The sequence below is a fragment of the Nocardia vermiculata NBRC 100427 genome (assembly GCF_001613265.1).
In the GTDB taxonomy this organism is placed as follows: domain Bacteria; phylum Actinomycetota; class Actinomycetes; order Mycobacteriales; family Mycobacteriaceae; genus Nocardia; species Nocardia vermiculata.
Genome location: NZ_BDCA01000012.1, coordinates 1 through 57,671, shown reverse-complemented (window position 1 = coordinate 57,671; position 57,671 = coordinate 1). Strand labels below are relative to the sequence as shown.

Here is a 57,671-nt window from a genome sequence, read left to right as displayed (position 1 = left end):
GGAGCTGACCGCCGATCCGCCGCGTGCGCTGCTGCTGCGCGCGGAGGGCAAGCTGGTGTCCGGCGGTGTCGATGTGCACGAATTCGACGGGCTGAGTGTCGAGCAGGGAACCGCGCTCTGGGAGCGATTGTTCGAGCGGATCATCCGCCCGATCGAGCAGTTGCCGTGCCCGGTGGTCTTCGCCTCGCACGGGCTGACCCTCACCGCCGCCTTCGAGATCTCCCTGGCCTGCGATGTGCTGCTGGCCTCGCCGAAGGCCAAGTTCGGTCTGGTGGAGACGGTGGTCGGCCTGACCCCGTCGATGGGCGGTCCGCAGCGGCTGGCCGAGCGGGCCGGTTCCGGCCGGGCCAGGGAGCTGGTGATGACCGGTGACGTGTACGACGCGGCCACCATGGCGGAGTGGGGTGTGGTCAATGCGGTCCACGACGACGTCGACGCCGCCGCACGCGCCTTGGCCGCCCGGCTCGCCGACGGTCCCACGCGGGCACATGCGGCCACCAAACAAATCATCGAGGCCTGGCGCTCCGGTGGTGTGGCGCACGCCGATGCGGTGACGCCGAAGGTCTCCGGTGAACTGTTCGCCACCGCGGATCTGCAGGGTGGGGTGCGCAGCTTCCTCGAGGTAGGTCCGGGTAAGGCGAGTTACACCGGGAGGTGACCGCGCGGACATCTTTGTCGCCTAATGCCCCGCGATTGTGATCTGCGTCATATAGTCGCAGATGCCTGTTGTGCGAGGCATCCGGAGGGATTGATGACGCAGCTTCTGATCGAATGTCCGCAGCCGCGAAATCCGCTGTGCGGTAACCCCGTCGCTCGTGGAGCCGACGGCGTACTGCGGTACGGGAACCTGAACCCGGCGCTCACCGAATTGCTCGACGTGCAGGTGCACGCGTTCGCCGCCCGCGAGGCGGTGGTCGAGATAGGCGGCCCGCGGCTGACCTACCGGCAGTTGTGGCACGCGGCCTCCCGCATTGCGGGTGGGCTGCAGGAACACGGAATCGGCTACGGCGACCGGGTCGCGGTGCGGATGCCGGTGGGGGCACGCTGGGTGCAGGCCTTCCTCGGCGCCCTGCTGTCGGGAGCGGTGCCGGTGCTGGTGCACGACGGCCTGCCCGAGTCGGTGGCCGCGCAGGTCATCGCCGACAGTTGCGCGGATTTCGTGCTCGACGGCGGCGGTGCGGAGTCGGGCTACGGCGACCTGCCCGATGGTGCCTCGTTCATCGACGACGGCGCCTCCCTGACCGAATTGGCGCTGCTCTGCTACACCAGCGGCGTCGCGGCCTCGGATGCCGCGGGCGCTCCGCGCGGTGTGGAACTGACCAACGAGAATCTGCTCTCGGCCGTCCGGTCGGTGGTCGGCGCATTCGATCTGCCGACCGACGGCCTGCGCAATCTGGTCCTGATGCCGCTGGCCCATGCCAGCGGCTGTGTCGACCAGCTGTTGCCGACCTTCGCGGTCGGCGGCACCGTGGTGCTCGCGCCGGATCCGTCGACGGTCGCGGAAACGATCGTCGACGAACGGATCGATATGGTCGCCGCGACCCCGCGCACCTTCGCCGGGCTGCTTCCGGCCTTGGCCGGCCTGCGAGGAGAGCGGGTGCGTCAGGTCTGCACCGCGGGGCATCGAGCCGAAATGGCCGCTACCGATGCGGGCACCGCCGAGCAGGTGGCCGCGGGCCTACGCGAGGCGTTCCCGCAGGCGCGTCAATGGTCGGTCTGGGGCGCCACCGAAACCAGCGGCATCGGCTTGGCACTGCCGGACGGCGGTGAACCGGGTGGTGACGTGCTCGGCGTGCCCTTCGGCGGTACCGAATTGGCGCTGGCGGGCCCGCGGGCCGAGGTCGGCAGCGGCGAACTGCTCTGTCGCGGCCCGAATATCACCCCGCGCTACTGGAACGATCCCGCCCGGACCGAATCCCGTTTCACCGGTAGCTGGTTTCATACCGGCCACCAGGTCAGCATCGACACCGACGGCCTGGTACGCCGCGCCGGTTAGCGGCTACTCGAGCAGCCGGGTGTGCAGTGCGGCGCGCAGTTCGGGGGTGATGCCGATGGCAGCGAGGTATCCGTCGAGGTCGCCGTATCGCTCGCGCATCGCATCGGTGCCGGCGGTGAGATAGTCGCTGCGCACGCCGAGCAGGTCCGGTGCAATGGTCGCGCCTGTGCCGTAGCTGCGCGCCATATCGGCGGCCAGCGCATCGGCGGCTTCGTTGGAGAGCAGGAAATCGGCCATGATGTCGTCCTCGTCGACGCCGACGGCGCGCAGCAGGGTGGCGACGGCCCATCCGGTGCGGTCCTTGCCGGCCGCGCAGTGCACCAGCACCGCACCGTCGCCGCGGGCCAGGGAGCGGGCCATCGCCTCGATCGCGATGCCGGCCAGTGGCATGGTCGGGAATTCGGCATAGACGCCGAGCAGGTCGAGGGGGTGTCCGCCGGTCGTGCCGGCCTCGTGCGGGGCCCTGCCGGACCCGGACCCGGACGCGAACTCCGCCTCGGTCGCGGCGTCGGCTGCGCCCGATTCGTGCGGGGCACCGGCGCCGACGTCCGGATGGAACGGAGTCACCTCGAGCCGCACCCCCTCGGGCAGCAAGTCCGACCCCATGCGGGCGGCCTCGCCCGGTCCGCGTAGATCGTGCACGGTGGCGACGCCGAGGCGGCGCAGGGTGTCGTGTCCGCGTGCGTCCAGGCGGCAGAGTTGGGCCGATCGGAGCAGGACGCCGGTGCGGATCTTCGCCCCGCCTGCCGTGCGCAGACCGCCCACGTCGCGATAGTTGAAAGTCCCGGAAATATGCAGATGATCGGGTCGCACCGTGGTCACGCAGTACAGGTTATCGGCGTCGGTGTCGTCGTGGGGTCGAGCTGTCGTGGCTGTGGGCTTGAACACAGCGTTATAACGATTCCGGCTCCGGGCCGTAGAGTTCTGATCGTTTGTGCTCCGAAAAGGGTCGCGCTGACCGTGGGGGATTCGGTATCGCACCGTTCGGTATGGATTGCCGGGTAGATAACAAAACAATCTTTCGGTCTGTAATGTCCCATCGAACCTGGTCGCAATCCCCGGAAAACCTTTAACATAGTGAACGTTGAACGGGTCCCCGAGGGACAGCTCGGAGTGATCGCCCCTGATCCGAAAGCCCGTTGAGCGAGCCGCGCAGGCGAGGTGCGCGAGTTCTTTCGCCGAGGGAGTCGTCGTTGAGCGCTAGTGGAGAAATGATCCGGACCCGGCCGCGGCCGGCCGTCCAGGAGGCCATCGAAACGGCCTGTGGTGCCGTCGAATGTGATGGCACACGGAAGCTGCGCGTTCTGCTGCACGCCGGAGTGAGTGCCGTCTGGCCGGCCATCAAGGCGAAGCCGCAACGGCAGATTCACACCCTCGAGGTGGCGGTCGCCGCATTGCGGCGGCGCTGGGAGGATCGGCTGGACCCGGCCGATACGCCCGGGCCGGAGTTGTTCCGTGAACTGGATGCCGAGGTCGGCGCGTACCTGAAGCTCTGTGCCGAGCGGTCCGATACCGAATGGCTCGAACCGGTCGAGGCGATTTCGGCCTATGTCGTCGCCGTCATGCACGGTGCCGTGATGCGCTGGCTGGCCGAGGGAGACGACGAGATCATCCTGGTGGTGTGCGACGATCTGGTATCGACGCTGACCACGAAGGCTGTTTGCCGCTGACGCCGCTGCTGCTGGTGGTCGGCACTGTTGCGCTGTCTACGGTTCTGGACGTATGACCAGTTTCGTGATTGGCTGGTGGATGTGACAGATGCGTCGCCGATTGCCGACCTGCACGCCGCGACCGCGGATCTGGACCCACCACTGGCTGCTCTGGATCTGAGGGCACTGCGTGCCAATGCTGCCGACCTGGTTCGCCGCGCCCGCGGCGTGCCGATCCGGGTGGCGAGCAAATCGGTGCGCTGTCGCACGGTCCTCGAGGAAGTGCTGGGCTCGCAGCTCACCGGACAGGGCGGATTCGCCGGGATCATGTCCTACTCACTGCGTGAGGCGCTGTGGCTGGCCGGGCACGGTGCGCGCGACATACTGCTGGGATACCCCAGCGTCGACCGCTCGGCACTGGCCCGACTCGGCGCCGATGCGGCCGCGCTGGACGCGATCACCCTCATGGTCGACGATGTAGCTCAGCTCGAGCTGATCCGGTCGGCGGTCGGCGGTGCCGGGGTCAGCCCGAGGATCTGTCTCGACGTCGACGCGTCGCTGCGGATCGGACCACTGCATCTAGGGGTCCGCCGCTCCCCGATTCGCACCCCGGAACAGGCCGGGCAGCTGGCCGCCGCCGCCCGCGCCCGCGGCTTCCGGGTGGTCGGTGTGATGACCTACGAGGCGCAGATCGCGGGCCTGCCCGATACCAATCCCGCTGTGCGCGTGGTGAAACGTCTGTCCGCGTCCGAGATCGGTACGCGGCGGGTACAGGTGCTCGACGCGGTCCGCGCGGCCGTGGGCGAGCTCGAGATCGTCAACAGCGGTGGCAGCGGTTCGATCGAGGTCAGTGTGTCCGCGCCCGAGGTCACCGAGGTGACCGCCGGATCGGGCCTCTATGTTCCGACCCTGTTCGACGGATATCGCGCCTTCACACCGCATCCGGCGCTGTACTTCGCGCTGCCGGTGCTGCGCCGACCTGCGGCCGATATTGCCACGGTCTTTGCGGGCGGTTATATCGCCTCCGGGCCGGCGGGTGCCGCGCGGGTGCCGAAACCGGTATGGCCCAAGGGTTTGCGCCTGATCGGCACCGAGGGGGCGGGTGAGGTGCAGACCCCGTTCACCGGGGCCGGGAAGTTGGCGGTCGGGGATCGGGTGTGGATGCGTCACGCCAAAGCGGGTGAGCTCTGCGAGCGCTTCGATCAGCTGCACCTCGTCGATCCCGACGGTCGCCGCACCGCGGTACCGACCTACCGGGGTGAGGGGCGCAACTTCGGCTAGCGGTTCAGCCGCCGGTGAGTTCGAGATAGGCCGCGAGATCGGGTAGCTGTGCCGGGGTTTCGGGGAGGTAGTCGGTGAGCAGCGGGGAAGCGATCACGACCGCCGACCACATCGCCCGCGAGACGACCGTGGTCAGCCAGTGCCGCGACAGCAGCCGGTCCATCCCGTCCGCGGCATCGCCCGGTGCCGAGGTGGTCATCGAGATCAGCACCACCGCCGCCTCCCGGCCGCGGAATCGATCGGCCGTACCCACCACCACATCTTCGATACGAGCACGCGACAACAACATTCGGATCCGCGCGACCTGGGCGTGATACGGAGCCACCACCAGTATGTCGTGTGGGTGCAGCGGCCGGGTCAGTGCGCCCTGCCGCCAGGTGCGGCCCAGTAGCGAGCGCACCTGGCGCACGATCTCACGGGCCTCTTCCGCGGATTCGGTGCTGTTGCCGTGGTGTTCGACCGGTACCGCCCGAACTCCCGGCGCCACCCCGTCGAGTTCGCGGGCCAGGGTTACGGTCTCGTTGGAGCGCAGCCGCCCGCCGTAGCGCAGCCGCGATATCGGCCCGCACAGCTGCGGATGCATCCGCCAGGTGCGTTCCAGGAAGTAACCGAAATCGGCGGGCAGGGTGGGGTGCTCGCCCACGATCCGGCCGAGTACCGATTCGTGCACCGGCTCGGGATGCAGGCCGTTGCCCGGCAGCGGAGCGGGATCGCCCAGCAGCAGCAGATTGTGCGCGGCGGTGCCGACCGCGATCGCCTGGGCCAGTGGGAAATAGCCCGCGTCGGCGATGACCAGCAGGTCCAGGCTGCCGGTCGCGACCTGTCCGGCGTCGGTGAAATCAGCTGTCAGGCCACCGATCACGCAGCCGTTGACCGCATTGTCCAGAAAACGCGGATACCATTCGGCGGTGATGGCAAGCCATTCCGGTGCCACCGTATGCGCATCCGATTTGGCGACGAGTTCGGGCAGGACACCCGCGCGGACCACCGCATCGAGCAGCGCCTCGGCTGCGGAATGTGAGCCCGCGACCACACCGACCCGCCACTTGTAGCGGGTCACGAGGCGTTCGATCACCCGTGCCGCGGTCTCGGTCTTACCGGTGCCCGACGGCCCCTGCACGGCGAGGTAGGAGTCGTCCAGATCCAGGACTGCGGCGGTGACGGCGGCCGCGTAATCGCCGAAGACCTCCGGCAGCGCGGTGGACTCGCGCAGCCGTGGCCGGCGCCGGCAGAGCAGATCGAACACCGCCGTATGCGGAACCTCGGGCAGGGTGATCAGCAGCTCGTGTGCGACCACTGCCAGTGCCTGCTCCAGATTCTCGTCGCGGCCCGGTGGGTCCGGCACGATCGCGGCCGGCAGTTCGTCGTAGGGCGCGCAGCCCGGCGGCAGTAGTTCCTCCACCCGGACCACATCGTCGAAATTGTCGTCCAGGGCGCAACCCAGCACCGTCGCCGCGGCGGTGGCTCGCCGGCCCGGTGTGGCCGGCAGATCGGGTACCTGACCGTCGTAGAGCGTGCGCACGGGGGTGCCGGGTGGGGGCGGACGGCCGGTGCCCAACCGGCCGATCAAGGTCAGGTACCGCCGGACCGGCCGGTCGTCGGTGTGCTGCCATTTGGTCTCCACACCGGCCCAGTCGGCGACCAGGACGCCCGGTGTATCGGCCCATTCGCCGATCGGGCGATGCAGCCGATCGTCGTGCGCCCAGTGCAGCGGCTGCTGTTCGCGCCGGTGATAGCCGAGGACGGCCGCCATCACTGCCGCGGCCTGCTGGGCGCCGGTGCGGGTCTGCTCGTAGTCGAAGGCGAACTCGCGTAGCGCGGCCTCGACCGCGGTGGGTTGCTCGGCGGCGAGCGGGCTCGGTACCGGGCAGGGCGCGATATCGTGGTGGGCCGCGAATTCGCCCAGCCGGTCGCGTAGACGCACTGTTGCGGCGCAGTGGGATTCGAGATCGCCCTCGATCGGCGCCGCATCCGGGTCGAGCAGTTCCAGTACTTCCGGCAGCGCGTAGGAGCGGGCACCGATCAGCAGGGCCGAGCGCACGATCGGATACAGATCCAGCAGCGCACCGAGTAGTTCGTCCGCGGTTTCGTCGTCTGCTCCGCAGCGTGCGCACAGATCGGCGAGCAGCGGGCGGATCGGTGAGCAGTAATGGTAGATCCGCAGGTCCGGATAGTGCTGCTGACGGTCGGCGAGAAATTCCAGCAGCGGCACCGGGTCGTGGGTGGTGAAGGTGTGGAACAACAGCACGCCGTCGCCACCGTCCGCACCCCGGGCCACCACCCCGACTCCGACCGCCGATCCGGTGAGCGTGACGAATACGTCGCCGGCGTCCGGCTGCGCCAGTTCCCCGAATGCCGCCGCATCGGTCACCGCGTAGGCCGGCTCGCCGGTCCGTTTCCGGCGCAGTTGTAGTTCGGCCTGCCGGCGCAATGTCGAAAAGGTCTGTGCTGCTACGCCGGTCACCGACGAATCGGCCTGGGCCAGCCGGTCGACCGTGGTGATCCCGGCGTCGCGCAACTGCGCCCGGACCGCGGGCCGCATCCCCGCCACCAGCAGCAGATCACGGCCGGCGATCAGCTCTGCCCTGCAGGTCTCGCAGTGTCCGCACGCGAGATAGCGGCGGTCGCCCCACTGCACGGGCAGCAACTCGTCCTGTTTCGCGGCGATGATGGTATTCAGCCGATGCCGCCGTGCCGCGTACACCGGTTCCGCGGACCGTAGTTCGTGGATCGGCTCGGTGCCGGACGAGGCCCCCGAACGAATCCAGGGGTCGACCTCGAAACCGTTGTCCCGCAGCATGGCCGCGCACGCGGACAGCTCCATCAGCGTCGCCACGTCCAGCACCGGCGACCGGGAGCGCAGCCCGAGCCCGGGACTGCCGGGGAGGCGGACGACAGCCGTGCAGCCGGCCGCGAACTCGCCGTCGAAGAAGGTCGGCCCCAGCACCACGGGAGCGCCGTCGCGCAGCGCCGTCACGGTCTGCTCGTGGGCGCGGGCCAGGTCCTCGAGGGTGGGTGCGGGCGCAGCGATCCGAACTGCTGCCTCGACGGCGTTCGGTTCCGCCTCGTCCGGCTCGGTCGAGCCGAGGGGCAGCCGTGGCAGGGCGGAGTCCGGTGCGGTGACGGTGCCCAGTTCGGCGTCGAGCGCGCGGAGCAGCGCGAATTCGCAGCGCGCCGCCCTCACCAGGGCAGCAGTGCTGCACACGACACGATCACCGAACAAAATCAATCGCGGTCCTCCTGAGTTCCGGAAAACCCGCACGCGGCCGACGCGACGGTGCGTGCCGAGTCGGGCAACAGCGTAATCATTCGAGGTCGGACGGCGTGGCGTGAGGGTGCGTGTCGGATCGGGAACAATGGTTCGCACTATGGCGTACTTTCCGGGAGCTCGTGGCCGAATGCACTACCGGCGCTGGAGCGTCGAGACTTCCGCACCACCTGTGGCAGTGGTCGAATTCCTGCCCGGATCGGGCCAGCACAGTGGGCATTATCACCACCTGGGTCGGACACTGGCCGCGGGCGGAATCGATACGTGGTGCCTGGATCCCGCGGGCCAGGGCCTCAGCGAAGGTGATCCGCAGGCGCCCGGAACGCTGGTCGAGCTGGCGGCCGATGCCGTCGCCCTGGCCGGGCTGATCCGGCGGACGGTGCCGGCGGTGCCGTACTTCCTCGCGGGCCATTCGCTCGGCGCGGCGACCTGTCTCGCCGCGGCGGTCCTACCGGAGAGTTCCGGATGCGCCGGACTGATCATCACCGGCACCCCGAAGCGGGCCACGGCATTGCCGGTGCCGGCCGACGTCGCGATCCTGGCGCTGCACGGAGCCGACGACCGCCGTGCGCCGATCCAGGCGGTACGCGACTGGACGGTCGGGCACCGGTCGGTAGGGTTGCGCGAGTACGCCGATGCCGGGCACGATTTGCTGCACGAACCGGTGCGAGCGGCAGTGACCGCCGATATCGCGGAGTGGATTCGCGAGCGGGCGGCCCACCGTCACGGTGCCGCGGAAGTGGGTTGAGAAAGGGGGACCGCAATGCACTCGCGGGAAGACGCGGATCTGCGCACGGAGGTCGGCGCGCTGGCCCAGGCGGTGGAAGACGGCGATCTGTGGATGGACGGCGTACTCGTCGGGGACGGTACGCACGAGCGGTGCGCCCGCCGCTACGAGACGCTCGCCGAACAAGTCGAAGCGCAGCTCCGGGTGGTTTCCGCCGCGGCTTCGCTGCCCGGGTTCGGCGGCTTCGAATCGGGGCTGGCGTTGCGCCACGGATTCGAGGGCAAGGCCGACGATGCGGTCGCGCGCCTTCAGGAATATGCCGATGCCGCACGGCAATTGGCGCAGATGCTGCGTGCCGCCGGCGGAGCCTACGGGCAGCACGACGCCGATGCCGCCGCGGCCATCGCGGGCACCGTCGTGCCGCCGGCGAGGGTCGGGCATGCATAGGCCCGGGGGGAACGGAACCTGGCAGCCGGAGCCCGGGCATACCGATCCGGACTACGCACCGACCGCCGAGGTGTTCGACAATCTCACCCATGCCGATATCCAGCGCGGTGTGCTGGAATTGAATCCGGAAGTGCTCACCGCGGGCCGTCAGGTGTGGCAGCAGTCGGCGTCCGGGGTGTCCGAGGCGGTGCAGTCGGCCCATACCGAGATCCGTGGCGCCATCGCGGACGGCTGGCGCGGGGGTGCGGCGCAGCTCGCGGCCGGCGCGGTGACCGCGTTCGAGCAATTGGGTCAGCAGTTGTCCGATGTGATGGGCGTCGTCGGGGACCGGCTCGCACAGGCCAACGACGCAGCCGAGACATTGCGGGCCTCGGTATCGCAGCAGGTCGACCAGGCTCCGAATCTCGAAGCCGCACTGCTGGACCCGAAACAGGCCGCCGCCAACGCGGCGCTGCAGAAGGCGGCGGAGAACCTGCGCCAGGACACGGTCCGGGTGATGGAGTCGGTCTATACCGGGGTGTTCCTCGCCAGCGGTAACAGCGTGCCCGCCTTCCCGGAGGGTGGCATGTATCCGAATATCGCACCCCCGGAGCCGGGCGCGCCGGTGCCGGGCGACGGCCGGACCGACCTGGCCGGTGATCCCGCGCGGCTGATCCCCACAGCGGCAACCGAGTCCGGTCCCGGTGTGCAGCAGCCCGTGGCGGTGCCCGGATCCGGCGAGCGGTCCGATGACCCGCCTCCCGCCGATCGGCCGACCGCGGACGAGTCCTCCGCGCAAGAGCCCGCGGTCGCTCCCGCCGCCGTCGCGGCCCCCACCCTCCCCGAGCCCGCCCGGTTCGTCGCGGCACCGGGTGCGACAGTGGCCGCCGCCGTGGCGCCCGAGACGCCTGCGATGCCCGCCGCGAATCAGGTGGTGCCGCCGTCGAATACGGCATCGGCACCCGCGGTGGCTGCGGCGACTCCCGTCGCGCCGGCCGGTCCGGTCGCGCCGCCGCCCGTATCACCCGCAGCTGCCCCGAGCACCTCTCCAGCCGCCGCCGCGACCACCGCGGCGAGTTCCGGTCCCGCCTCGAATTCGCAGAGCACCGAGCCGGGGAAACAGGACGAGCGCGACGATCGGGCATCCGGCGCCGACTCGATCTCCGGAATGGGGGCCGGGGTCATGGGCGGTCTGGCCGGCGGTGTCTTCGCGGCCGGTGACGCCGTGCGGCAGGGCTCGTCCCAGGTACCCAAGCAGCCGGTCCGCACCGACGACGAGTTCGACGAATTCGGTGACGAGGACGAGGACTACTATCTCGATTTCGACGAGCCGACCTTCCTGGAACCGGCCGAGCCCGGAGGCGCGCTGATCGGGCAGCTCGACCCCACCACGCCCCCGGTACTGGGGGAATGGTCCGATGAGAGCTGAGCGCCGCCGAACTACCGGCGCAACGGCTGTCGAGGCGGTCCGGCGGCCGTGAAATGGACTCTGACCCCGGACCAGTTCGCGATGGCCTGGCAGCGCATCGACGGCGACCGGATTCCGTATCCGCTCGCGGTCCGCTGCTCGGCGCGCGACAGCGTCGAACGCACCGCGCAGCTCCCGGAGCTGACCGAATGGTGTGAGCGCACACTGGATCCCGACCTCGAGGCGGCGCTGCGGATCCTCGCCCGGCCGTCGGTGAGTGTCGAGGTCTTCGGTGAGCAGCGTACGGGCGGATCCCAGTTGGTGCGGGTGCTGGGAACAGCGGCCGGGCAGATCACCGTGGTGGCGGCCCAGCGGCCCGGCGACCGACCCGATCGGGGCGGGGAGGTGCGACTGTTCGTGGGAAACTCGAACAATCTCGCGGCGCGGGTCGTCTCCCTGCTGCCGGAGAACGTTCCCGGCACCCAGCCGCCGCACACCGCTCCGCTGGACCGGGTCCGCGAGGACAGTCGTGATCTGGTGACGGTACCGGTCGCGGGGCCCACGACCACCGCGCGAATGCGGCGACTGCTCCGGCAACCCCGCGACGGGATCGGACAGATCGTGGTCTCGGCACGCCGTGCCGACGACGCGATGCGGCCGCTCGGCGTGCTGTGCTGGTTCGACGTCACCGGCGACGGCCGCTATGCGGTGCGGACCCGCGCGGATGTCGACATCGTCGGGGTTACCGCGGAATCCTTCGCCGCCCAGTTGCGCCCGATAGTGGCGGCCGCGGAACGCGTTGTCGCCGAGGCACAACAGTGGTGACCGATGACCGTGCGGTTCCGGCCCGCGGTCACCGGTCGGGGGGCGCCGAGGTGGGCAGCAGGTCCAGCATTTCCTCGTCGCCGAGCTGATGGAAATCGTGGTAGGCCCCGCCGACCCCGCCCAGTGAGCGTGGGAGGTACGGGCACACGGTCTCGCGAACCAGTCCGCGCAGTCTGTCGAGCGCTTCGGGGGCGGCCACCGGTACCGCCATCGTGATCCACCGTGGGCGATGGGTCAGCGCGACCCGACAGGCCACGGCCGCGGTCGCGCCGGTCGCCATACCGTCGTCCACGACCACTACGGTGCGGTCCTGCAGCGACACCCGCGGTACCCGCTCCCGCACCAGCCGTTCCCGCCGCGACAGTTCCGCCCGCTCCGCGGCTTCCACGGACTCGATCTGATCGCCGCGGATTCCGGATCGACGGACCACATCGTCGTTGAGCACCCGGACGCCGCCCTCACCGATGGCCCCCATCGCCAGTTCCGGCTGCCACGGCACGCCCAGCTTGCGGACCAGCAGGACATCCAGATCTCCGCCGACGACCTGCCGTACCGCTGCCGCGACGGGAACCCCACCCCGCGGCAGCCCCAGCACCAGGGGATTGCTCGCCCGCAGGTGCAGCAGTGATTGACCCAGCGTGTGTCCGGCCGCCCACCGGTCCGGATAGATCATGGTGTGACCAGTCTATGGCTCGATGGTGAACCTGCGCAGACTCAAGCTCGGATTGGTGGCGCGGACCCGGCGCAGATGGTCGAGGTCCACCCGGCTGCCGGCGATACCCGGCGAATCGGTCAGCTCGGCCAGCAGGGTCCCCGACGGATCGACGATCATCGATGCGCCGGCACCACGCGGGGCGCAATGGTCGGCTGCGGCCACGTACACGGTGTTCTCGATGGCACGGGCGCGCAGCAGGGTGGTCCACTGATCGAGTTTGCCCGGGCCCGGAATCCATTGCGCCGGGAGCAGCAGCACATGGGCACCGGCGGCGGCCACTCGGCGGCAGCTCTCGGGGAATCGCAGGTCGAAGCAGGTCTGCAGGCCGAAGACCACACCATCGACGGTGAAGGTGGCGGGCTCGGCGATCGGTCCGGGTGCCACCACTTCCGATTCCCGGAAGCCGAAGGCGTCGTAGAGATGCACCTTGCGGTAGATCGCGGCGAATTCGGCGTCGGGTCCGACGGCGACGAGGGTGTTGTAGATCCGCCCGGCGTCCTCCCCACCCGGTGTCTCGACCACCCCGGCGACCACGTGCACATCGAATTCGGCGGCGAGCCCGCGTAATTCGCTGACCCACTCGCCGGTCAGCGGCTCGGCCGCCGCTACCACCCGCTCGTCGAGTCGTGTCACCGCGAACATCGAGTATTCGGGGGCGACGACCACCTTCGCGCCGTGCTCGGTGGCTGCGCGAACGTGCTCGCGCAGTGCGGCGAGGTTGGCCGCCTTGTCGGTGTAGGGCCCGAACTGCACGACCGCGATATCGATCCACTCCGCCGGGTGCGGGGTGTCGTCGTGCCGCTCCTGCGGGCGCGCCCGGTCGGTGGTGCCGGATTCGCCCGGTGCGGCGGAATCACCGTCGACGGTGGCCGAGTAGGTCACGTTACCGGTCGTTCCGGCCGTGCCGGAGATGTTCGGTTCGTCACTTGTCCCCGCCTCACCGGCGGGCGGAGAATCCGGCGCGCCGACTGCAGATGCGGTGGGCCGCAGGGTTTCGGCGGATTCCGGAACGGCCCGCGGGGCCGGCTGCTGCGGTTGCATAGGTCCCACCGTATTGGCCCGATGGTTCGGGCGGCCACCGCGAGGCATTAAAATGCTGGTCAATATGAATACCTCATCGGTCGACAGCGTTCCCAGCGGCGACGGGGACGACAGTCCCGACAGCGCGGCCCAGCGCACGCACGAAGGACCCGCCGACACCGCCACCGCACTCGAGCCATCGTTCGCCGATCTCGGCATCGACGATCGGTTGCTGGCGGCTATCGCCGATGTCGGGTACGAATCGCCCTCCCCGATCCAGGCGGCCACCATTCCGCCACTGCTGGCCGGCGCCGATGTGGTGGGCCTGGCGCAGACGGGTACCGGTAAGACGGCCGCCTTCGCCATCCCGATCCTGATGGGGCTGGAGAAGCGTTCGAAGCCGCCGCAGGCGCTGGTGCTGGCGCCCACTCGCGAGCTGGCGATCCAGGTCGCCGAGGCATTCGGCAAGTACTCGGCGCATCTGCCCTGGGTGCACGTGCTGCCGATCTACGGTGGCCAGAACTATGCCGTGCAATTATCCGGTCTGCGCCGTGGCGCGCAGGTCGTCGTCGGTACGCCGGGCCGCGTCATCGACCATCTGGAGCGCGGCACCCTCGATCTGACCCAGCTGCGGTATCTGGTCCTCGACGAGGCCGACGAGATGCTGAAGATGGGCTTCCAGGAGGACGTCGAGCGCATCCTGCGCGACACTCCCGTGGAGAAGCAGGTGGCGCTGTTCTCGGCGACCATGCCGTCGGTGATCCGCAAGATCTCCAAGCAGTACCTGGACAATCCGGTCGAGATCACGGTCAAGTCCAAGACGTCGACCAACACCAACATCACGCAGCGCTGGGTGCATGTCTCGCATCAGCGCAAACTCGACGCGCTGACCCGGATTCTCGAGGTCGAGCCGTTCGAGGCGATGATCATCTTCGTCCGCACCAAGCAGGCCACCGAGGAGCTGGCCGAGAAACTGCGCTCGCGCGGGTACTCGGCCGCCGCCATCAACGGAGATATCGCGCAGAACCAGCGCGAGCGGACCATCGGTCAGCTCAAGGCCGGCACCCTGGACATCCTGGTCGCCACCGATGTGGCGGCACGCGGCCTCGACGTGGATCGCATCTCACATGTGGTCAACTACGACATCCCGCACGACACCGAGTCCTATGTGCACCGCATCGGACGCACCGGCCGGGCCGGGCGCAGTGGTGAGGCGCTGCTGTTCGTCGCACCGCGCGAGCGTCGCCTGCTCGACGCGATCGAGCGGGCCACCCGTCAGCCGCTCACCGAGATGCAGCTGCCGAGTGTCGACGATGTGAACGCGCAGCGCGTGGTCAAGTTCCACGACGCGATCACCGAGAATCTGGCCTCGCCGAATCTCGCGTTGTTCCGCAAGCTCGTCGAGGACTACGAGGCCGAGCACAACATCCCGCTCGCCGATATCGCCGCCGCGTTGGCCGTCGGCGGGCACGAGGGGGACAGCTTCTTCATGGAGGCCGAGCCCGAGCCGGTGCGCCCGCCGCGCCGCGAACGTGGTCCGCGCGAGGAGCGCGGCGAGCGCCGCCACGACGGCCCGCCGCGTCCGCGCCCCACCGCGGAAGGGATGGCGACCTACCGGATCGCGGTCGGTAAGCGGCACCGCGTGGTGCCGGGCGCGATCGTCGGCGCCATCGCCAACGAGGGCGGCCTGCGGCGTAGCGATTTCGGGCATATCAGCATCCGGCCCGATCACAGCCTCGTCGAACTGCCGGCGGACCTGTCCTCGGCGACGCTGGACGCACTGCGGCGTACCCGGATCAGTGGCGTTCTCATTCAGCTGCAGCTGGATCAGGGGCCGCCGTCGCATCGCCCGATGAGCCGTGGTCCCCGGCGTGAGGGTGGTCGCAAGTTCGACCGCCGCAAGCCGCGCAGCTGACCGGAGGCGAGCACTGCCGCAGCCACTACCAGACACCGCGGGCGCGACGGGCCGTCCGTCGCGCCGGGATGCCATCTGCGCGGCCGCGCTGGAACTGGCTGCCGAGGGTGGCAATCGGGCCGTGACCCATCACGGCATCGATGATCGGCTGGGCATCGCGCGCGGGTCGACCTCGTACTACTACCGCACTCGCGGCGAGCTGCTGCACGCGGCGATCGTCGCGTTGACCACGGCCTCGCGCACCGCGTTTCACACCGCGCTGGCGGCGGAAGCGGTCCACGACGATCCGGTCGACGGTGCCGCGAGGCTGATCGCCGATCAGCTCGCACTCCTGACCGGCGAGCGCCGCCGCGACGCCCTCGCTCGCTACGCGCTGGCCGCCGATGCCGCTGCGGACGACGAGCTGCGCCGCGCACTGGCGGGCTGCCTGTTCTCCCGTGCGGCGGCTCGGGATCTGATGGTGTCGCTGGACGCGCCGGACCCGTCCCGGGCGGCACGTGACTTGATCAGTCTGCTGGAGGGACTGCTTTTCGACAGTCTCGTGGGTGCCCGGGCACTCGACTCGGATCCTGCGCCGAACAATCCCGACGAATTCCGGGCCGTGGTCCTGCGCTGGCTCACCGCACTGTTGGCGAGCCGGTGAACGGGGTTACCCCACCGGCACGGGAAAGCCCCGTCTCGTCGTGCCACCGAGCCGTGCCCGGATGCGAACTTTAATTAACTTAGTGAGCTTGTGGGGGCATGACGGCGGTCCGGCTTCGGTGTCCCGCAACCTAACGGTTCCGCATCGGCGATGGTGATCCGGCGGTGGGATGTGCTGCGCGGCTTTCAGGTGATTCGCCGTTTATGATCCGATCGTTGAGCGGTTCGATTCGAGGCGTAGATTCGATGCGAACCTTCGCCGAACGGTGGGAGATGCCCATGAAACTTGCCCTGTCATCCGATGAGGTGGCCTTCCGGGACGAACTACGGACGTTCTTCCGGACCGAGATTCCGGCCGAAATCCGGGACAAGGTCGAAAACGGCCGGGAACTCACCCGTGCGGACATCGTCGCGAACCACAAACTGCTGCACGAGCGTGGAATCGCCGTACCGAAGTGGCCGGTGCAGTGGGGTGGCCAGGACTGGACGCCCATGCAGCGCCACATCTGGGAAGACGAGATGCAGCTGGCGTGTGTGCCCGAGCCGCTGACCTTCAACGCCAACATGATCGGCCCGGTCATCGCCCAGTTCGGCTCCGAGGAACTCAAACAGCGTTTCCTGCCGCCGACCGCCGCGCTGGACATCTGGTGGTGCCAGGGATTTTCCGAGCCCGACGCGGGATCGGATCTGGCCTCGCTGCGCACCACCGCGGTGCGCGACGGCGATTCCTACATCGTCAACGGGCAGAAGATCTGGACCACGCTCGCGCAGTACGCCGACTGGATCTTCTGCCTGGTTCGCACCGATCCGAATGCGCCGAAGAAGCAGGCCGGCATCTCCATGCTGCTGTTCGACGTGAATTCGCCCGGTGTCACCATCCGGCCGATCAAACTGGTCGATGGCCGGCAGGAGGTGAACGAGGTCTTCTTCGAGAACGTCCGGGTGCCCGCCGATCAGCTGGTCGGCGAGGAGAACATGGGCTGGACCTACGCGAAGTTCCTGCTCGGCAACGAGCGCACCGGCATCGCCGGCGTCGGTCACACCAAGGTGGTGATCGCCACCGCGAAAGAACATGCGGCACAGATCAAATCCGGTGCCGGGACGCTGCTCGAGGATCCGGTCTTCGCCGCCCGGGTCGCGGAGCTGGAGAACGAGCTGCTGGCGCTGGAGTTGACGCTGCTGCGGGTGGTCGCCAATTCCGCGGAGGGCAAGCCGAATCCGGTGTCGTCGGTGCTGAAACTGCGAGGTACCGAACTGCAGCAGGCCGCCACCGAGCTGATGCTCGATGTCGCCGGTCCGGACGCCGTCCCGGTGGGAGCGACCGGCATCGGCGCACCCGAGTGGGCGCAGCGCACCGGCCCCACCTATCTGAACTACCGCAAGACCAGCATCTACGGAGGCTCGAACGAGGTGCAGCGCACCATCATCGCCTCCACCATCCTCGGATTGTGAGGCGGCATCATGGATTTCGAACTCACCGATGAACAGGTCATGCTGCGCGATACGGTGCGCGATCTGCTGGCCCGCACCTACGATCCGGAGACCAGGCTGAAGGTGGTCGACACCGAACTCGGCTGGAGCCGTGAGGTCTGGTCGCAGCTGGCCGAGCTGGGTGTGCTGGGGCTCGCTTTCAGCGAGTCCGACGGCGGTGTCGGGGCGGGGCCCGTGGAGACCATGGTCGTGATGGAGGAGATCGGCGCTCGGCTGGCGCCCGAACCCCTGCTGGACGCCGTGCTGCTACCCGGTGGGGTGGTCGCGGCGGTGGCCACCGCCGAACAGCGGCAGCGCATCCTGCCCGAGGTCGTCGCCGGCAGCCTGCTGCTGGCCTTCGCACATGAGGAAGCCGGGTCACGCTGGCCCGATCTGGCGATCTCCACCACCGCGACCGCCGACGGCGACGGTTACCGGTTGACCGGTGTGAAGAGCCGGGTTCCGCACGGTGACTGTGCGGGTGAACTGATCGTCACCGCACGGGCGGACGACGGCACGACCCGCGTCTTCGCGGTGGCCGCCGATGCCGACGGGGTCACTCGCACGCCGTATCGCACTTTCGACGGACGTCGTGGCGCGCAGGTCGAATTCGCCTCTGCGCCCGCCGAATTGCTCGGTGCCGACGCGGATGCCGCGGCAGCGGTCGCGAGTGCCCTCGATGCCGCCCAGGCGAGCCTGTGCGCGGAATCGATCGGTGCGATGACCGAAACACTGCGCCTGACGACCGAATATCTGAAGACCCGCAAGCAGTTCGGCGTCACCTTGTCGAAGTTCCAGACACTGACCCAGCGCGCCGCCGACATGTACGTCTCGCTGGAACTGGCGCGCAGCATGAGCTACTACGCGACGGCCGCGCTCGCCGAGGTGACCGAGGTGGCGACGGCGGTGTCGCGTGCGCGTCTGCAGGTGGGCGGCGGGGCCCGTCATGTCGGCCAGGAAGCGGTGCAGATGCACGGCGGTATCGGCATCACCACCGAATATCCGGTCGGGCACTACGTCGCCCGGCTCACCGCGATCGACCAGACGCTGGGTGGGCGACGCGAGCACCTCGGCGTGCTGAGCAGCAGGGTGGGCGAGTACGGCCTGGCCGAACTCTGATCGTCAGCGCAGCCGGCATCTGCTGATGCCGTGGGGCGGTGGTCGTCGCGGATCCGCGTGACCACCGCCCTTTTCATCGCACGAGTGGCCGGGACCCGAGGGCCGGGCGCAGGCTCAGTTGTCCTCGTACGGTTCGTAGCCGTCGTCGGAGAAGAACGAGTCGGTGGTGGGGGACGATTCCGTGCTCGGGTACGGGCGAGTGGTCGTGGTCTCTTCGGTGTCGCTCGAGTCGCTGTGGGTGGTGTCGGGGATCGTGAAGCCGTCTGCGCGGTCGGAAGTCTCGGGGGTCTCCGGTTCGGTGGTGCGCGTGGTGCTGTACGTCGTGGTCGGCGGCCGGGACGGCAGGTCGCTCGGCCGTGAACCGGTCGACTCGACGGACTCCGTCGATTCCATCGTGGTGGGGGCGGAGGTGGTGGTGCGACGCGGGGGAGTGTTCACCGCGACTCGCCAGGTCGGCGAGGGCGGGATCACCACCTGGGCGGTGGTGGTGCCGCTCACCTGCTTCACCGGCGTCGAGGCCACCTGCAGATCGGCTGCGAGCGGCGGCGGGGCGACATATACGTCGTCCTGTCCGATCCCGCAGGCGCCGATCAGCACCAGCCCGAGCGACACCGCCCCGGCCGCCATGGCCGGACCTGCCACCTTCATGTTCAGGCGGCCGTTCAGCTGTAGGCGGCCGGAGGTTTCGGCATCCGCGCGATCCCCCGTGTCCACCCTGTCGTCCATGGATGTGGTGCTCCCTCAACTGTTCCGAGTGGGCCTCACAGTATCGGAGACCGGTCGGCAGGGCCAGAACGCGCTGCCGGTGGGCAAAATACCGGACAGTAACCTGAAACGCTACGTGCTCAAATAACGAAATAGTCACATGCGGCGTGTCGCACCGACGTGTCTTATGGAGTTTTGGTGACGAACGAGTACCTTGTGAGCGAAGTTACATGTGCGACGCGTGATGCGTGCCGGCGACGCCGATGATTCGAACTTTTCGGATTCGAACGTCTCGGCAGGCGTCATCGAGGAGAAGTGATGGGAGCTTATTCGACATCCCCCACACGCGTGGTGTCGCAGGATGATTCGGTCGGGGCCGGATCCTCGCGCACCGCTTGGATGGCTACCGCTCGCATTGTGGCGTGGGTGGTCTTCCTGGGTGGGCTGGTCGGCGCGGTGCTCGGCATCGCCGGGCTTCGTGTCGAAATCACCGTGGTCGGTTTGATTCTGGCGTTCACATCCGGCTTGGTTCTGCTGAAGCTGCGCGCGGACACCAACGAATCTGCTTGAGGCAGCCGCCGTTCAGAGCGCGCGCCTAGGGCGAGCGGTGTGCACCCGAACCTAAATTCTCAACCTGACTTCAGGTCAAGGGTGGGTTCCGTCAGGCCGCGTGGGGAAGCTCTTCGACGATCGAGTAGTGCTCGGCATTGCCGGTCAGGACCGTACTCGCGCTGCCGTCCACACCGACGGGGATATCGCCGGCCAGTGTGATGCGGGTCAGCTTGCGGTGTTCGGCACCGTCGTAATCGTCGATCGCGTAGTGCTGGGTGGCCCGGTTGTCCCAGATCGCGACATCGCCGGGTGCCCAGTTCCAGCGGGTGGTGTGCTCGAGCCGGGTCACCCGATCCTGGAACAAGCGGAACAACGCATGGGATTCGTTGCCGGACAGGCCCACGAATTGTTTGACGAAATGGCCCAGCAGCAGTGCCCGCTCACCGGTTTCGGGGTGCACGCGCACCACCGGATGTTCGGTCTCGTAGTAGGTGGATTCGAATTCCTCGCGGTAGGCGCGCGAATTCGCATCGGGCCGATCATCGGTCGTCGCCGCGTAGTCGTATTGATTGGTGTGCCGGGCTCGCAATCCCTCGGCCAGGCGCTTGAGCGGATCGGGCAGCGATTCGTAGGCCGCGACCGTCGACGCCCATGTGGTGGAGCCGCCGTAGGCCGGGAGTTGCACCGCCCGCAGGATGGACGCCTTGGGAATGCGATCGACGAAGGTGACATCGCTGTGCCAGCTGTTGGCGCGGCCGTGATGGGAGTCGATCGCCAGGCTCTTCACCCCTTTCGACGTCACCGTCGGATGCGGGGTGGTGGGGCTGCCGAGTAGTTCGGCGAATTCGTACTGACCGTCCTCGGTGAGATGGTGTTGCTCCCGGAAGAAGATCACCTTGTGCTCGCCCAGGGCGGACCGGATCGCGGCGACCTCCTCCGGGGACAGATCCCCGCCCAGCCGGACCCCCTCGATCCGAGCACCGATGTGGGTGCCCAGCTTCGTGACCGTTACCGATGGTGCTACCTGATCGACTGTCATGGCGGGCCTTTCGTTCGGACTGCTGTGGTCCGAGCACACCATCGTGGCCCGCGGGCAACCAGGGTTACGGTCACCGCGATTACAAGCCGCCGGCCGGGCCGGGCCTCAGCCGACGTGTTCGCGCAGGTAGGCCAGGTCGTCGGCGACGCCATCGGCGGGTGTTTCGAGCACGACCGGGGCATCGGCGGTGCGGCAGACCTCGGCGAGCAACTGCGGATCGATGGTGCCGTCGGCGAAGTTGGCATGCCGGTCGGCGCCGGAGTCGAAGTCGTCGCGCGAGGAGTTCAGGTGCACCAGATCGATGCGTCCGGTGATGGCGCGGATCCGTTCCACCACACCGATCAGTTCCTCACCGCCGGCCCAGGCATGGCAGGTGTCCAGGCAGAACCCGGCGCCGTAGTCACCGATCTCGTCCCACAGCCGGGCGATCGAATCGAAATGGCGTGCCATGGCGTGATTACCACCGGCGGTGTTCTCCACCAGAATCGGCACCGCGAACCCGCCCTTGTCCTGCTGGCGGCTGAACAGCTTGCCCCAGTTGACGATTCCGGCCTCGCGCTCGGCATCCGAGCGCACATGCCCGCCGTGCACGACCAGGCCGAACGCGCCCAGATCGGCCGCGGCCTGCGCCTGCAGCGCCACCGCGTTGCGCGAGGGCATCCGCAGGCGGTTGTTCGTACTGGCCACGTTGATCTGATACGAGGAGTGGACCACGACGTCGATCGGGCTGGCCTTGATCTGCTCGGCCTGCGGGTGCGGCTGTGGTTTGTCCCAGCTCTGTGGGTCCACCACGAACATCTGGATCACTTCGGCGCCCAGCCGCTCGCCGAAGCCGATCGGATCACTGTCTTGGCGGACGTGTGCTCCAATGCGCATGGTAGAGAGCGTATCGGTCGCCACCGACAAACGCGCAGCAGCGCCTTCTCGTGGGCTGCTATGGTCGTGTTTTCGGCACGGGAGTGGGAGCGGGCATGCTGGCCAACGGCGATGTGTTCGCGGGCTACGTCATCGAACGACTGTTGGGCCGCGGTGGTATGGGACAGGTGTATCTCGCCAAACATCCGCGGTTGCCGCGGATGACCGCGCTGAAGCTGCTCAACCGGGAAATGGTGGCGGATCCGGAGATCCGGGCCCGATTCGAACGCGAGGCCGACCTGGTCGCCCAGCTCGACCATCCCAAGGTGGTCACGGTCTACGACCGTGGGCTCGAGGACGGCCAGCTCTGGATCTCGATGCAGTACATCGACGGTATCGACGCCTCGAGTGTGGACCCGAAGAAACTGCCGCCCGAACGTGCGGTGCAGATCATCGCCGAGGTCGGCGAGGCATTGGATTACGCGCACGGCACCGGGGTCATGCACCGTGACGTGAAGCCCGGCAATATGCTCCTGGCTCGCTCCACCGGAGGTAAGGGTGAGCGGGTCTACCTCACCGACTTCGGTATCGCCCGGCTGCGCGACGACAGCGGCCACCTCACCCAGACCGGCACCTTCACCGCGACGCTGGCCTACGCCTCACCCGAACAGCTCACCGGTGCCCCGCTCGACGGTAGTTCGGACCAGTACTCGCTGGCCTGCAGCCTGTTCTGGTTGTTCACCGGACGGGGCCCGTTCAACGCGCCGAATCCGGCCGCGGTGATCCGGGGACATCTGCAGGGACCGCCGCCGGCGCTGAGCAGCGTGCGCCGCGACCTGCCTGCCGCCCTGGATCCGGTCCTGCTCAAAGCCATGTCGAAGCGTCCGGCGGACCGCTTCGGCAGTTGTGCCGAATTCGCGGCCGCCGCCCGCCGGGCCGTGTCACCGCAGAGCGTCCCCCGGATGCCGACCGCCGGGCGCCCGTATACCGGCCCGCCGATGGCGACGCAGGGCCGCCCACCGACCGGGCCGGCCAATCACGCCCAGATGCCGCGGCCGACGACCGGGCCCTCGGTCCCGCAGGCCGCGCGGCAGATGTCACAGCCACATCCCATGGCGCAACCGCATCCGGGGGCTGCGCCGCACCCCTATCAGATGGCCCAGCCGCAACCGATGGCCCAGCCGCAGCCGAACGGTATGGCCCCGGTGAACCAGCCGAACTACGGCGGGGGCGGTCAGTACAACCAGCCGTACGGATATCGGCCGGCTCCCGCGCAGAAGTCCAATACCGGACTGATCATCGGGATCATCGTCGGCGTGGTGGTGCTGTTGCTGGTGGTGCTGGTCGTACTGGCTACCGCCTAGTCCCCGGCCCCCGGAAAATGGGGGGACAACCCCGATGGCGCGGACCGGGCGCGTTGGTCACACTGGGGGCATGATTGCCGATGCCGTGGGCACCGATCCCGCCACCGCGACCAAGGTCGCGGCCCGTGCGACCGACCTGACGAAGCTGTACGGGTCCGGGGATACCCGGGTCCGCGCCCTGGACGGGGTGAGCGCGGAGTTCGTACAGGGCGAGTTCACCGCGATCATGGGCCCGTCCGGATCCGGTAAGTCCACTCTGATGCATTGCCTGGCGGGTCTGGACACGGCGACCTCGGGCGCCGTGCACATCGGCGATACCGCGCTGACCGGTCTGTCCGACAAGCAGATGACCCGGTTGCGCCGCGACCGGATCGGTTTCGTCTTCCAGGCATTCAACCTGGTGCCGACGCTGACCGCACTGGAGAACATCACGCTGCCGCTGGATATCGCGGGCCGTGCGGCGGACCGGCAGTGGCTGGATACCGTGATCGATCGGCTGGGGTTGCGTGATCGGCTCGACCATCGGCCCAGCGAGCTGTCGGGCGGGCAGCAGCAACGTGTGGCGTGTGCCCGCGCACTGGTCGGCCGGCCCGACATCGTCTTCGGTGACGAACCGACCGGAAATCTGGATTCGCGATCCTCGGGAGAGGTGCTGTCGATCCTGCGCGCGGCCGTGGACGAATTCGGCCAGACCGTGGTCATCGTGACACACGAACCCCACGCAGCCTCCTACGCCGACCGCGTGATCTTCCTCGCCGACGGCCGCATAGTCGACGAACTACGCGGCCCCACAGCCGATTCGGTACTCGACCGCATGAAGTCCCTGGAGGGATGATGAGCGACAATCGCGGAGCGGCTCATCGGCCCGACCGGGTGCGGGTGTCCCGCAGATTGGCGGGGACGATGAGTGACAATCGCGGAGCGGCTCGTTGTCCCGATCGGGTGCGGGTGTCCCGCATGGCACGGGAGGGCTGAGGGTGTCCGGGGCTCCTATGCGCAAGGTGGTCTTGCGTAATCTCGCTGCGCACAAGGTGCGGCTGGCGTTGACGTTGTTGTCGGTGATTCTCGGTACCGCTTTCGTGGCGGGGTCGTTCGTGTTCACCGACAGTTTGCAGCGCACCTTCGACGGTATCTTCGCCGATGAGGCGAAGGGCGTGGACGTGCGGGTGCAGCCCGAGGATGCGCGGTCGCTGGGAGTGTCCAACGATCTGGTCGACCGGATCGCCGGCACCGACGGTGTCCGGACGGTGGCGCCCGCGGTGCAGGGGCCGATCGTGCTGCTGCAGGACGGTCACGCCGTGCAGACCGGTGGCGCGCCGAGTGTCGGCCGGTCGTATCTGCCGCCCGAGCGGGCGGTGGCCGAACCGGACCGGTTCGTCGCGGGGGCACCGCCGTCGCAGCCGGGACAGATCGGGCTCAACTCCGGGGGCGCCGAGCGGGCCGGGCTGCACGTCGGCGACCGGACGAAGGTCTTGATTCCCGCGCACGGCACCATCGAGGTGACCCTCGCCGGCATCTACGACGTGTCCTCCGATACCGGCGGGTTCCTCGGCGTGCTGTTCGACGACACGCAGGCGCGGGAGCTGTTCACCGACGGCTCCCACGTCGCCTATGTGGATGTGGCTGCGGCGCCGGGGGTTTCGGCGGAGGTGCTGCGTGACCGGCTCGCGAAGGTGGTACCGGATCTGAAGGTGCAGACCGGTGATCAGGTCCGGGCCGACGCGAAGGAACAGCTCGGCAACGCCCTGAAGTTCGTGAACTACTTCCTGCTGGCCTTCGGTGCGATAGCGCTGCTGGTGGGAACGTTCATCATCTACAACACTTTCTCGATGATCGTGGCGCAACGACTGCGCGAGCTGGCGCTGCTGCGGGCGGTCGGCGCCGGTCGCCGGCAGGTCGGATTGTCGGTGGTCTCCGAGGCGTTCGCGATCGGCCTGATCGGCAGCCTGCTCGGGTTGGCCGGGGGTATCGGCCTGGCCTTCGGGCTGTCGGCACTGCTGAACGCCTTCGACCTCGGCCTGCCCACCGGGAGTATGTCGGTGGCGCCGCGCACCGTGGCCGTGGCGGTGGTGATCGGGGTGGTGGTGACGGTGGCCAGCGCGTATGCACCGGCCCGGCGCGCGTCCCGCATCCCACCGGTGGAGGCCATGCGTGAGGAGTTCGCCTCGGTCGGTGAGTCGTTGCGGGTGCGCACCGCGATCGGTGTGGTGCTCGCGGTGATCGGCGTGATTCTGGTGGTGCTGGGTGCCCGCAATACCGGCGGCAACGCGGCGGTGACGGTGGGAATCGGCGCCGCGGCATTGATTTTCGCAGTGCTTTTCGCGGCACCGGCGCTGTCGCGTCCGGTGCTCGGCGCATTGGGACTGCTGGTGCGGCCGTTCGGGTCGATCGGAGCGATGGCGCACAACAATGCGGTGCGCAATCCGCGGCGCACGGCCGCCACCGCGTTCGCACTCACACTGGGGCTGATGCTGGTCACCGCGATCGGCATGCTGGGCGCGTCGGCGAAGGCCAGCGTCAGCGATCTGGTCGACAAGGGGGTGGAGGCCGACTACGTGCTCACCGGTCCGCAGATGATCGGGGTGCCGCCCGGGGCGGCGGAGGCGGCGCGCCATGTCGACGGTGTCACGCATGCGGTGGCATTCCGACCGGTGGCATTGCAGGTCGGCGACGATCAGGTGACCGGGACCTCGCCGGACGGCGCGATGGGCAGCGTGCTGCGCTACGACATTCGGCAGGGGACCGACACCCTGGAACGCGACTCGATTCTGGTCTCGGAAACCGAAGCGAATGAACAGCATTGGCACGCCGGAGATCGCGTCGAGGTCACCAGCGTGGACAACAAGAAGTTCTCGGTGACCGTCGCCGGCGTGTACGCCGACGCCCAGTTGCTGGGTCCGCTGATGGTGTCACCGGAGCTGTACGACCAGGTGATGCCGGTGGCCTTGCGTACCGACCTGATCGTGCTGGTCGATGCTGCGCCCGGAGCGGACCCGACCGCGATGCGCGGTGCCCTGGAGAAGGCGACCGCACCGTATGTGGTCGTGCAGGTGCAGGACCGGGAGCAGTTCAAGGGGGCGCAGGCGCAGCAGATCAACATGATGCTGGCGATCCTGTACGGACTGCTGGCGTTGGCGGTGGTGATCGCGATTCTGGGCATCGTCAACACCCTCGCCTTGTCGGTGGTGGAGCGGCGGCGGGAGATCGGCATGTTGCGTGCGGTCGGTATGCAACGGCCGCAGGTGCGTCGCACGATCTACCTCGAGTCGATGTTGATCGCGGTGTTCGGTGCCGTGGTGGGTGTGGTGCTCGGTCTGGGTTTGGGGGTCGGATTCCTGCGCACCCTGTCGGATCTGGGCTTGAGCACGATCGCGGTGCCGTGGTCTCAGGTCGTCGCGATGTTGATCGGCTCGGCCGTGGTGGGTGTGCTGGCGGCGCTGTGGCCGGCGGTGCGCGCGGCGCGGACACCGCCGTTGGCAGCGATCAGCGATCTCTGACAGATACCCGACGGGCCGCCCACTGTGCGCAGTCGGCGGCCCGGTCGAGCAGTGTCCGTGCGGTGTCGGGGTCAGAGACAGTATTCGCAGACCCCACCGGCGGGCAGCTGGATGAAGCATTGTGAGCACACCGCGGCACGCGGCTCGGCGGTCGTGTCTTCCTTCACCGCGGTGGTGGGTTTCGCGGCACTGCGGCCGCGGCGGCGCGCATCGACCTTGGGGGTGAGCGGTGGGACGCCGACTTCGGCGGGCATTTCCGCACCGTAATGCTGGTAGCACTGCCAGCGGGCGTAGGCGGCGTGCAGTTCCAGATCTTCCGGAATCGGCAGGCCGGCAAGCTCGAGCACGTACTTGTAGTCGTTGCCGACGGTGTGGTTCTGTCGCACACACAGTGCGGTCAGCGGCGGCTCGCCCGCGGAGTGGCAGCGCCGGGCGACCTTGCGCAGAATCGCGGCCATCCAGGTACGCGTGGGAGCCTCGGTGTGCACACCGGAGACTTCCTGAATCCGCTCGGCCAACTCGTTCACTGTGATGAAATGCCCGTATCCGGTCGCGGTTTCGGCCAGTTCGGCGTGGGCTGCCAAGGCCCAGGCGACTGCCGCCTCCCGAAACGACACCGAGGTGTCGTCACCTGCCCGCCATGCTCCTGCCGTCGTGGCTACGGAATTCTTCAACACATATCCAAGTTATCGCGTCGATTTCCGCGGCGGCGCGCGACCCGTCGATCGAATAGCTCGACCACTGCTGCTGTTCGTGGCAGCTCCGCCGAACCGCAGGTTATCGCCTCGCGGTTCCGGTCACGCCCGAGAGTGCAGGTGTGACAATCGCTTTCGATACGACGTGAGGATTGTCTCAACGGCGGCCCGCATGCGAACGTGCCCATTCGCTCACATCGCCGCGGTCCAGCGCCACCGACAGCAGTTCGGGAAACCGCTCCGGAGTGCAGGCGAATGTGGGAACACCGAGCGCTGCCAGCGCGGCGGCATTGTCGCGGTCGTAGGCGGGCGCGCCCTCGTCGGACAGTGCCGGCAGCACCAGGACCTGGACACCGGCCTCGGTCATGGCGGCGACCCGCCGCAGCATCTCGTCGCGGTGACCGCCCTCGTACAGATCCGAGATCAGCACCACGAGCGTGTCGGCGGGGCGGGTGATCAGCTGACCGCAGTAGGTGAGGGCACGGTTGATATCGGTGCCGCCGCCGAGTTGGGTGCCGAACAACACATCCACCGGGTCCGACAGCCGGTCGGTGAGATCCACCACGGCCGTGTCGAATACCACCAGTGAGGTCCGCAGCGAATGCATCGAGGCGAGGACGGCGCCGAAGACCGAGGCGTAGACGACACTGGCGGCCATCGAGCCCGACTGATCGATGGCGAGCACCACGTCGCGGCGCACCGCACGGGACTTGCGGCCGAACCCGACCATGGTTTCGGGCACGACCGTGCGATGTTCGGGCAGATAGTGCGCGAGGTTACGGCGGATGGTGCGATCCCAGTCGATATCGCGCAAGCGCGGCCGGGCCACGCGAGCGGCCCGGTCCACCGCGCCGGACACCGCGGACACGGTGCGCGTGGCCACGCGGCGCTCGATCTCGCGCACCACTTTCTCCACCACCGATCGTGCGGTGGCCCGGGTGGTTTCGGGCATCATCGTGTTCAGGCTCAGCAGCGTGCCGACCAGGTGCACATCGGGTTCGACGGCGCCGAGTAGTTCGGGTTCGAGCAGCAGCTGGGTCAGCTGCAGCCGATCGATGGCATCGCGCTGCATCACCTCGACCACGGTGGCGGGGAAGTAGTCGCGGATATCGCCCAGCCAGCGGGCCACCTGGGGCGCCGAACCGCCCAGGCCCGCGGTGCGCTCGTCCGACGGTGCCGGATCCTGCTGGTTGTAGAGCGCCGCCAGGGCGCGATCCATCGCAGCGTCCTCGGCACCCGGCAGTCCGCCGAGGCCGTCCTCGGCGGGAGAGCCGAGCACCAGCCGCCAGCGCCGGGCCTGGTCGTCGTCGGTTCCGTCCCGGGTCATCGTCGGTTCCTCCTCGGCCGCGTCATGATGCGAGTGCCAGAATCTCGGCGGCGGCCGTCATCGCGAGCGCGCCCCGTTCGTGGTCCGGACCGGGTGGTGCTCCCGGTTCCGGGACAACCGGCGTGCCGTCGCGGACGGAGCGGGCGATCGCTCGGCGCTGCCCGGTCTCGAAGGCGCCGAAGGTGCGTCGTAGCAGCGGCAGTACGGCGACGAACTGCTCCTCGTCCAGTTCGCGCAGCCAGGAATCGATATGTCCCAGCAGCTGTCGATCGTGCACCAGCAGGAGGCCGTGCCCGCCGAGGAATCCCTCGATCCAGGCGGCCTTGGCGGCGGGGGTGGCGCCGATCGACAGTGCCGCCGACAACCGCCGCGCCGCCTCGGTGTCGTCGATGATTCCGGCATCGGCGAGTAGCCGCACCGCCCGGCCGGTCAGCGCGCCGTGCACATCGTCGCGGTCGGCGAGCAGGTGCAGCGTTGCCAGCCACATCTCGGTGGCACGCCGGTCGTCGCGGGTGGCGACGGCCACGTGGGCGGCGTCGAGCAGGCCGCGCATCCGGTCGGCGGCATCTGTGTCCAAACCCGTGACGGCACCGGGCATTCCGGTGCAGATGCGCAGTAGCAGGCCGTCGGCCACGCGGGCCAGCGCGTGCACATCGGTGCTGCGCACATCGCCGTAGCGCAGGGTACGAACCAGGGCGGGCAGTGCGGCGAGCAGATGCGTGACATCGTGATCGAGTGCGGCGACCGCCTCGAGCCGGTCGACTAGGCCGTCGACCGCGCCGCCCAGGTCGGCGAGCAACGCCGTTTCCAGCGCGGCACCGATCTCGCCGACCGTGGCGTCGCTCGCGCCGGCGTGGTCGAGGAGCTTCGCTTCGGCGGCGGCGCGCAGGGTGGTCCCCCAGCGCGAGGCCTCGACGACCGAGACCGACAGGTCGGGGTCCCAGCGCAGCGACCAGGATTCCCGGAAGGTTCCGGTATTGCGTACCTCGCCGGTTACCGGTGTCCCCCAGTCGATCCCGAGGATGCGCAACTGATGCAGCAGATGCGAGCGGGCCACGTCCCGGTCCTTGCGCAGGTCCAGATCCAGTTGTCGCACCGGCGCCTGCTGCTTCAGGCGTAGCGTGCGCGCCCGCGCCCGCAAATCGGCGTCCAGCGGAACAGTCGGGGTGCTGTCGGGCACGGAGCCGAGGGCCTCTCCGACGACCAGTTCGGCGCTGACGAAACGCAGCAGCGTCTCGTCACCCTCACAGAGCACCGATCTCGTCGCATCCATGACCTCGGACAGACCGGGAGCGGGTCGCTCGCGCAGGGCGGCCAGGGTGTGTGAGAGACGGACCGCCTCGATGATGTGCGCGCTCGACACCGGTAGGTCGCGCTCGCGCAGTGCGCCGGCCACCCTGGTCAACCAGTGCGTGACCGGTTCCTCGGTGCGGGTGAACAGATGGTGATACCAGCCCGGAGAGGTGATTCCCGCGCCGTACCCCGAGGTCCCGGCGAGCCTGGAGTGGGTCCACGGCACCCAGGTCAGCGAGGTTTTCACCTTGGGTAGCCGCATCAGTAACAGCTGGTCGGGTGCGGCGGGGCCGAGCCGTCCGGACAGGGCCGGCGCATGCCACGCCCCGCACACCACGGCGAGGCGCCGGGCGCCGGCTTTACGTGCTGCTCGCATCCGCTGACGCATGTACGCCTCGCGCTGCAGGGTGCGTGTGCCGATCCTGGCGGGCATGGCGGGCGGGGTGTCGTGGGTCCCGGCGCCGCCGGTCTCGTCGCCGTTGTGTTGGGGCGGGATTCCGGCCCCCGTGTCGATCGCGGTGCGCAGCGCCGACATCGCCTCGACGAGCGCGTCGAAAATCTCGGTGCCGTCCCCGGTGGTGTCGCCGGATGATTCGATCACCGTGTCCCACCATCGTTCCGGATCGTCGTAGCCACCGGCGGCGGCGAGCGCAGCCAGGGGATCACCGCTGTCGCCGCCCGCCTCGTCGAGGGCCAGCGTATGCGCCGCCGGCAGGTCGCAGAAATGCACCGGCACAGCGTTGTCCGCGGCGTAGCGCAGGGCCTGCCATTCGGGGGAGAACACCGCGAACGGCCAGAACGCTGCTCGGGCGGGATTGTCGCTCGCGTAGGCCAGCAATGCGACGGGCGGCCGCATGCCCTCGGTGGCTACATACGCGGTCAGCGGGTCGGCATCGGCGGGCCCCTCGATCAGGACGGTGTCGGGACGGAAGTGTTCGAGGGCGCGGATCAGCGATCGCGCCGACCCCGGGCCGTGGTGGCGGATACCGAAGACCCGGGTATGCGGTTCGTCCGGCGTGGCGGGGGTGCCGTTCACCCGTGCACCTCGCGGCAGGCACGGTAGAAATCGGACCACTCCGGGCGCTCGCGGACCACGGCCTCCAGATATTCGGACCAGACCACGGTGTCGGCCACCGGATCCTTGATCACCGCACCGAGCACCGCACCCGCGACATCGCCCGCACGCAGGACGCCGTCGCCGAAGTGCGTTGCGAGCGCGATGCCGCTGGTGACCACCGAGATGGCCTCCGCGGTCGACAACGTGCCCGACGGGGATTTGAGCTTGGTGCGGCCGTCGGCGGTGATCCCGGCACGCAATTCCCGGAAGACCCGTACCACGCGGCGTATCTCGTCGGCCGCGGCCGGAGTAGCGGGCAATTGCAGTGTGGCCCCGAGTTGTTCGACCCGGCGGGTCACGATGGCGACCTCGTCGTCCTCGGCGGCCGGCAGCGGCAGCACCACGGTGTTGAACCTGCGGCGCAAGGCCGAGGAGAGCTCGTTCACGCCGCGGTCGCGGTCGTTGGCGGTGGCGATGAGGTTGAATCCCTGCGCCGCCTGTATCTCGGTGCCCAGTTCCGGAACCGGCAGCGTCTTCTCCGACAGCACTGTGATCAGTGCGTCCTGGACATCGGACGGTATCCGGGTGAGTTCCTCGACGCGGGCGATCGCTCCGGTCCGCATCGCGGTCAGCACCGGTGAGGGCACCAGCGCGCCGTCGGTCGGGCCTTCGGCGAGTAGCCGCGCATAGTTCCAGCCGTACCGGACGGCCTCCTCGGCCGTCCCGGAGGTGCCCTGCACCAGCAGGGTCGAAGATCCGCTGATTGCCGCCGAAAGATGCTCCGAAACCCAGGTTTTCGCGGTGCCGGGGACCCCGAGCAACAGTAGCGCCCGATCGGTCGCCAAGGTGGCCACCGCCACCTCCATCAGACGCCGCGGACCGACGTATTTGGGTGTGACGACGGTACCGTCGGGCAGGGTGGCACCGAGCAGATACCGCACCACGGCCCAGGGGGAGAGCTGCCACGACGGTGGGCGAGGGCGATCGTCTACGGCTTGCAGGGCCCGAAGTTCGGCAGCGAAGGCCTGTTCGGCATGCGGGCGCAGCAGTGCGGCGGGCGGATTCCGGTTCGTTGTCATCTCAGCTCCTCGAGTATCGCGGTGCGTCGGGTCAGGGTGTCGGCAAGGCGAGCGAAGGCTGCCTGCCAGGACGGGTCGGCGCAGCGGTCGGTGGCGACGGTGACCGCGGCGATCGCGGTGACCGGAAACGTGATTGCGGCGTTCTGCAACAGGATGCGATGGGAGGCGGGCGACAATCCGGCCGCGCCCGGCCGGGCCGCGGCCAGGTGCGCACGCTCCAGCAGTAGCCGCATCAGATGTTCGGCCACGGGCAACGGCCAGGGGCGTGGCAGCGCGGCGGTGAGCAGTTCCAGCTCAGCGAGCCAGCTGTTGTCCAGCCCGCACAGGTGGTGCACCTGCCGGCGGCTCGGTAACAGTGCGAACAGCTCCTGGCGGAGGCGGGCGTCGACACCGAGTTGCGGTGTCGCCGTGAGGATCTCGAACAGTGTTTCGGCCCAGCGCGGATCCTGCTGTGCGAGTGCCGCCTCGGACCAGCCGACATAGCTGCCTTGCACCAGGTCCGCCGGCATTTCCAGGGCGCGGATCGTGGCCGGGCCGCAGCCGCGCGACTCCCAGTACCGCAGCGGGGTGGCGGCCAGCAATCGGCGCACCCGCTCGGAGCGGGTACCGCTGCCGCCGGGATGGGTGACAGGGGTGTCGAGTCCGTCGCGCCGGGCGCCGGCGTCGAGCTCGTCGGGGAGCTGTGCGCTCAGCGCCGCCGCCCGTCCGCTGGTTCGCAGTACCACCCATGCCGTGGCCCGTTCGCACATGCGCGCCGCGAAGGCGGAATCGGGCAGGTGGGCGAGCAGGTCCGCGGCCGTACGCCGCACTTCGCCGCGGACATCGTCGAGGGCGGTCTCGAGCAGTGCTTCGTCGCCGGGACCGATACCGGTGGCGAGGGTGGCCAGTAGTTCGGCACGGCCACGGGCGGGCTCGCGCGCCCAGGTCTCGCTGAGCGCGGCGCGGGCGGCGTCGGCATCACGGCCGCGCAGCGCCGTCAGCCAGGTACGACGCTGCGCGGGACGGCCGTGGCTCCATACCGCGGCATCGGTATCGGTACCGCGATGCAGGGCCCGCCAGCGTGGCTGCAACTCGGCCAGCCAGCGGCCCCGCGGACCGGCCAGCTGTAGCAGCGGTTCCCGCAGTGTGGCATGGGTTCTCGCCTGCTCCAGCAGCATCGCGCAGAGCGCATCCGGGGCACGCCGATCGAGCGGCCGGGCCGCGTCGAACCATTCCGTGAGCAGCGGTGAGCCCGCGGCGAGCAGCGCGCGCAGCCGTCGCGCTGCGGCGGGAGACAGCAGTGGGCGCTCGTCGTCGACTGCCGGTGGGCCCGGTTCGACGCGTACCGGCTGCACCCCGCCGCGCTGGTACAGCTCCAGCAGCGCGGCGGCGTCGAGCAGTGTCTGCTCACGGCTGCCGGATCGCACCGCCGTGGCCACCACCGCGGGCAGGCCGCCGAGATCGACACCCCGTCGTGCGGTACCGAGCAGTGCCACCGGTGCGACCGCATCCGAGGACTCCGGCGGCAGCGTGGTCGCGGTGGGAACGCCGGTGCGGGAGGGGGTCTGCACGTCGATGAGCTCGCCGCACGACAGCGCGGAGATCGGAATCAGTCCCGCCGCGGTCCACTCGCCGATCACGGTGAGCGGATGTCCGCCCGACAGCCCGATGAGCTGCCAGGGCACGTCGGCGGTCGCCGCGATCGGCACGGCGGTGCCGTCGGACTCCGCGAGCCACCAGCCCGGCGCGTTCTGCACCGGAACCACCTCGCTCAGCAGCACGGGCCAGGCCCGCAGCCAGGGGTCTTTGCTCAGCGCACCGGCGTGGTGGGTGAGCTGCTCGGCGATGGTGGCCGATTCGGCGACGATGGTTGTGAACGGGACCGGTGCCCTGCGGTGGGTGCCCCAGACGGCGCGCAGCGGTACGGCACCTGGGTAGAAATGCAGCTCGGCCTCGATCGAGGTGCCCGGAGCCGGTAGTGGTCCGGAGAAGTTCGCGCCCCCGAAGCTGTGCTCGAGGATGTGTGCCCAGCGCCGGGTGTTGCGTCCGCGCAACAGGGTACGACGGGTGAATACCCGCTCCTCCTCGGTGATCCGTACCCCGAGTACCAGCCATTCGTCGGGTACGGCCGGTTCGCCGTCGCGGACGGCGTCGGCCCGGACCGAGTAGCCGATATGGGTGCGGACCGCGGCCGCCGACTCCGGCGGCAACTCCTCCAGCCGGTCGTGCGCATCGATCAGCAGATGCAGCCGGGCGTACTCGCTGAGCAGTACGGCATGCCAGTGCTCACAGTCGTGCATGCGCCGTGGCAACTGCCGCAGTGCCGCCGCCACTCCGGGAGCCTGCGCATCGACCATGCGGGCGGCCATCGCTTCCAGTGCGGCGGGCGACCGGTCTGCCTGGGCCAGTCCGGTGCGTACCTGATCGGCCAGCCAGATCGCCAGCTCCCCGAGGCCGGCGGCGACCCGGGGGCGCCGCTGCTCGAGAGCCGACGGCTTGCTGCCGCGGGATTTCGTGCCGGTGGGTCTCGACTCCGGTCCGGTGCGAGGCGCGGGCCACTGGGCGACGAACTCGCCGGGCACGGCCTGCTCGGTGACCGATCCCCGAGACCAGAGCAACAGTAGTGACAGGGCGTGTTTGCAGGGAAATTTCCGGTCGGCGCAGGAGCAGCGGTACACGGGCCCGGACAGGTCGACGACGGTGCGGTGCGCGGTGGCGCCACTGTCGATGCACAACCCCCACACCGCACCGTCGTGCACACCGGTCCGTTGCCAGGCGGACGTCAGTGTGCGCGCGGCCCGGGCCGATGCGGCATCGGGCGCCAGTGCCAGCACATTGGCGGTCGAGATCGCCTGGAGGGCGCCCGGAGTTCTCGCCATCTGTTCCCCCGTTCGTTCGGTACCCCCGGAGTTGTACCCGAAGGCACCGACAAGACTCGGTGAGTGAGTGCGCCGACCGGCCGGTACTGCTGTGTCCGCCGGTTCGCCCGCTGGTTGCGCGACGAAACGCGCTGCTGCGGAGGAGGTTTGCGCAGCATCATCGTGTTGTGCCGGGTTGTGATCTCTGGCATTCTGACCTGTTCGGTCGAACCGAGCCGCCCGCTGAGGGGTGTTATCCGTGGAACTGCCCGGCCGGGACGGCCGAGGGGTGGTCATCGGACGGTTCGCCGTTCGATGACCATGCGTCCCGCCCGGGCTGGTTCTCCGGTAGCGTTCGCCGCGATCGAGCACGCGCGAAGGCCGGGAGGGGCAGTGGGGCAGAACCAGGGTGGGGCTGTGTCCGCGCCGCGGGTCGATGCCGCGGCACCGTTGCGGGAACTGGTAGCGGCCCGGCTGCATGCGGACCCGTCGGTCGGCCCGGATGTTGCACAGGCCGTGCTCGCGGCGTTGGGGGAGCAGGCCGAGCCCGGCGCGCAGACCTATCCGAGAGATATCTTCCTGCGTGCCATCCGAGTCGGCGGATTCCGCGGCATCGGCCCGGAGGCGGTACTGCGCCTGGCGCCCGGGCCGGGACTGACGCTCGTGGTGGGCCGCAATGGTTCGGGCAAATCGAGTTTCGCCGAAGCGGCCGAAATGGCGCTCACCGGTGCGAACCGACGCTGGGTCGGCAAATCCGCCGTATGGCGGGAAGGCTGGCGAAATCTGCACGGCGACAATCCGGCCCGGGTCTCGGTCGACCTGGTGGCGCGCGACTCGGACCCGTTCTCCATCGTCCGCGCGTGGGACGACGCCGACGAATTACCCGACGGAACCTGGTCCATTCGCCGAAAAGATAACGGTCACAGCGGTATCCGCGCCGATGATTGGCTCGGCGCGACCACGGCGTACCGTCCGTTCCTGTCCTACAGCGAACTCGGGGCGGTCGTAGACGGCCGTCCCAGTGATCTTTTCGACGCCCTGCACCGGCTGCTGGGTCTCGATGCCGTCAGTGCGGCGTTGGAGAAAACTCGGACGCGCCGACTCGAATTGGAGCGTGCGGCGAGGAAGTCACGGGAGGACCGGCAAGCCCTGCTCCGGCAGCTCGGTGCCGTTGCCGACGAGCGAGCAGCGCGGGTGGCGCAGTTACTGCACGCGGCGGACCCGGATCTGGCCGCCATCGCGCACGAACTCGGCGGCACTCGGCACGACCCCGGGGGTGTGGCCACGCTGCAAGCGATTGCCCGCCTGCGGATCCCGCCGCTCGAGCGCGTTGCGGAGGTCGCTGCTGCCGTAGAGCTGCGTACCGACGCGGTACTCGCCGCGGCGACCGGTGATCTGGAGGCGGATCTGGTTGTGGCGCAGCTGCTGCGCGGGGCGCGCGAGCATGTGGGTGCCGCGGCGGCCTGTCGCTGCCCGGTCTGCGGCACGGGGGTTCTGGACGAAGGCTGGCAGCGCGACGCACTGGCCAGGATCGAAACCGCCGAGCGCCGTGCGGCAGTTCTCACCGCTGCCCGCGCCGCGCTGTCCACGGCTCTCGGCCGTGCGCAGGCACTGATCGAACCCGTACCGCCGGTGCTGGATTCGCCCGCAGTCGCTCCGAGTATCGATCCGGCCGGCGTGCGCCGCGCCTGGGTCGCCTGGGCGGGATCCGCCGCCGAGGCGGGTGCCGGTACCGCGGCCCGGATCCGGGACACCCATGCCGAGCTGGCCGCGGCACTGGAGGTGCTGCAACGTTCCGTGTACAAGGAACTCGACCGCATCGATGCGGTGTGGGCGCCGCTGGTGCCGCGGATCGCCGCCTGGTTGGGGGAGGCCAGCCTGGTCGCCGCGGCGGCGCCGGAATTGCGTACCGTCCGCGGCGCCGAGGACTGGCTGAAATCGGCGGCTGCGGGGCTGCGCGACGAGCGGATGGCACCGCTGGCCGAACGTGCCCGCCACATCTGGTCCGGGTTGCGGCAGCGCAGCAATGTCGATCTGGGGGCCGTCCGGCTGCAGGGCAATGCCGGAGCCAGTCGCAAGGTGCTGCTCGACGTCACCGTCGACGACTCCGGGGCCGGGGCGCTGGGCGTGATGAGCCAGGGGGAACTGCACGCGCTGGGGTTGGCACTGTTCCTGCCCCGCGCCACGGTCGCCGACAGTCCGTTCGGGTTCGTCGTGATCGACGATCCGGTGCAGGCGATGGATCCGGCGAAGGTCGACGGTCTGGCCCGGGTACTGGCCGACACCGCGCGCAGTGGGCGCCAGGTGGTCGTGTTCACCCACGACGAGCGGCTGGCCGAAGCGGTGCGCCGATTACGCGTGAACGCAACGGTTCTCGAGGTACAGCGGCGCGAACGGTCGAAGGTGGAGGTGCGTCGCGCGGACGATCCGGTGCGGCGGTACCTCAGCGATGCCCGTGCCCTGCTGCGCACCCGCCAGCTGCCCCGGCCGATCGCCACCGAACTGGTCATCACCTGCTGCCGCTCCGCGGTCGAGGCCGCGGCACTGGCTCGGACGCGCCGCGAGCTGCTCGGCGCCGGGGTCGATCACCGGGAGGTCCAGCGTCGCGTCGATCGAGCCCGCACCACCTGGGAAACGGTGTCGCTGGCGGTATTCGGTCTGCCGGACAAGGTGGACGAGCTCAACGAGCTGCTCGACCGGGATGCCCCCTGGGCGCGTGCGGTCCTGCGGGACGTCGCGGCGGGCGCCCACATCCGCATCGAACGCCGTCCGGCCGCGGTCATCGCGGAGACGAAGAGATTCGTGACATGGCTCGATCGGTGAGACCCACGGTGGGACAGCGCCTCGCGGCGGCAGCGGAGCTGCTGGACGGCACCGTGACCGACGCCGGTGGTGTGTGGTCACGGGCGACGGTGTGGATGTTGCGCATCGCCTTGGAGCAATCGGTGGATCGGTTGTGGTCGCGGATCTGCCCACCGCTGGCGCGCTGCAGCATGCGCGCGCAGTTGCTCGCACTCGACGGTTGTGCCGGTCCCGACGTCGCCGGGCAGGTCGCCGGATTGTGGGCGGTGCTGTCGCGGGCGGGTCATCATCTGGACTACGAGCCGGCGCCGTCGGTGGCCGAGCTACGGGACTGGTACGAGCAGACCGCGGCACTCGCCGCCGAACTGGAACGGATCGAGCCGGGGCAGGCGCCGGCCGTGTTCGCCCGCCACCACTGACGCACGAGCCACCCGGCGATAATCGAGCGATGACCGACTCCTCGCCCGCGCATACCGCGCCGCACCGCCCGGAGGACACCGATCGCTGTCCCTGCGGCAGCGGTGAACAGTTCGGCCGATGCTGTGGCCCCCGTCTGGACGGCACCAGCCCGGCACCCACCGCCGAGGCACTGATGCGCTCGCGGTACACCGCCTTCGCCGTCGGCGACAGCGGGTACCTGCTGCGGTCCTGGCATCCGCGTACTCGTCCGTCGACGTTGGAACCGGATCCCCGGCAGCACTGGATTTCGCTGCAGATCTTCGGTACCGAGGCGGGTGGGCTGTTCGATCAATCCGGGGTGGTCGAATTCCGCGCCACCTATCGTTTCGAGGGCCGCAGGGGCGTTCTCGCGGAGTGCAGCAGATTTGCTCGTGTTAACGGCGACTGGTTCTACGTCGATGGCGATATCGAAACGTAATCGCCTGGTGGAAGGTACGACCTGGTAGTTCACTACCATGGCGTCATACATTTCTGCATGGAACGGATAGTGAAGGAGTTGCTACCGCATTCGCGAGGTGCGCTGGGCGAACCGGGCCACCGGAACCCTCACTAGGGTCACAGCATGGCGCGAATCGCGATCGAATACTGCACGCAATGCCGCTGGTTGCTCCGTGCCGGATGGTTGGCACAGGAGTTGCTGAGCACCTTCGGAACCGACCTCGACGAGGTGGCGCTGGTCCCCGGGACCGGCGGAGTCTTCCGGATCACTGTCGACGACACACAGATCTGGGAGCGCAAGGCCGACGGCGGCTTCCCGGAGGCGGCTCAGCTGAAGCAACGCGTGCGTGACCGCATCGATCCCGCCCGTGACCTCGGTCATATCGACCGGGACTGAGGGCAGGGTCGCGGACGTACTCTCGGAAGCAGGGAGTACGAGGAGGTGCGAGATGAGCACGCGATTGTTCGAGGCGGACGCCGACACCGGCAGCCTCGGCGCCGGACCGGTCGCCGACACGACCGCCGGCGCGGTGCGTGGATTCCGGCAGGGTTCGGTGAACGTATGGCGCAGCATCCCCTATGCCGCTCCGGTCGCCGGGCCGGCTCGATTCGCCCGTCCGCAGCCCCCCGAACCCTGGTCCGGAGTGCGCGACTGCACCGCATTCGGTGAGATCGCCCCGCAGGCCATGGGGGTGATGGTGCCGGTGGATTCGGGACTGCACATGGGCGAGGACTGCCTGTGGGTGAACGTGTGGGCGCCGTCCACCGAACCTGCCCGGCCGCGGCCGGTGATGGTGTGGCTGCACGGTGGTGCCTACTGCCTCGGGACGGCCGCGCAGGCGATCTACGACGGTTGCCGCATGGTCGAGGCGGGGGACGTGATCGTGGTGGCGGTCAACTATCGGGTGGGGGCACTCGGCTTCCTGGACCTGTCCTCGCTGGGCGAGGATTTCGTCCCCAATCTCGGCCTGCACGATCAGATCGCGGCGCTGGAGTGGGTACGCGACAATGCCGCTGCGTTCGGTGGCGATCCGGGCAATGTCACCGTCTTCGGCGAATCCTCCGGCGGCGGATGTGTGACCGCGCTGCTCACCTCGCCGCGGGCGGCAGGCCTGTTCCATCGCGCGATCGCGCAGAGCCCACCGGCGACCACGGTCTTCGGCCCGGACCGGGCCGCGGGCGTCGCGCAACGATTTCTGGAACTGCTGGAACTGGCCCCCGAACGCGTCGGCGAGCTGCTGGAATGTCCGATCGAACGGATCGTGGAGGCGGCTGGTGTGCTCTTCGACGAGGTGCCGTTGCAGTCGCCGGGCCGGTTGGGCGCGGCGCCCGTCGTCGACGGGGACCTGCTGCCGACCTACCCGACCGACCGCTTCCAGCAGGGCCGTTCGCACCGGGTGCCGCTGATCATCGGTACCAACAAGGACGAGGCGTCACTGTTCCGGTTCTTCCGGTCGCCGATCATGCCGGTGACTCCGGATGCGGTGAACGCGATGCTCGAGGCGGTCGCCGGTGAGCATCCGGGGCTCTCGCACGAGCGCATCGCGGAGATCACCTCGGCATATCCGGATCGGGGTAAACCGCGGGGCGCGATGGCAATGTCCACCGACGCCGCCTTCCGGATGCCGGCGCACTGGGTCGCCGACGCGCACTCCCGTCACTCCCGCACCTGGATGTACCGCTTCGACCAGGCCACGCCGATGCTGAAAGCGGCGCGGGTCGGTGCCGGGCATGCCACCGAATTGCCCTACATCTTCGGCAATTTCGGCACCTTGGATCACGATCCGACGTTCTGGCTGGGTGGACGGAAGATCGCCACCGAGATATCGGGCCGGATGATGCGGCGGTGGCTGGCCTTCGCCGAGCACGGGGTGCCGGCGGCGCTGGACGGCTCCAAGCATTGGCCGCCCTATCGAGAGAGCACCCGCACCACGCTGGTCGTGGACGCCACCGACCGCATCGTCGATGCTCCCGACCACGACCAGCACACCGTGTGGGGCGATCAGGCTGTCGGATTCAGCTGAGCCGTTTCAGACGCCGGTGGTCTGGGGCGCGCGCTGTCCCAGGAGCACCGGTAGCCGCCGGTAACCGTGCAGGGTGAACAGCGGCCGGCGTTCCGGGGTACCGGCAAGTGTCAGATTCGGGAACCGGTCGAACAGTGCCCGCAATGCGTGCAGGCCCTCCATCCGGGCCAGGCTGGCCCCCAGGCAGGCGTGGATGCCGCTGGAGAAGGTGAGGTGGTCCCGGGCGTTGGCGCGGGTGACGTCGAAGCGGTGCGGATCGGTGAAGACCTTCGGGTCACGGTTGGCGCCCGCCAGCATCAGCACCACGGTGCTGCCCGACCGTACGGTGGTTCCGCCCAGGTCCACATCGCGACCGGCGATCCGGCCGGTGGTCTGTACCGGCGCGTCGAAGCGCAGGATCTCCTCGATCGCGTTGGGCCACAGGTCCGGATCGGCGCGCAGCAATTCCCGTTGATCCGGGTGGTTCACCAACTGCACGACGCCGTTGCTGATCAGATTGACGGTCGTCTCGAAGCCGGCCCCCATCAGCAGGGTTGCGGATGCCTTCAATTCGCGATCGTCGAGGTCACCCGAACTCACCAGGCCGGACAGGATGTCTTCGCCCGGCTCGCGACGCAGCCGTGCGATGTGCTCGTCCAGGTAGCCGTCCATTTCCAGGATCGACGCGGCCGCGGTGCGGGACGTTCGCCAGCTCAGACCGATATCCAGCAGCGGCGAGGCGGCATCGCCCCAGGCCAGGAAGCGCCGGCGGTCGGCATCGGGGAAGCCCAGCATTTCGGAGATGATCGCGATCGGTACCTGGGAGGCGAAATCGGCCACCAGATCCGCCGAACCAGCCGAACCACAGGAGGGTAGTGCGTCGAGCAGCTCTTCGGTGACCGACTCGACGCGGTCGCGCAGCCGGCCGATCGCCCGTGGCGTGAACGCCGAGGCCACCGGTTTGCGCATCCGGGTGTGGTCGGGCGGATCGATCACCAGCATGGACGGTGGTTGCACCGGATTCGGTGGCAGCTCCGCCAGATCGGTCAGCGGGCGCAGTGCCGGGGGAATGAAACCTTCGACCGCGGCGACTCCGAAGCTGGTGTCGCGCAGGACGGTACGGACCAGTTCGTGGTCGACCGTGGCCCAGCCGAACGGTGAGCGCACCAACCGGCCCCGGTCCCGCAGCGATTCCAGCAGTGGTACCGGATCCTGGACCGCGGCCGGGCTGGACATCAACTGCGCCAAGGTCTCGCCTCGCCGGGCGTATGTCTTCAGGAGCAGTCGTGGTGTGCCCTGAACCACCAGCCAGCGAAACCAGTACTGAGGCTTCATCGCCTTCCCCGTTCGTCGTCCGGACCCCTGAACTCCAGGTTACGGAGTCCGGGGACGGCCGGAAACGGTCTCAGGGTGGAGCACCGGCCCCTACCGCGGTAGGAGATCAGGGCCGGCGCACGGTGACGCGTTCGACGTCGGCGCGGTGTTCCATCCGCTCCGGATCGGCGGCGGTGACCTGCACCAGCGATGCACCGGCCGCGTAGACCGCCAGCAGACCGTCGAGCAGCCGGACCGGGGTGTCCCATTCGCTCGTCGACAGCACCCGGTCCGCCGCCGTGAAGCCCTGGCGTTGCGCGGAGGCGCGAGCCGATTCCAGGGTCTGTGCGACGGAGGCGCCGTCGAGGGCCGCACCCGCGCCGGCCGGGTGGAACTGGTCGCCGTGTGCGCGCACCGAGGTGGCGAAGTCGGTGATACCGACGGGGAGATCGGCCACCGGCCCGCCCATCGGATCCAGGGACAGCGCCGCCACCTCCGCGATGTCGTCGGTCTCGTTCATCCGAGCGGCCGATACCAGTGCCAGTTCGGCATCGGCGTCGGGGACCAGGACCACTTCGGTCCCGGCCCACCAACAACCCAGCAGCACCGCGGCGGTCTGCCAGTGCGCCGGCAGCAACACCGACACCCGTGCGCCTGCGGTGAGCCCGAATTCGTCGCGGATCATATTGGCGGTCTTGGCCGCCCAGTTCGCGAGCGTCAGCCCGGACAGTTCGATTCGAGCGCCGGTGCTGTCGTCGTAGTGGGTGATTCGAGGCGCCGCAGGCTCGCGAGCGAGGATCGGTTCCAGCAGCGCATCGGTGAGAGTGTCGTTCAATTCACGCATTTCGGTCCGTTCTGGCCGGCGTCGATGGGCGGCGCCGGCGGCACCGGGGTCGCGGTGCCATTGGAACTCGAGGTTCCCGACATGTCGAACAGGCTTCCGGCCGCCGAGCCCGGACCAGAATAGTCATCGGCCAGCACGACCCGCACCGCACCCTCCGGCAGGTCCGGATCGGTGTCCACGGTCAGCCCGCCCAGCGCCTCGGCGACGGTCTTCGCCGCCGGGTCGGAATCCTTCGCCGCGAGGACCCTGCTGCTGCGGACCGGCTCCCCGGACCAGTTGGCCACGGTGCCGGTGTGGAAACCCTTACCGGTCAGCTCCTGTGCGACCTGTCCGGCCAGTCCGCCGGTGGTGCCGGCGTTGTAGATGTCGGCGGTGATCGACTCGGGGGCCACCGCGGGGTGGTCGTCTTTCGAGGACTTCTCGGGTTCGGCGCCGACCGCGGTGGCGACGAAGGAGGCCACCGAACCCGGATCGACCTTCACCACGGATTCACCATCGGAGGTCGTCGCGTTGAGATCCTCCACCGGGATGGTCTCGAAATTCACTTTTCCGCCGGACAGATCCCGCAGCTGATGCATGAAAGCCACGACGTCCCAGTCCTGGTCCAGCACGATGGTGCGCCCCACCGCGTCGCTGAGTTCGCGCAGCTTCGCGGGGTTGGCGAGCAGTTCGGCGCTGAGTGCCTGGTTCACCAGCTGAGCCATGAACACCTGCTGGCGCACGATCCGGTCCAGGTCGCCGCGGGGCAGCGCGTGGCGTTGACGCACGAAACTCAGCGCCTGCGCCCCTTCCAATCGCTGTGGTCCGGCGGGGAAATTCGCACCGGAGAGCGGTTCGTCCACCGGATTGTTCAGGCATACGTCGACACCGCCCACGGCATCGGTGAGCAGGACGAAGCCCAGCAATCCGACCTCGGCGTAGTGATCGACCGTGATCCCGGTGAGTCCGGCGACCGATTTGATCAGCGCCTGCCGCCCGGCCTGGTTGGACTTCTCTTCGATCTGGGCGTCCGACAAACCCTCGCCGGCCAGTTCGTCGGCGGTCTTCGCCTTGGTCGTGCCGTATGCGGAGTTGATCTTGCCCTTGCCGATGCCGGGGATATCGACATAGGAATCCCGGGGGATCGAGATGGCGGTGGCCGAGCGACCGTCGTTGGGGACTCGGACCAGCACGATGGTGTCGGTGTTGGTGCCGACTTCGTCACCGGCATGCAGCATCGCGCGTTCGCGGTCGCTGAGCGGGTTGCCGTGCGCGTCGGTGCGGCTGTCGATGCCGACCATCAGGATGTCGACGGCGCCGTCGTGCCCGCCGCCCAGGCCCAGATTGCCGATCCGCTCGATGCCGGAGATCAAGGTGCCCACGCTGTGCCAGCCGAATCCGGTGACGATGAACACCACCGCCGCCGCGGCGGCGGCCAGCAGCTTGCCGGCGGAGCGGTTCGGCTGGGGGTGCGGACGCGGACGAGCCCCCCGTGCGCGTGGAACGCGGCCGCCGCGCAGTGGTGCGCCGGCGCCGCGTGCCGGCGGCCGTGCACTTCTGTTCTGCGGCACTTCGAATTCCTTCTCGACTCTGGATCGATCCTCGCCCGAGGCTATCCAACCGTTCCGGCTGCACCGTTGAACCGCTGCTGGCGCGGCGTGCCAGACTTGCCGCGTGAGACCCGTTTCGCAATCCAGGCTCGTGGTGACCGGCGCCGGTGGTCAGCTCGGCCGCGCCCTGCTCGCCCGATCCGCCGGAGCGATCGCACTGCGCCGCGACGACCTCGACATCTGCGACGCCGCGGCCGTGCGGTCGGTGCTGCGTCCCGGTGACGTGGTGATCAACTGTGCCGCCTATACCGCGGTCGACGCCGCCGAATCCGATCCCGACGCCGCCTTCGCCGGAAACGAGACCGGTCCGGAAGTGCTGGCCACCGCCTGCCGGGTAGCCGGCGCGCGACTGATCCACGTATCCACCGACTACGTGTTCGACGGCACCAGCACCCGGCCCTACGAACCGGAGGATCCGACGGGGCCGGTCACGGTGTACGGGCGCTCCAAATTGGCCGGTGAGCAGGCGGTGCTGCGTGCCTGCCCGGCGGCGACGGTGGTGCGCACCGCCTGGGTCTACACCGGCGATCACGGCGATTTCGTGGCCACCATGCGGCGGTTGGCGGCCGCGGGCGGCCCGGTATCGGTCGTCGACGACCAGATCGGCTCACCCACCTACGCGCCGGATCTCGCCGCCGCGCTGCTCGAGCTCGCCGCCCGCTGCCCCGAGGTACGCCTGCTGCACGCCGTCAACGACGGTGCGGTCAGCTGGTTCGAGGTCGCCCGTGCCATCTTCGCCGAACTCGGTGCGGATCCGGAACGGGTCAGCGCATGCACCACCGCAGATTTTCCGAGACCTGCACCGCGCCCGCAGTATTCGGTCCTGTCGCAGCGGTCCTGGACAGCCGCCGGGCTGACCCCGCTGCGCGGGTGGCGACCCGCGCTGGCCGAAGCGATGGCCGTGCTGCGCGGTTCTGCTCGGCTGCCTGCAGCGGGCTCCGACCGGATAGGGTGAGAACCCGTGAGCGCTTCGGATTCACCCTCTCCCGCGGACCGTACCCCCGAACTGGCAATTGTCACCGTCACCTATTCGCCGGGGGAGCACCTCGAACACTTCATCAGCACCCTGGCCACTGCCACCGAGACCAAACCGCGCGTCATCATGGCCGACAACGGCTCGACCGACGGTGCCCCGGAGCTGGCCGCCGAAGCCAATGAGCATGTGACCCTGCTGCGTACCGGAGGCAATATCGGTTACGGCGGCGCGGTGAACCGCGCGGTGGCCGAGCTCGGTCCCGAGATCGAATACATCGTCATCGCGAATCCCGATGTCCGCTGGGGCACCGATTCGCTCGATCGGCTGCTCGTGGCCGCACAACGGTGGCCGCGGGCCGGCGCGCTGGGGCCGCTGATCCACGAGCCCGACGGCAGCATCTATCCGTCCGCGCGTGCGGTTCCCGGCCTGCTCGACGGTGCCGGGCATGCGATCCTCGGCACGGTGTGGCCCGGTAATCCCTGGTCGCGGCGCTACCGTCAGGAGAACGAGGAGATCGCCGAGCGCACGGTCGGCTGGTTGTCGGGCTCGTGCCTGCTGGTCCGACGGGCCGCGTTCGAGGCTATCGAGGGCTTCGACTCCCGCTACTTCATGTACATGGAGGATGTCGACTTCGGCGACCGGATCGGCCGCGCGGGCTGGCACAACGTCTTCGTGCCGGAAGCCGAGGTCACCCACGCCAAGGGGCATGCGGCGAGCAAGCACCCGGAGACGATGTTGCCCGCCCACCACGCCTCCGCCTATCGTTTTCAGGCCGATCGTCATCCGCACTGGTGGCAGGCCCCGCTGCGGTGGGCGTTGCGCGGTGGACTTGCGATTCGCTGCAAACTTGCGGTTCGATCTGCGCTGCGTGAGCGCGACCGCACTGCGGTGTGAGCGCGCGTGTGAACCGAAGCTGAACAGAGGAAGACAGATGCCGGATACTCCGGAGGGAGCGGGCGTGAACACCGCTACGGATGCCGTGATCCTGGTGGGCGGCCAGGGCACGCGGCTGCGCCCGTTGACACTGTCGGCGCCGAAGCCGATGCTGCCGGTAGCCGGTCTGCCGTTCCTGCACCACCTGCTGGCGCGGATCGCCGACGCGGGCATCCGCCACGTGGTTCTGGGCACCTCGTTCAAAGCCGAGGTCTTCGAGGAGCATTTCGGCGACGGTGCCGAGCTCGGCCTCGAGCTCGAATACGTCACCGAGACCGAACCGCTGGGCACCGGCGGCGGCATTCGTAACGTGCTGCCCAGACTGCGCGCCGACAACGTGATGGTGTTCAACGGCGATGTGCTCGGTGGCGCCGATCTCGGTGCGATTCTCGACACCCACACCACCACCGGTGCCGATGTGACACTGCATCTGGTTCGAGTCGGTGATCCGCGTGCCTTCGGCTGCGTGCCGACCGACGAGAACGGCCGGGTCACCGCCTTCCTGGAGAAGACGCAGGATCCGCCGACCGACCAGATCAACGCCGGCTGCTACGTCTTCCGCCGCGAGTACATCGAGAAGATCCCGTCCGGGCGCCCGGTGTCGGTGGAGCGCGAGGTCTTCCCGTCGCTGCTGGCGGAGGGAGCCCACATTCAGGGCCACGTCGACGCCTCGTACTGGCGGGATATGGGTACGCCGGAGGATTTCGTGCGGGGCTCCGCCGATCTGGTGCGCGGTATCGCCCCGTCGCCGGCCCTGCCGGGCCAGCGTGGGGAGTCGCTGGTGCATGCCGGTGCGGGGATCGCGCCGGGTGCGCTGCTGATCGGTGGCACGGTCGTCGGGCGCGGCGCCGAGGTCGGTGCCGGTGCGCGGTTGGACGGTGCGGTGCTGTTCGACGGTGCCCGGGTCGAGGCCGGTGCGACGGTGGAGCGTTCGATCATCGGTTTCGGCGCGCGGATCGGTCCTCGCGCGCTGGTCCGTGACGGTGTGATCGGTGACGGCGCGAGCGTCGGCGCCCGCTGTGAACTGCTGCGCGGGGCGCGGATCTGGCCGGGCGTGGATCTGCCCGACGGTGGCATCCGCTTTTCCACCGACGTGTAGCCGCGCGCGGTGCGCGCATCGCTACCATGCCTAGCATTGCTAGAATTTCGGTATGACCGCACAGGAACGTAAGGAACGCGAACGCGCGCAGCGGCGGCAGGCAATTATCGACAGCGCCCGTGAGCTGGCCGAATCCGACGGCTGGGAGGCGGTGACGGTTCGCCGCCTCGCCGACCGGATCGAGTACAGCCAGCCGGTGCTCTACAGCCACTTCTCCGGTAAACGAGCCATCGTCTCGGCCGTCGCCGAGCAGGGCTTCGCGCAGCTGGGGCGGGTGCTGCATGCGGCGCGCGTGGGGGCGAGCGGGCCCGGTGCGGCCATGGAGGCCATGGCGCGCGCCTACCTGGATTTCGCGTCCGGAAATCCGGCGCTCTACGAGGCGATGTTCGTGCTGGATACCGAATTGGTGTTCGGGCCGGACGCACCCGAAGCGCTGCGCACCTCGTTCGGTGAGCTCGAGCAGTTGTTCATCGACAAGGTCGGCGCCGCGGAATCCGGTGCGTATACAGAGGTCTTCTGGAGCGCCGTGCACGGGATGGCCGAACTGGACCGTGGTGGGCGACTGCGTCCGGACCTGGTCGAACAGCGCATGCGGGTACTGATGCGCTGGGGTGAGCACCGGGACTGACCGACCGGACACCATGTGGTCCGGCCATGTCCGGACGGGTTGTGAACACCGCCGGAATTCGATGGGAGCCTGCCGGTTTCGCCGGTCACTCGAAAGCTGCCCCGCCGCCGATGTATCCCGGCGGCCTACAGTGGGTGCATGGCGGATGCGGTAGTGGTCGGTTCGGGACCCAACGGTTTGGCCGCGGCCGTGCTGATGGCGCGCGCGGGGATCGCGGTCGAGGTGTTCGAGGCGAGCGAGACGGTCGGTGGTGGCTGCCGTACCGCCGAGTTGACGCTGCCCGGATATCACCACGACATCTGTGCGGGAGCCCATCCGATGGCGGTGGCCTCCCCGTTCTTCCGGGCCTTCGATCTGGCCGCGCACGGTGTCGACCTGCTCACGCCCGAGATCTCCTACGGGCACCCGCTCGACGGCGGGGATGCCGCCCTGGCCTGGCGTGATCTAGACCGCACGGTCGAGGGGCTGGGATCCGACGGCCCGGCCTGGCGGCGTCTGTTCGAACCGCTGCTGCGGCACCCCGAGGCAGCGGTGGCACTCGCGATGTCGGATTACCGTCACATACCTCGCGACCTGATCACCGCGGTGCGTTTCGGTCGCCGAGTGTTCGAACAGGCGAGCCCCGCTTGGAACCTGCGTTTCTCCGGCGATCGGGCCGCCGCTCTGTTCACCGGGGTCAGCGCGCATGCGATCATCCCGCCGCAGGCGTTCTCGGCCGCCGGGGTGGCGCTGCTGTTGGGCACCCTCGCTCACGCGGACGGGTGGGCGATCCCGCGCGGCGGTTCGCAGGCCATCGTCGATGCGCTGATCGACGACCTGTTGCGCCACGGCGGTCGCGTGCACACCGGCCACCGGGTGACCTCGCTGGACGAATTCGCCACGGCCGACGCCGTGCTGCTGGACACCGCACCGACCGAACTCCTGCGGATCGCCCGGTTGCCGCGCACCTACCGGAACATGCTGCAGCGCTACCGATTCGGCGGTGCGGCCTGCAAGGTGGATTTCGCGCTCTCCGGTCCGGTGCCGTGGCGGGCGACCGATCTCGCCGCGGCGGGCACCGTGCATGTAGTCGGCTCCCGCGCGGAGGCGGTCGTGGCCGAGCAGGAGGTCGCGTCCGGCCGGCATGCCTCCCGGCCCTACGTTCTGGTGATTCAGCCCGGCGTGGTCGACGATTCACGCGCTCCTGCCGACTCGCAGACCCTCTATGCCTACGCGCATGTCCCCAACGGCTCGGCGCGCGATGTGAGCGGAGCCGTCATCGCGCAGATCGAACGCTTCGCGCCCGGCTTCCGTGACCTGATCCAGGCCACTCACGTGTGTCCGGCGACCCGGATGCCCGATCACAACCCCAACTACGTCGGCGGCGATATCGCGGCGGGTGCGATGACGCTGCGGCAGACGGTGTTCCGCCCCACTCCACGCTGGAATCCCTATTCCACTCCGCTCCCCGGCGTCTACCTGTGCTCCTCGGGTACCCCGCCCGGCCCGGGAGTGCACGGCATGTGCGGGATGAACGCCGCAAGGCATGCCCTGCGCGACCGTTTCGGTATCCGCAGCGCTCCGGAGGTGCTGTTGCGGACGCCGGCGTTGGTCTGAGCCGCCGCCGACGCCTCGTGTTCCGGCGATGAGCCACCCCGGTCGGGCTTCCGGTGCGAGCCCGGGCGTCCTACGCGGGCCGGGCGAGCACAGGGTAGGCCCTCAGGCGGGCTGGGTGCGGTAGAGGTCCGGTTCGATGTACATCACGCGTGCAGCCGGGACCGCGACACGTACCCGGGCCTCGGCCTCGTCGATCGCGGTGGCGATGGTGGCGATATCCAGACCGGGCACGATCGCAACCTTCGCTGCCACCAGCATCTCCTCCGGGCCGAGATACTGGGTGCGCAGGTGAATCACTCGGTCGATGCTCCGGCCGTCCACCAGATTGGTGCGGATCGCCTCGTCCTCGGCCGGGGTCGCACCCTCGCCGATGAGCAGGCTCTTCATCTCCACGATCAGAACCACCGCGATGATCCCGAGCAGCAGGCCGATGCAGAGCGTGCCGATCCCGTCCCAGACGGGGTTGCCGGTGACACTGGTCATAATGACCGCGACCAGTGCGATGAGCAGGCCGATCAGCGCACCGGTGTCCTCGAGCAACACGACGGGAAGCTCCGGACTCCGCGAGTTGCGGATGAACCGCCACCAGCTCGCCCCCTGGCGCAGCGGTGAGGATTCCCGCATCGCGGTGACGAAGCTGAATCCCTCCAGCGCCACGGCGATGAGCAGAATCACGATCGCCACGATCGGAGAGGACAGCTCTTCGCCGTGCTGGACCTTGTGAATGCCCTCGTAGATCGCGTACATGGAGCCGAGGGAGAACAACACCAGCGCCACGACGAACGAATAGAAGTACCGGTTGCGTCCGTATCCGAACGGATGCAGTTCGTCGGCCTCCTGCTCGGCGCGTTTCTGGCCGAGCAGCAGCAACCCCTGGTTGCCGGTGTCGGCCACCGAGTGCACCGCCTCGGCCAGCATCGATCCCGATCCGGTGATCGCGGCGCCGACGAACTTCGCCACCGCGATGCCGGCGTTCGCGGACAGTGCCGCGAAGATCGCCTTTTTACCGCCTCCTGCAGACATGGTGCAGCCCCGGTCCTTTCGTTCCCGGCACATGCCGGTGTCCGATTTGCTCGATCAATCTACTAGGTGTGCGGAGTGTGGTCCCGGCTCAGCTCGCGCTCGGTCGGCGCCGGACTCATTCACCGACGCCGGCACAGAACAGCTGGGCCGGGCCGTCGACGGCGTGCGCGTGGATATCGGTGTCGGTGGCGGAGATCCACGCGGCATTGCCGGCGCGGATCGTCAATGTCTCGCTCACGTGCGTCAACCGCACCATTCCCGCGGTCACCAGCATGATGCCCGGCCCGGCGCGCGGTATCTCCACCGGTTCGGCGCCCGCGGCGAGTTCGATCCGCCGCAGCGCGAACTCCGGTGCGGGCGTGTGGTATCGGAACGATCCCGCGCCGTCGGATTCGGCCTCGACGATCGGCAGCCGCAAGGGCTCGAAGTCGAGTACACGCAGTAGTTCGGGCACATCGACGTGTTTGGGGGTGAGGCCGCCGCGCAGCACGTTGTCGGAGTTGGCCATGATCTCCACACCGATTCCGCGCAGATAGGCATGCAGACTGCCGGCGTCCAGGTACAGCCCTTGTCCGGGCTCGAGGGTCAGCCGGTTCAGCAACAGTGCTGCCAGTACCCCGGCATCTCCCGGATAGGCCTCGGCGAGTTCGAGTGTGGTGCGCGCTTCGGCAGCGAATTCCTTGTCGTGTCCCGAGGTTTCGGGAGTATCACCCTGTTCGAGATACCGCACACAGCCGTCGAGTACCTTCGGCAGCAGCGTCGACAGGATCGCCTGCGGCAGTGTGATCCAGGTGGTGAACAGGGTGCGAAGGCCGCCCGAATCCGGCTGCGCGGCCAGTAGTTCGGCGTATTGTTTCAGTTCCGGCACGTTCAGGGCGAGCAGCAGCTCGACGGTACGTAGCGGATCACGAAAACCGGCCAGCGCCTCGAATCGGTCCAGTGCCACCACCAACTCGGGTTTGTGGCTGTCGTCGCGATAGTTGCGCATCGGCGAATCCAACGGCACCCGAGTGTGGTTCTCCCGAGCGAACCCGGTGCGGGCCTGATCGGCACTGGGGTGGGCCTGGAGCGACAACGGTTCCTCGGCGGCGAGGATCTTCAACAGGAACGGTAGTCGGCCGTCGAATACCGTTGCCACCGCACCCAGCTCACGCTGCGGATCGTCGTCGAGCAGTTCCAGTAGTGACCGGACATCGCCGTCGGCACGGATTTTCGCCGGATCGGCGGGATGGGCACCGAACCACAGTTCGGCTTCCGGGTGCGGGGAGGGGACGTCCCGGCCGCACAGCTGAGCGAGTGCGGTGCGTGAACCCCAGGCATAGGTACGCAACGCACCAACGAGTTCGTGCACTAGTTGCGGCCCCCGTCGTAGTGGGCAGGGCGGTCCGCGGCCGCCGGGCCGCTGGACAGCCGCAGGTAGGCCGCTGCCATCTCCAGCCGCAACGCGAGCACGGCGAGCTGTTCGAGCTCACTGCCGCGTCCGGCGCCGGGTGCGCGAGTTTTCTCCGCACCGGCGTCGCGCGGCACACTGGCGTCGCTGCCCATCAGCTCGGCATCGATATTGACCAGGTCGGCGTCCACGACGCCGGCACCGGCACCGAACACGGCCAGCCTGCGCCGTGCGGCGACCTGATCGGAGTCCGCGCTGATCACGAAGATTCGGGCCCGGTCGACCGGTGGGGGACCGTCGAGTTGCTCGTCGTGGAACAGCGGATCGTAGCCGGGTGCGGCCACCTCCGCGGATTCGACGAGCCGGGTGTTCGCGGCGACCGCCTCGGTGAGATCGGCGGAGGCGGCAATCTGACCGGCGGTCTGCAGCAGGATCTCGGCGCCGTGCTGAGCCACGACCGCCGCGGCGGGTGAGTCTCCGGTGAGAACCAGCCGCCGCTCCCGCATCCGTGCCGCGAGCGTCTTCGCCGGATTGTGGAATGCCTCGTTGTGCGGGCCGTCGCGTAGCGCTTCGGCGTCCAGCACGTCGGCGAGTTCCTCGAGGTCGGGAACGAGTGGGCCGATATGCATGGGGTCGACGGCGCGCAGCACCGCGACCCCGACGGCCAGGAAACGCAGGAAGCGGTTGTGGTCGAGCACCGGCACCCGCGGCGGAAGCACGGTGGCGCGTCCGGCGGCCGCGGCCCGCATCGGGCCCTCGTCCGGCGCGGCGACGACCACTTCGGCACCACGGCGCAACGCGCGGTCGACGGTGCCGGTGAGGCGCGGGTCGGCGGAGTCGTCACCCGCGACGATCACCACGTCCAGCGAACCGACCCACTGCGGAATGGTGGTGGTGCTGACGATGGGCAGGCCGGCGCGGTCACCGAGCGCCGCCTGCAAGAGCGTGGCGGCCCGTGCGGCGCGGCCGGTGCCCGATACCAGCACCAGACTGCGCGGCTGCAGCCCCTGAAGGCGAGTGAGCGCGTCGTCGCCGACCGTGGCCGCGGTGGCACGCACCTGGGCGCCCCCCGATGCGGCCGAGCGCAATATCCCTCCGGAATCGGCGGCCTCCAACGAGGCGACGTCATCGAGGTCGAGTACCGGTGTCCCTGCGATCATCGGGCGTTGCCACCTCCCCTCAATCGGGCCACCACGCCGGGTGAAGTCTTTGTTCCCGGCCGGATCCGAGCCCTGTGATTCCACTATTCCAGTCAGCCGCGCACGATGCTCAGAATCTCGGTCACGAGTGCGTCTACTTCTTCGGACGAACGAGCTTCGACATTGAGCCGCAACAGCGGTTCGGTATTGGATGCGCGCAGATTGAACCATGCCTGCCCGGGCAAGTGCACCGTCACACCGTCGAGCCGGTCCACCGACCGGGCGCGCTCCTCGAACGCTTCGACAACCGCCATGGTCCGCTCCTTCGCATCCGCCACTGTGGAGTTGATCTCCCCGGACGCCGAATATGTTGCATACGCGGATGCGAGCTCCGACATCGTCGGGCCGCCCTCCGCACCCTCGCTCCCGCCGAGCGCGGCCAGGACGTGCAGCGCGGCGAGCATACCGGAGTCGGCACCCCAGAAATCGCGGAAGTAGTAGTGCGCGGAATGCTCACCACCGAAGATGGCTCCGGTCGCGGCCATCTGCTGCTTGATGAAGGAATGCCCGACCCGGGTGCGTACCGCGGTGCCGCCGAGTTCGGCGACCAGTTCGGGCACGGCCTGTGAGGTGATCAGGTTGTGGATGACGGTCGCGCCGGGTTCCTTGGCCAGCTCGCGCTGGGCGACCAGGGCCGTGATCGCGGACGGGGAGACCGGTTCACCGCGCTCGTCGACGACGAAGCAGCGGTCGGCGTCGCCGTCGAACGCCAGTCCGATGTCGGCGCCGGTATCGCGGACGAAGTTCTGCAGATCGACGAGATTCTTCGGGTCCAGCGGGTTGGCCTCGTGGTTGGGGAACGAGCCGTCGAGTTCGAAGTACAGCGGGGCGATGGTCAGCGCTTCGACCGGCCCGAGTACCGCCGGCACGGTATGGCCGCCCATCCCGTTGCCGGCGTCGACCGCGACCTTCAACGGCCGGATCCCGCTCAGATCGACCAGGCCCCGCAGGAATTCGGCGTACGCCTCGAGCAGATCCTGCTCGGTAGCCTGACCGCGCGGTCCCGTGCCGGCCGGCACACCGTCGATCAGCTCGTCCGCGATGGTGGCCAAACCGGTTTCCTGCCCGACCGGGCGCGCGTTCGCGCGGCAGAGCTTGATGCCGTTGTAGCGGGCCGGGTTGTGGCTGGCGGTGAACATGGCGCCCGGGCACTCGAGGTGACCGGAGGCGAAATACAGCTGGTCGGTGGACGCGAGCCCGATATGGACGACGTCGAGCCCCTGTTCCAGGACCCCCTCGGCGAAGGCTGCGGCGAGGGCGGGGGAGGAGTCGCGCATATCGTGGCCGACGACTACGCGGGTAGCGGCTGCGGCGGAATCGGTCTCGCCCGAGTTGCGGATCAGCCGGGCGAAGGATGCGCCCACGTCCCGGACCAGCCCGGCGTCGATCTGCTCTCCGACAACTCCGCGTATGTCGTATGCCTTGACAACTGCGTGAACGGACTCGGCGGACCGGGCGACTGTCATGACCAACACCCTAATAGGGCGGCGGGCCGCGGCGGGCTTCAGGCCGGTTGCGAGCGTGCCGCGCGTCGTCTGCGCTCAGTTCGGCGGATCGGGCAGCACGCGCAGGTGTCCGCGACGTCCGGTCCGGCCGGGGCGCTGTGGTCGCGCCGGGGGCGGGGCGTAGTCGGAGTAACCGCCCTGTTCGGGCTCGGCCGCGCGGCGGCGCATCCCGGCCTCGCGGACGGCTTCGGCCAGCGCGGTGAGATCGTCGTCGTCCGGTGTGCTGGAGGAGAATCCGCCCTCGTGCCGCACCATTTCCCAGCCCTTGGGGGCGGTGATCCGGGATCCGTGGGTTTCGCACAGATCCCAGGAATGCGGTTCGGCGACGGTGGCGAGCGGCCCGACGACGGCGGTGGAGTCCGAGTAGACATAGGTGAGCGTCGCAACGGCCGGATTCTTGCAGCCTGGGCGGCAGCAGCGACGCATGGGAATCACGCCAAGCAGACTAACCCCCCGCGCCGTGTGTCGCAGGTAGACACGCGGACCGACGGGCGTGTGTCCGGAGAGCGGGCATCGGTGTGGCGCGATTGCGCCGACTACTGTCGCCGGTATGACCCGATCGAAGAGGCGCTCCGTGACGGCCCGTTCGGTGGTACGTCGCGGTCGCGGTGTGCGCGGCCCGATGCTGCCGCCGTCGGTGCCCGCCCGGCGCACCCGCGGTGAACAGTTCGACCGACTGGTGCTGGAGGCGTTCGCGCCGCTGGACGCGCGCTGGCACGATCGCCTCACCAAACTCGATATCGCGGTCGACGACGTCCCGAAGATCCGCCCGTTGCACCCCGACTCGGTCACCTGGCCCGACGAGGTGGTCGCCGACGGCCCGGTCCCGCTGTCGCGCCTCATCCCGGCTGGGATGGACCGCCACAATGTCGCCACCCGAGCCCGAGTGGTCCTGTTCCGCAAACCCATCGAACTGCGAGCCCAGGACCCGGAGGACCTCCTGGATCTGCTCCGCGAGGTCCTGGTCCAGCAGATCGCGACCTACCTGGGAGTGGACCCCGACGTCATCGACCCCACGGGGGAGTGAAGGGCCGCAAACCCTGACCGGCCCAGCCGGTAGTCACCGACGTGGCACAGCCGTAAAAGCGGTTCGGCCATTAGAAATCTCCCGGTTCGCCTCCCTCCGCCGAAGCGAAGCGAGGCGAACCAGGAAACAAGACAACAGATTTCGTGAGTACATGGGTAACTCACCGGGAACGCCCAGAACCCGATTACGTTCCCGACAGCTACCCCGAAACGAGGCACTCACGACCCGCAAAGTTCGCGGAGAGGCGGGACAGTCAGCTGATGCCGCGCTTGAGGCGGCGGCGCTCCCGTTCGGACAGACCGCCCCAGATACCGAAGCGTTCGTCGTGCGCGAGTGCGTACTCCAGGCACTCGTCGCGTACTTCACAGCCGAGGCAGATCCGCTTGGCTTCCCGTGTGGAACCGCCCTTTTCGGGGAAGAAGGCTTCCGGATCGGTCTCGGCGCACAGCGCGCGTTCCTGCCACTGTTCTTCGATGGTGTCGAACATCGCATCGAAGTCGGTGACGATGAGACTCAGCTGTGGTGGTTCGGGTTTGCGTTGTGTACGTGCCCATTGTCCCCCGTGTGGGGTTCTGTCGAGCGATCCCTCGGTGTTCACCGTGCTGCCCCCCTCTCGTTCGTCGTTCCGGCTGTCGGCGCAGTCGTGTGTTGCCGCGCACGCTGTGGAATCGGTTTGCGATACACCGCCCGGAATGCCCGACGGGGCCAGCTCCTCGGCCATCGCTCCGCCTCCTCACTGTGTGTTAGCGCAGAATGTTTTTTCCGTCGGACCGAGCCTGCCCACCGACGGTCCCACACCGCGGCGTAGTCCCGCGGCCATCCCCGAGCTTGTCGTTCCGGTGCGAACATCTGTTCGAAACTCTATCTGCGCCATACGCTCTCACGCAGACCCGGAATGACATGTCTGTGATTAGACACGCCGGACGCGGCGATGGTCAAGCTGCCGACACAATTCCGTTACTATCCGCCGGCACCTTCGTCGCGACTCGGTAACCCCGGATTGGCAAATGACCAGCAAATACGCTCTAGTACACACTCTTCGTGGCACCGCATAGGCTGTGCAGATGTGACTGGAGAACAAGCGGACATCGCGACCGAGATCGAGCGAGATGATCGTAAACCGCGCATTGCGGTGTTGGTCGGTGGAGTCGGTGGTGCGCGCTTCTTGCAGGGTGTGCGGGAACTGCTGCCGGATGCGGATGTAACAGCGCTGGTGAACGTCGGTGACGACGTCTGGATGCACGGTTTACGTATCTGTCCCGACCTGGACACCTGCATGTACACCCTGGGTGGGGGTATCGATACCGAACGCGGGTGGGGTCGGGTCGGGGAAACCTGGCACGCCAAGGAGGAGCTCGCGAAATATCGTGCGCAGCCCGATTGGTTCGGACTCGGAGATCGCGATATCGCCACTCATCTCGTACGCAGTGAAATGCTGCGCGCAGGTTACCCGCTGTCGGCGGTTACCGAGGCGCTGTGTAACCGATGGCAGCCCGGCGTAAAACTTCTCCCCGCGACCGATGACAGGTGCGAAACCCATGTCGTGATCAGTGAGCCGGGCAATCCTGGCGAACGCCGCGCGATTCATTTCCAGGAGTGGTGGGTTCGGTATCGGGCAAACGTCGAGACCCATGGATTCGTCACAATCGGGGCCGAACAGGCCACTCCGGCCCCAGGTGTGACCGAAATCATAGAGAGTGCTGATGTGGTGTTGCTCGCTCCTTCGAACCCGGTGGTGAGCGTCGGTGCGATCCTCGCGGTGCCGGGAATCCGGGGCGCACTGCGCACCACCACCGCCAAGGTGGTGGGTTTATCTCCGGTGATCGGTGGAAAACCACTGCGCGGCATGGCGGACGAATGCCTGGAGGTGATCGGCGTCGAGACCTCGGCCGAGGCCATCGGGCGGCACTTCGGTGCCCGATCCGACACCGGCATCCTGGACGGCTGGCTGATCCATTCCACCGACACCGCAGACGTTCCGGGCGTCGAGGTCCGCAGCGTGCCCCTCCTGATGACCGACCCGGCCACCACCGCCGAGATGGTGCGCGAGGCCCTCGATATCGCGGGGGTCCCGGCATGAGCGGT

49 protein-coding genes (1 of these 49 running past the window's edge) are annotated in these 57,671 nt (G+C 68.7%); 28 read left to right on the top strand and 21 right to left on the bottom strand.

Going from position 1 to position 57,671, the window contains the following annotated elements; genetic code table 11:
• Both NV2_RS14575 and NV2_RS14570 read left to right on the top strand, forming a co-directional pair.
• Positions 1–658: the 3' portion of an enoyl-CoA hydratase/isomerase family protein gene (locus NV2_RS14575; protein ID WP_067873458.1), read on the top strand. 137 nt of this gene lie to the left of the window's left edge; 658 of the gene's 795 nt are visible here — the last part of the coding sequence; its start codon lies off the left edge, out of view; it ends in the stop codon at positions 656–658.
• A gap of 93 nt (positions 659–751) precedes the next feature.
• A complete protein-coding gene (locus NV2_RS14570) occupies positions 752–1,996 on the top strand; it encodes a class I adenylate-forming enzyme family protein (protein WP_067873455.1) in 1,245 nt (414 codons plus the stop codon).
• A gap of 3 nt (positions 1,997–1,999) precedes the next feature.
• Here the strand turns inward: NV2_RS14570 and NV2_RS14565 are convergent, their stop codons facing one another.
• Entirely contained in the window at positions 2,000–2,818 is an 819-nt protein-coding gene (locus NV2_RS14565) for a tyrosine-protein phosphatase (RefSeq protein WP_067873504.1), read from the bottom strand.
• A gap of 371 nt (positions 2,819–3,189) precedes the next feature.
• Here NV2_RS14565 and NV2_RS14560 point away from each other — a divergent pair, with 371 nt between their 5' ends.
• On the top strand, positions 3,190–3,666 hold the full coding sequence (locus NV2_RS14560) for a TetR family transcriptional regulator (RefSeq protein WP_245662607.1): 477 nt from the start codon (positions 3,190–3,192) through the stop codon (positions 3,664–3,666).
• An 81-nt stretch (positions 3,667–3,747) separates the two neighbouring features.
• Positions 3,748–4,926, top strand: coding sequence for an alanine racemase (locus NV2_RS14555; protein ID WP_067873503.1), 1,179 nt, complete (start codon positions 3,748–3,750; stop codon positions 4,924–4,926).
• Between the two features lie 4 nt (positions 4,927–4,930).
• Here the strand turns inward: NV2_RS14555 and NV2_RS14550 are convergent, their stop codons facing one another.
• Complete coding sequence (locus tag NV2_RS14550) at positions 4,931–8,131, bottom strand: bifunctional RecB family nuclease/DEAD/DEAH box helicase (protein WP_245662606.1); 3,201 nt, start codon at positions 8,129–8,131, stop codon at positions 4,931–4,933.
• Positions 8,132–8,294: 163 nt separating this feature from the next.
• Between NV2_RS14550 and NV2_RS14545 the strand changes: the two genes are divergently transcribed.
• From NV2_RS14545 to NV2_RS14530, 4 genes are read left to right on the top strand one after another with little or no spacing between them, the layout of a single operon-like run.
• Positions 8,295–8,942 (top strand): alpha/beta hydrolase, encoded by a 648-nt coding sequence (locus tag NV2_RS14545; protein WP_067873446.1) that lies wholly within the window; start codon positions 8,295–8,297, stop codon positions 8,940–8,942.
• Positions 8,943–8,957: 15 nt separating this feature from the next.
• Positions 8,958–9,368 (top strand): hypothetical protein, encoded by a 411-nt coding sequence (locus NV2_RS14540; RefSeq protein WP_067873443.1) that lies wholly within the window; start codon positions 8,958–8,960, stop codon positions 9,366–9,368.
• Complete coding sequence (locus tag NV2_RS14535; RefSeq protein WP_067873440.1) at positions 9,361–10,776, top strand: PPE domain-containing protein; 1,416 nt, start codon at positions 9,361–9,363, stop codon at positions 10,774–10,776. Before NV2_RS14540 ends, NV2_RS14535 begins: the two co-directional genes overlap by 8 nt.
• Positions 10,777–10,824: 48 nt before the next feature.
• A complete protein-coding gene (locus NV2_RS14530; RefSeq protein ID WP_067873437.1) occupies positions 10,825–11,580 on the top strand; it encodes an ESX secretion-associated protein EspG in 756 nt (251 codons plus the stop codon).
• Between the two features lie 28 nt (positions 11,581–11,608).
• On the opposite strand, the gene NV2_RS14525 is transcribed toward NV2_RS14530, so the two are convergent.
• Positions 11,609–12,253, bottom strand: coding sequence for a phosphoribosyltransferase (locus NV2_RS14525; protein WP_067873433.1), 645 nt, complete (start codon positions 12,251–12,253; stop codon positions 11,609–11,611).
• Between the two features lie 12 nt (positions 12,254–12,265).
• Complete coding sequence (locus NV2_RS14520; RefSeq protein ID WP_067873500.1) at positions 12,266–13,063, bottom strand: carbon-nitrogen hydrolase family protein; 798 nt, start codon at positions 13,061–13,063, stop codon at positions 12,266–12,268.
• 337 nt (positions 13,064–13,400) lie between these two features.
• Here NV2_RS14520 and NV2_RS14515 point away from each other — a divergent pair, with 337 nt between their 5' ends.
• The 4 genes from NV2_RS14515 (at position 13,401) to NV2_RS14500 (ending at position 18,461) form a co-directional block, all read left to right on the top strand.
• Positions 13,401–15,230: a DEAD/DEAH box helicase gene (locus NV2_RS14515; protein WP_157102908.1), complete on the top strand. Its 1,830-nt coding sequence runs from the start codon at positions 13,401–13,403 to the stop codon at positions 15,228–15,230.
• Positions 15,187–15,873 carry a TetR/AcrR family transcriptional regulator gene (locus NV2_RS14510; RefSeq protein ID WP_307613563.1) on the top strand — a complete coding sequence of 229 codons (687 nt, stop codon included), beginning with the start codon at positions 15,187–15,189 and terminating at the stop codon, positions 15,871–15,873. Before NV2_RS14515 ends, NV2_RS14510 begins: the two co-directional genes overlap by 44 nt.
• 278 nt (positions 15,874–16,151) lie before the next feature.
• Positions 16,152–17,324 (top strand): acyl-CoA dehydrogenase family protein, encoded by a 1,173-nt coding sequence (locus NV2_RS14505; protein WP_067873492.1) that lies wholly within the window; start codon positions 16,152–16,154, stop codon positions 17,322–17,324.
• A gap of 9 nt (positions 17,325–17,333) precedes the next feature.
• Positions 17,334–18,461, top strand: coding sequence for an acyl-CoA dehydrogenase family protein (locus NV2_RS14500; protein WP_067873430.1), 1,128 nt, complete (start codon positions 17,334–17,336; stop codon positions 18,459–18,461).
• Positions 18,462–18,575: 114 nt separating this feature from the next.
• On the opposite strand, the gene NV2_RS14495 is transcribed toward NV2_RS14500, so the two are convergent.
• Entirely contained in the window at positions 18,576–19,187 is a 612-nt protein-coding gene (locus tag NV2_RS14495) for a hypothetical protein (protein ID WP_067873427.1), read from the bottom strand.
• A gap of 297 nt (positions 19,188–19,484) precedes the next feature.
• Here NV2_RS14495 and NV2_RS14490 point away from each other — a divergent pair, with 297 nt between their 5' ends.
• Entirely contained in the window at positions 19,485–19,736 is a 252-nt protein-coding gene (locus NV2_RS14490) for a hypothetical protein (RefSeq protein ID WP_157102907.1), read from the top strand.
• Positions 19,737–19,827: 91 nt separating this feature from the next.
• On the opposite strand, the gene NV2_RS14485 is transcribed toward NV2_RS14490, so the two are convergent.
• Together NV2_RS14485 and NV2_RS14480 are read right to left on the bottom strand one after the other, a co-directional pair.
• A complete protein-coding gene (locus tag NV2_RS14485; RefSeq protein WP_067873424.1) occupies positions 19,828–20,757 on the bottom strand; it encodes a TauD/TfdA dioxygenase family protein in 930 nt (309 codons plus the stop codon).
• 105 nt (positions 20,758–20,862) lie between these two features.
• Positions 20,863–21,633: a deoxyribonuclease IV gene (locus NV2_RS14480; RefSeq protein ID WP_067873421.1), complete on the bottom strand. Its 771-nt coding sequence runs from the start codon at positions 21,631–21,633 to the stop codon at positions 20,863–20,865.
• Positions 21,634–21,728: 95 nt separating this feature from the next.
• Here NV2_RS14480 and NV2_RS14475 point away from each other — a divergent pair, with 95 nt between their 5' ends.
• From NV2_RS14475 to NV2_RS14465, 3 genes are all read left to right on the top strand, one after another.
• Positions 21,729–22,976, top strand: a complete 1,248-nt coding sequence (locus tag NV2_RS14475) for a serine/threonine-protein kinase (RefSeq protein WP_084474671.1) — start codon at positions 21,729–21,731, stop codon at positions 22,974–22,976.
• 70 nt (positions 22,977–23,046) lie between these two features.
• Positions 23,047–23,811, top strand: a complete 765-nt coding sequence (locus tag NV2_RS14470) for an ABC transporter ATP-binding protein (protein ID WP_067873418.1) — start codon at positions 23,047–23,049, stop codon at positions 23,809–23,811.
• 157 nt (positions 23,812–23,968) lie between these two features.
• Positions 23,969–26,473, top strand: a complete 2,505-nt coding sequence (locus NV2_RS14465; protein ID WP_067873415.1) for an ABC transporter permease — start codon at positions 23,969–23,971, stop codon at positions 26,471–26,473.
• Between the two features lie 71 nt (positions 26,474–26,544).
• On the opposite strand, the gene NV2_RS14460 is transcribed toward NV2_RS14465, so the two are convergent.
• From NV2_RS14460 to NV2_RS14440, 5 genes are all read right to left on the bottom strand, one after another.
• The gene (locus tag NV2_RS14460; protein WP_245662605.1) at positions 26,545–27,150 is read right to left on the bottom strand and encodes a hypothetical protein; all 606 of its coding nucleotides are present in this window, start codon (positions 27,148–27,150) and stop codon (positions 26,545–26,547) included.
• Positions 27,151–27,325: 175 nt separating this feature from the next.
• A complete protein-coding gene (locus tag NV2_RS14455; protein ID WP_067873412.1) occupies positions 27,326–28,495 on the bottom strand; it encodes a VWA domain-containing protein in 1,170 nt (389 codons plus the stop codon).
• Positions 28,496–28,517: 22 nt separating this feature from the next.
• Complete coding sequence (locus NV2_RS14450) at positions 28,518–30,824, bottom strand: DUF5682 family protein (RefSeq protein WP_067873409.1); 2,307 nt, start codon at positions 30,822–30,824, stop codon at positions 28,518–28,520.
• Positions 30,821–31,924: an ATP-binding protein gene (locus tag NV2_RS14445; protein ID WP_067873407.1), complete on the bottom strand. Its 1,104-nt coding sequence runs from the start codon at positions 31,922–31,924 to the stop codon at positions 30,821–30,823. Before NV2_RS14445 ends, NV2_RS14450 begins: the two co-directional genes overlap by 4 nt.
• Positions 31,921–34,782, bottom strand: coding sequence for a DUF5691 domain-containing protein (locus NV2_RS14440; protein ID WP_067873404.1), 2,862 nt, complete (start codon positions 34,780–34,782; stop codon positions 31,921–31,923). Before NV2_RS14440 ends, NV2_RS14445 begins: the two co-directional genes overlap by 4 nt.
• A gap of 396 nt (positions 34,783–35,178) precedes the next feature.
• Between NV2_RS14440 and NV2_RS14435 the strand changes: the two genes are divergently transcribed.
• The 5 genes from NV2_RS14435 (at position 35,179) to NV2_RS14415 (ending at position 40,484) form a co-directional block, all read left to right on the top strand.
• Entirely contained in the window at positions 35,179–37,584 is a 2,406-nt protein-coding gene (locus tag NV2_RS14435) for an AAA family ATPase (protein ID WP_067873486.1), read from the top strand.
• Positions 37,569–37,982: a hypothetical protein gene (locus tag NV2_RS14430; protein ID WP_067873401.1), complete on the top strand. Its 414-nt coding sequence runs from the start codon at positions 37,569–37,571 to the stop codon at positions 37,980–37,982. The genes NV2_RS14435 and NV2_RS14430 overlap by 16 nt, the downstream gene beginning before the upstream one ends.
• A gap of 29 nt (positions 37,983–38,011) precedes the next feature.
• A complete protein-coding gene (locus tag NV2_RS14425; protein WP_067873398.1) occupies positions 38,012–38,440 on the top strand; it encodes a YchJ family protein in 429 nt (142 codons plus the stop codon).
• Between the two features lie 144 nt (positions 38,441–38,584).
• The gene (locus NV2_RS14420) at positions 38,585–38,857 is read left to right on the top strand and encodes an Rdx family protein (RefSeq protein WP_067873395.1); all 273 of its coding nucleotides are present in this window, start codon (positions 38,585–38,587) and stop codon (positions 38,855–38,857) included.
• Between the two features lie 52 nt (positions 38,858–38,909).
• Entirely contained in the window at positions 38,910–40,484 is a 1,575-nt protein-coding gene (locus NV2_RS14415) for a carboxylesterase/lipase family protein (protein WP_084474668.1), read from the top strand.
• 6 nt (positions 40,485–40,490) lie between these two features.
• On the opposite strand, the gene NV2_RS14410 is transcribed toward NV2_RS14415, so the two are convergent.
• From NV2_RS14410 to NV2_RS14400, 3 genes are all read right to left on the bottom strand, one after another.
• The gene (locus NV2_RS14410; RefSeq protein ID WP_067873392.1) at positions 40,491–41,798 is read right to left on the bottom strand and encodes a cytochrome P450; all 1,308 of its coding nucleotides are present in this window, start codon (positions 41,796–41,798) and stop codon (positions 40,491–40,493) included.
• Positions 41,799–41,904: 106 nt separating this feature from the next.
• Complete coding sequence (locus tag NV2_RS14405) at positions 41,905–42,621, bottom strand: TIGR03089 family protein (RefSeq protein WP_067873477.1); 717 nt, start codon at positions 42,619–42,621, stop codon at positions 41,905–41,907.
• A complete protein-coding gene (locus NV2_RS14400) occupies positions 42,609–44,042 on the bottom strand; it encodes an LCP family protein (protein WP_174550593.1) in 1,434 nt (477 codons plus the stop codon). The genes NV2_RS14405 and NV2_RS14400 overlap by 13 nt, the downstream gene beginning before the upstream one ends.
• Positions 44,043–44,274: 232 nt before the next feature.
• On the opposite strand from NV2_RS14400, the gene rfbD reads away from it, so the two are divergent.
• From rfbD to NV2_RS14375, 5 genes are all read left to right on the top strand, one after another.
• The gene (gene rfbD / locus NV2_RS14395; protein ID WP_067873390.1) at positions 44,275–45,165 is read left to right on the top strand and encodes a dTDP-4-dehydrorhamnose reductase; all 891 of its coding nucleotides are present in this window, start codon (positions 44,275–44,277) and stop codon (positions 45,163–45,165) included.
• A 6-nt stretch (positions 45,166–45,171) separates the two neighbouring features.
• Entirely contained in the window at positions 45,172–46,080 is a 909-nt protein-coding gene (locus tag NV2_RS14390) for a glycosyltransferase family 2 protein (RefSeq protein ID WP_067873387.1), read from the top strand.
• Positions 46,081–46,144: 64 nt separating this feature from the next.
• Positions 46,145–47,218, top strand: coding sequence for a mannose-1-phosphate guanylyltransferase (manB, locus tag NV2_RS14385; RefSeq protein ID WP_245662604.1), 1,074 nt, complete (start codon positions 46,145–46,147; stop codon positions 47,216–47,218).
• A 52-nt stretch (positions 47,219–47,270) separates the two neighbouring features.
• Positions 47,271–47,846 carry a TetR/AcrR family transcriptional regulator gene (locus NV2_RS14380; protein WP_067873380.1) on the top strand — a complete coding sequence of 192 codons (576 nt, stop codon included), beginning with the start codon at positions 47,271–47,273 and terminating at the stop codon, positions 47,844–47,846.
• 138 nt (positions 47,847–47,984) lie between these two features.
• Complete coding sequence (locus tag NV2_RS14375; protein WP_067873378.1) at positions 47,985–49,442, top strand: phytoene desaturase family protein; 1,458 nt, start codon at positions 47,985–47,987, stop codon at positions 49,440–49,442.
• 102 nt (positions 49,443–49,544) lie between these two features.
• Here NV2_RS14375 and NV2_RS14370 read toward each other — a convergent pair whose 3' ends face one another.
• The 5 genes from NV2_RS14370 to NV2_RS14350 all read right to left on the bottom strand — a co-directional run bounded on the left by NV2_RS14370 (position 49,545) and on the right by NV2_RS14350 (position 54,985).
• Positions 49,545–50,465: a cation diffusion facilitator family transporter gene (locus tag NV2_RS14370; RefSeq protein WP_067873375.1), complete on the bottom strand. Its 921-nt coding sequence runs from the start codon at positions 50,463–50,465 to the stop codon at positions 49,545–49,547.
• A 115-nt stretch (positions 50,466–50,580) separates the two neighbouring features.
• Positions 50,581–51,816: a mannose-6-phosphate isomerase, class I gene (gene manA, locus NV2_RS14365; protein WP_067873373.1), complete on the bottom strand. Its 1,236-nt coding sequence runs from the start codon at positions 51,814–51,816 to the stop codon at positions 50,581–50,583.
• Entirely contained in the window at positions 51,816–53,015 is a 1,200-nt protein-coding gene (locus NV2_RS14360; RefSeq protein WP_067873370.1) for an amino acid adenylation domain-containing protein, read from the bottom strand. Before NV2_RS14360 ends, manA begins: the two co-directional genes overlap by 1 nt.
• Positions 53,016–53,107: 92 nt before the next feature.
• On the bottom strand, positions 53,108–54,520 hold the full coding sequence (locus NV2_RS14355) for a phosphomannomutase/phosphoglucomutase (RefSeq protein ID WP_067873474.1): 1,413 nt from the start codon (positions 54,518–54,520) through the stop codon (positions 53,108–53,110).
• A gap of 75 nt (positions 54,521–54,595) precedes the next feature.
• The gene (locus tag NV2_RS14350) at positions 54,596–54,985 is read right to left on the bottom strand and encodes a DUF3499 domain-containing protein (protein WP_067873367.1); all 390 of its coding nucleotides are present in this window, start codon (positions 54,983–54,985) and stop codon (positions 54,596–54,598) included.
• A 124-nt stretch (positions 54,986–55,109) separates the two neighbouring features.
• Between NV2_RS14350 and NV2_RS14345 the strand changes: the two genes are divergently transcribed.
• Complete coding sequence (locus tag NV2_RS14345; protein WP_067873364.1) at positions 55,110–55,586, top strand: metallopeptidase family protein; 477 nt, start codon at positions 55,110–55,112, stop codon at positions 55,584–55,586.
• Between the two features lie 253 nt (positions 55,587–55,839).
• Here NV2_RS14345 and NV2_RS14340 read toward each other — a convergent pair whose 3' ends face one another.
• Positions 55,840–56,073, bottom strand: a complete 234-nt coding sequence (locus tag NV2_RS14340) for a WhiB family transcriptional regulator (RefSeq protein ID WP_084474685.1) — start codon at positions 56,071–56,073, stop codon at positions 55,840–55,842.
• A gap of 579 nt (positions 56,074–56,652) precedes the next feature.
• Between NV2_RS14340 and cofD the strand changes: the two genes are divergently transcribed.
• Positions 56,653–57,666, top strand: a complete 1,014-nt coding sequence (gene cofD, locus NV2_RS14335; RefSeq protein WP_245662603.1) for a 2-phospho-L-lactate transferase — start codon at positions 56,653–56,655, stop codon at positions 57,664–57,666.
• The last annotated feature ends 5 nt before the right edge of the window (positions 57,667–57,671 follow it).

What these genes read in the sequence shown, in the direction of transcription:
- NV2_RS14475 (WP_084474671.1), top strand. Translation starts at nt 21,729, where the DNA reads ATGCTGGCCAACGGCGATGTGTTCGCGGGCTACGTCATCGAACGACTG.
- NV2_RS14440 (WP_067873404.1), bottom strand. Translation starts at nt 34,782, where the DNA reads ATGGCGAGAACTCCGGGCGCCCTCCAGGCGATCTCGACCGCCAATGTG.
- NV2_RS14410 (WP_067873392.1), bottom strand. Translation starts at nt 41,798, where the DNA reads ATGAAGCCTCAGTACTGGTTTCGCTGGCTGGTGGTTCAGGGCACACCA.
- NV2_RS14430 (WP_067873401.1), top strand. Translation starts at nt 37,569, where the DNA reads ATGGCTCGATCGGTGAGACCCACGGTGGGACAGCGCCTCGCGGCGGCA.
- NV2_RS14540 (WP_067873443.1), top strand. Translation starts at nt 8,958, where the DNA reads ATGCACTCGCGGGAAGACGCGGATCTGCGCACGGAGGTCGGCGCGCTG.
- NV2_RS14415 (WP_084474668.1), top strand. Translation starts at nt 38,910, where the DNA reads ATGAGCACGCGATTGTTCGAGGCGGACGCCGACACCGGCAGCCTCGGC.
- NV2_RS14350 (WP_067873367.1), bottom strand. Translation starts at nt 54,985, where the DNA reads ATGCGTCGCTGCTGCCGCCCAGGCTGCAAGAATCCGGCCGTTGCGACG.
- NV2_RS14370 (WP_067873375.1), bottom strand. Translation starts at nt 50,465, where the DNA reads ATGTCTGCAGGAGGCGGTAAAAAGGCGATCTTCGCGGCACTGTCCGCG.
- NV2_RS14425 (WP_067873398.1), top strand. Translation starts at nt 38,012, where the DNA reads ATGACCGACTCCTCGCCCGCGCATACCGCGCCGCACCGCCCGGAGGAC.
- NV2_RS14495 (WP_067873427.1), bottom strand. Translation starts at nt 19,187, where the DNA reads ATGGACGACAGGGTGGACACGGGGGATCGCGCGGATGCCGAAACCTCC.
- NV2_RS14455 (WP_067873412.1), bottom strand. Translation starts at nt 28,495, where the DNA reads ATGACCCGGGACGGAACCGACGACGACCAGGCCCGGCGCTGGCGGCTG.
- NV2_RS14340 (WP_084474685.1), bottom strand. Translation starts at nt 56,073, where the DNA reads ATGTTCGACACCATCGAAGAACAGTGGCAGGAACGCGCGCTGTGCGCC.
- NV2_RS14535 (WP_067873440.1), top strand. Translation starts at nt 9,361, where the DNA reads ATGCATAGGCCCGGGGGGAACGGAACCTGGCAGCCGGAGCCCGGGCAT.
- NV2_RS14470 (WP_067873418.1), top strand. Translation starts at nt 23,047, where the DNA reads ATGATTGCCGATGCCGTGGGCACCGATCCCGCCACCGCGACCAAGGTC.
- NV2_RS14505 (WP_067873492.1), top strand. Translation starts at nt 16,152, where the DNA reads ATGAAACTTGCCCTGTCATCCGATGAGGTGGCCTTCCGGGACGAACTA.
- NV2_RS14545 (WP_067873446.1), top strand. Translation starts at nt 8,295, where the DNA reads ATGGCGTACTTTCCGGGAGCTCGTGGCCGAATGCACTACCGGCGCTGG.
- NV2_RS14480 (WP_067873421.1), bottom strand. Translation starts at nt 21,633, where the DNA reads ATGCGCATTGGAGCACACGTCCGCCAAGACAGTGATCCGATCGGCTTC.
- NV2_RS14465 (WP_067873415.1), top strand. Translation starts at nt 23,969, where the DNA reads ATGCGCAAGGTGGTCTTGCGTAATCTCGCTGCGCACAAGGTGCGGCTG.
- NV2_RS14490 (WP_157102907.1), top strand. Translation starts at nt 19,485, where the DNA reads ATGGGAGCTTATTCGACATCCCCCACACGCGTGGTGTCGCAGGATGAT.
- NV2_RS14525 (WP_067873433.1), bottom strand. Translation starts at nt 12,253, where the DNA reads ATGATCTATCCGGACCGGTGGGCGGCCGGACACACGCTGGGTCAATCA.
- NV2_RS14355 (WP_067873474.1), bottom strand. Translation starts at nt 54,520, where the DNA reads ATGACAGTCGCCCGGTCCGCCGAGTCCGTTCACGCAGTTGTCAAGGCA.
- NV2_RS14485 (WP_067873424.1), bottom strand. Translation starts at nt 20,757, where the DNA reads ATGACAGTCGATCAGGTAGCACCATCGGTAACGGTCACGAAGCTGGGC.
- NV2_RS14515 (WP_157102908.1), top strand. Translation starts at nt 13,401, where the DNA reads ATGAATACCTCATCGGTCGACAGCGTTCCCAGCGGCGACGGGGACGAC.
- NV2_RS14380 (WP_067873380.1), top strand. Translation starts at nt 47,271, where the DNA reads ATGACCGCACAGGAACGTAAGGAACGCGAACGCGCGCAGCGGCGGCAG.
- NV2_RS14500 (WP_067873430.1), top strand. Translation starts at nt 17,334, where the DNA reads ATGGATTTCGAACTCACCGATGAACAGGTCATGCTGCGCGATACGGTG.
- NV2_RS14405 (WP_067873477.1), bottom strand. Translation starts at nt 42,621, where the DNA reads ATGCGTGAATTGAACGACACTCTCACCGATGCGCTGCTGGAACCGATC.
- NV2_RS14420 (WP_067873395.1), top strand. Translation starts at nt 38,585, where the DNA reads ATGGCGCGAATCGCGATCGAATACTGCACGCAATGCCGCTGGTTGCTC.
- NV2_RS14375 (WP_067873378.1), top strand. Translation starts at nt 47,985, where the DNA reads ATGGCGGATGCGGTAGTGGTCGGTTCGGGACCCAACGGTTTGGCCGCG.
- NV2_RS14570 (WP_067873455.1), top strand. Translation starts at nt 752, where the DNA reads ATGACGCAGCTTCTGATCGAATGTCCGCAGCCGCGAAATCCGCTGTGC.
- NV2_RS14445 (WP_067873407.1), bottom strand. Translation starts at nt 31,924, where the DNA reads ATGACAACGAACCGGAATCCGCCCGCCGCACTGCTGCGCCCGCATGCC.
- NV2_RS14360 (WP_067873370.1), bottom strand. Translation starts at nt 53,015, where the DNA reads ATGATCGCAGGGACACCGGTACTCGACCTCGATGACGTCGCCTCGTTG.
- NV2_RS14345 (WP_067873364.1), top strand. Translation starts at nt 55,110, where the DNA reads ATGACCCGATCGAAGAGGCGCTCCGTGACGGCCCGTTCGGTGGTACGT.